Genomic DNA, 53,601 nt, shown 5'->3' on the forward strand with positions numbered 1-53,601 from the left:
TCCCACGCGAGCCGGAGGGGGTGTCGACGACAGGAGGGGGCGTCGACCTTCTCTCGGCATCCCCGCAACGCAAAGGACCCACGATCATGACCACTCCCACCGCTCCCCCGACCACGGGCCCGATCCAGACGACCCAGCTGGGCCCTGCGATCGCGGTCACCGGACCCCTCCGCGAACGCTACGAGGAGATCCTGACGCCCGAGGCGATCGCCTTCCTGACCGAACTGCACCACCGGTTCGCCGCCCGTCGCCATGACAGACTCGCCGACCGGATGCGTCGGCGCTTCGAGATCGGCAACGGACACGACCCGCGCTTCCGAGAGGACACGGCACACATCCGGGAAGACCGCGACTGGCGCGTCGCCGGCGCAGGACCCGGCCTCGAGGACCGGCGCGTCGAGATCACCGGCCCGACCGACCCGAAAATGACGATCAACGCCCTCAACTCCGGCGCACGCGTGTGGCTCGCCGACCAGGAGGATGCCACGAGCCCGACCTGGAAGAACGTGATCGAGGGGCAGCTCTCACTGCGCGACGCCATCCGCGGCGAACTGTCGTTCACCTCCCCGGAAGGCAAGGCGTACCGCGTCACGGCGGAGCGCACCCCCACGATCGTGATGCGCCCGCGCGGATGGCACCTGCCGGAGAAGCACATCGCGTTCACCGACCGTGCGGGTCGTCGTACCTCGGCGTCCGGCTCGCTCGTCGACTTCGGGCTGTACTTCCTGCACAACGCGCAGGCGCTGATCGAGAGCGGTCGCGGACCGTACTTCTACATCGCCAAGCTCGAGTCGAGCGAAGAGGCGAAGCTGTGGGACGACGTCTTCTCCTTCAGCGAGGAGTACATCGGCATCCCGCACGGCACCATCCGCGCGACCGTGCTGATCGAGACGCTGCCTGCCGCATTCGAGATGGACGAGATCCTCTACGAGCTGCGCGACCACTGCGCGGGGCTGAACGCCGGGCGGTGGGACTACATCTTCTCGATCATCAAGAACTACCGGGGTCGCGGGGCGCGGTTCGTGCTCCCCGACCGCAGCGAGGTCACGATGACGGTGCCGTTCATGCGGGCGTACACCGACCTGCTCGTGCAGACCTGCCACAAGCGGGGAGCCTTCGCCATCGGCGGCATGAGCGCGTTCATCCCGAACCGTCGTGACCCCGAGGTGACGGCGCGTGCCATCGAGAAGGTCACCGCCGACAAGAAGCGCGAGGCGGGCGACGGCTTCGACGGCACCTGGGTCGCGCACCCCGACCTGATCCCCACGGCGCAGGCCGAGTTCGACGCCGTCCTGGGCGATCGTCCGAATCAGGTCGACCGTCAGCGCGACGACGTCCACGTGGAGGCGCGTGATCTGCTCGACCTGCACATCGGACGGCCGATCACCGCGCAGGGTGTGCGGGACAACGTCTCGGTCGCCATCCGCTACCTCGAAGCCTGGCTGCGCGGACTGGGCGCCGTGGCGATCGACAACCTGATGGAGGATGCCGCGACCGCGGAGATCAGCCGTTCGCAGGTGTGGCAGTGGATCCACCAGGACCGCACCACCGAGGACGGCACCCCCATCACCGCCGAGTACATCGAGGGACTCATCGCCCAGGTGCTCGCCCAGGCGACGCGCAGCCACGGCGACCGCTTCGACGATGCGGCGGAGATCTTCCGTGAGGTCGCGCTGCGCGAGGAGTTCCCGACCTTCCTCACACTCGGCGCCTACAGCCGGTTCCTGGTCGACGAGGACTGAGCGATAGACGAAGAGCCCTCGGGATCGCGGCGGACACCGCATCCGGGGGCTCTTCCCGATCCCGAGCCGGGCCGACCGGAAAGGCTTGGCCGGGAGCGCGGAACGGCGCCTGCCGCGCGAGCCTGCTCAGCGAGCCTCGCCCGGCTCGGCGTCGAGGCGTTCGCGGATCTCCGCGTCGAGCACGAGATCCGCCGCACCCAACGCCTCCTCCAATTGGGCGAGCGACGATACCCCGACGACCGGGATCACCGGCACCTGTGCACCGAGGAGCCACGCCAGGGCGACCTGGTTCGGTGTCGCGCCGATCTCCCCGGCGACCTCGTGCAGCAGCGCACGGCGAGCGTGACTGGACGGATGATCGACGCCGCCCCACAGCGGCTTGTCGAGACGCGCGATCCCTCCCTGATGCAGCGGTGAGTACACGGTGAGGGCGAGCGGCGGACGCTCGGCGGTGCCGGTGGAGGCCGCGTAGTCGAGCAGCCCGGGCGTGACGAAGTTGTTCCGCCCGAGGCGTGGCGCGGGGTACAGGTAGCTGTACTGCTGCTGCACCACGCCGTAGGGCGCGATGCCGAGTCGCCGCGCTTCCTCTCGCGCCTCCACCACCCTCCAGGTCGGGACGTTGGAGATGCCGGTGATGCCGACGAGGCCCTCCGCCTGAAGCTCGCCGAACGCGCCGACCGTCTCAGCGAGCGGAACCTCGCTGTCGTCCACGTGCCCGTACAGCACGTCGATGTGTTCGATGCCCAGGTGCCGTGCGCTCTCGGGAGCCTGCCGTCGGATGACCTCGGCGGAGAGACCCTCGAAGTTCGTCGGCGGCGTGTTCGAAAGAGGCTTGGACGGATCCTTCTGCGCGGCGCCGAGTTTGGTGGCGATGCGCAGCGCGTCACGGTTGCCGCGGTCACTCATCCAGCGCCCGAGCAGATCCTCGCTGTCGCGACCGGTGCCGTTGCCCCAGAGGCTGTAGTTGTTGGCGGTGTCGATGAACGTGCCGCCCGCCTCGACGAAGCGGTCGAGGATCGCACGCGCGGTGGCCTCATCGGTGCGGGTGCCGAAGTTCATGGCCCCCAGGCACAGGGTCGAGACGTCGAACGAGGTACGGCCGTCGGAGAGGGTGCGGTATTGCATGGAGGTCCTTTCTCGGGGGATGGCTCCACGCTAGAGACGAATCGGCTCGGGGATACACTCCAATCACGATGCAGAACACCAGACCGATTCTCGCGTGGGAGACCCTCCTCGACCTGGGTGCCGAGAGCGGGCCTTCCGTGCGCCTGCCACTACGGGATCGGATGGAGTCAGCCGTACGCCGAGCGATCGACGAGGGGCGACTCTCCCCCGGAGCCGCGGTGCCGCCGAGCCGGGCCCTGGCGGAGACGCTGGGAGTCTCACGGTGGGTGGTGACCGAGGCCTACGGGCAGCTCGTCGCCGAGGGCGTGCTGGAGGCGCGGACTGGGTCCGCGACGAGGGTCGCCGAACGGCCGGTGATGCCGAACGCCGCCCGCCTCCCCGATCGCCCGTGGTCGCGCGACCTCGCACCGAGACCCTCAGAGGCCCCCGCGCCGCCCATCCGCTACGACCTGCGCCCGGGCATCCCCGACCTCCGCGCCACTCCCCGATCACGGTGGGCGGCAGCCGTGCGCGCCGGTCTCGCCGACCTCCCCGATCGCGACCTCATCGCCGCGCATCCCTTCGGATACGCTCCCGCCCGCGCCGCCGTCGCCGCCTACCTCGCCCGATCGCGCCATGCGGACGCCGAACCCGATCGCGTCTCGATCACCCACGGCGCGACCGACGGCATGGACATCCTCACGCGGGAACTGCACGGGCGCGGGCACCGGACGATCCTGGTGGAGGACCCGAGCTGGCCGCGACTGCGCATGATCGCCGAACACAACGGACTGCGTCCGGTACCCGTCCCGGTCGATGACGACGGCGTCGACACCGAGATGCTCGCCGCCCTCGCCGCTCGCACGGGAGCACGTGCCGCGCTCGTGACTCCGGCGCATCAGTTCCCGCTCGGAGCCGCGCTCGCGCCCGCCCGTCGCGAGCAGCTGGTCCGCTGGGCGCGGGACTGCGCGGGACTGGTCATCGAAGACGACTACGACGCCGAGTTCCGCTACGACCGGCGTCCCGTCCCCGCACTGCAGCGACTCGCGCCCGACAGCGTCGTGCTGATCGGTTCGCTGTCGAAATCGGTCTCGCCCGCGCTGGGCCTCGGGTGGATGGTGCTGCCGCCGGGCCTCACCCCCGCGCCGTCCCCGAGTGCGCCGTCACTGATCGATCAGGCCGCCCTCGCGCACTTCCTCACCCAGGGTGACTTCGAGCGACACCTGCGCGCTTCGCGCACACGGTTCCGTCGTCGGAGGCAACGGCTGCTCGACGCGCTCACGGCCGAGCTCCCCGAGCTGCGGGTGTCGGGCATCGCCGCCGGCATGCACCTGGTGCTGACGTTGCCGACCCACGCCCGCGCGTCCGCTGTGGTCGACGCCGGATCCGCCGAGGGGCTCGCCCTCACCCCGCTGCACCGCTACACCGACACGGCCGATCCTCCGGATGCGCTCGTCCTCGGATACGGACACCTCGATGATGCACTCGTCGAGGAGGCGGTGGCTCGCCTGGCGGCGGTCCTGGACTCCCCGCTCGTCCGCTGACGACTCACTCCGCTCAGTGGAACGACGCGGCCACCGAGTTGCGGTGATAGTCGAACACGATGCTGGTGCGGGTGGAGGCGACGCTGCTCTGGGCCGACAGATGCTCGAGCACGAACTCCCGCATCTCCGATGAATCGGCGACCGCGATGTGCAGGAGGAAGTCATCGTCACCGCCGAGGAAGAACACCTGGATGACGGGCGGGAGGACACGCACCCGGTCCGCGAACTCGACGATGCTCTCCCGGCGACCGCTCGGACGCAGGGTCACCCCGATGATCGCCTGGAGCCCGGCCCCCAGCTTCCGCTCGTCGACGCTCGCGTGGAACCCGGTGATCACCCCCCGATCGATCAGCGCGCGCAGCCGCGTGTGCGCGGTCGACGGTGCGACCCCGAGCCGAGCGGCGAGCTCCGCATTCGTCATCCGTCCGTCGGCGGTGAGGAGCTGCACGATCCTCGCGTCGATCGCATCGAGCGCGGGCGCCCGAACGCTGTTCGGCCCCGGGGCGTCAGAAGGCATCTCCATACGAAGCATTATTCAGGATTTCGGGCATCGACGAATCATCTTCACTGATTCTGTTGATCTGGCGATGTTTCTGCGATCCTGGGTCGGTCACCTCATCACACCCCTGGAGGATCAATGAAGATCGGCGTCCCCACCGAGGTCAAGAACAACGAGAACCGCGTCGCCCTCACCCCGGCCGGCGCCGATCGGTTGGTCCACGAAGGCCACCGCGTGCTCGTGCAGACCGGCGCAGGGCTCGGCTCCGGCATCACGGACGAAACCTACCGCGCCGCCGGCGCCGAGATCGTCGCGACCGCCGCCGAGGCCTGGGGCGAAGCCGATCTGCTGATCAAGGTCAAGGAGCCGATCGCCCAGGAGTACGGCTTCCTGCGGCCCGACCTCACGCTCTTCACCTACCTCCACCTCGCCGCCGACCGCGCGCTGACCACCGCGCTCGTGGATGCCGGGACGACGGCCGTCGCCTACGAGACCGTGCAGCTGCCCGACCGCAGCCTGCCGCTGCTCGTGCCGATGAGCGAGATCGCCGGACGACTCTCCGTGGTCATGGGCTCGCACTCACTGCTCCGCTCGCAAGGTGGTCGCGGAATGCTGCTCGGTGGCATCGCCGGCACCCCTCGCGCCAAGACCGTCGTGATCGGAGGCGGCGTCGCCGGTGAGCATGCCGCCGCGAACGCCCTCGGACTCGGCTCGAACGTGACCGTGATCGATGTCTCCCTCCCGCGCCTGCGCGAGCTCGAGCACCGCTACGGCGGCGCGCTGGAGACCCGCGCCTCGAGCCGCTACGACATCGCCGAAGAGCTCAGGACCGCCGACCTCGTGATCGGCTCCGTGCTGATCCCCGGCGCCGCTGCCCCCAAACTCGTCACCGACGACATGGTCGCCGCGATGAAGCCGGGATCCGTGCTCGTCGACATCGCGATCGATCAGGGCGGATGCTTCGAGGGCTCGCGCCCGACCACTCACGACGACCCCACGTTCGCCGTGCACGACTCGATCTACTACTGCGTCGCGAACATGCCCGGCGCGGTTCCCGAGACCGCGACCCGTGCGCTGACCAACGCGACGCTGCCCTACGTCTCGGCGATCGCCGGCAAGGGCTGGGAGCGTGCCGCGTCCGAGGATGCCGCGCTCGCGAAGGGACTGAACGTCCAGAACGGGCACATCACCCTCCCCGCCGTCGCGCAGGCGCACGGCTTCCCGACGGACTGACCTTCCAGACCCGAAAGAACCTCGGATCTTGGCGACATCCCACACCTCGCGCGCCGCATCGACCCGAGTACGCTCGTAGTCGTGACCGAACGCGCTCCTCTCTCCCGCAAGCTGTCCGCCATCGCCGAATCCGCGACCCTCAAGGTCGACGCCAAGGCCAAGGCCCTCAAGGCCGAGGGCAAGGACGTCATCTCCTACGCCGCCGGCGAGCCCGATTTCGCGACGCCGCAGTTCATCGTGGACGCCGCCGCGGAGGCACTCGCCGACCCCGCGAGCTACCGGTACACGCCCGCTCCCGGCCTGCCTGCGCTGCGTGAGGCGATCGCCGCGAAGACCCTGCGCGACTCCGGCCTGGAGGTCTCCCCCAGCCAGGTCATCGTGACGAACGGTGGCAAGCAGTCCGTCTACCAGGCGTTCCAGGCCGTCGTGAACCCTGGCGACGAGGTGCTGCTCCCCGCCCCGTACTGGACCACGTACCCCGAGGCCATCCGTCTCGCCGACGGCACCCCGGTCGAGGTCTTCGCCGGCGCCGACCAGGACTACAAGGTCACGGTCGAGCAGCTCGAGGCCGCGCGCACCGCACGAACCACCGTGCTCGTCTTCGTGTCGCCGTCGAACCCGACCGGATCGGTGTACACCGCGAAAGAGACGCGTGCCATCGGACAGTGGGCGCTCGAGCACGGCATCTGGATCATCAGCGACGAGATCTACCAGAACCTCACCTATGAAGGTGTGAAGGCCACCTCGATCGTCGAGGCGGTGCCCGAGGTCGCCGGTCAGACGATCCTCGTCAACGGGGTCGCGAAGACCTACGCCATGACCGGGTGGAGGGTGGGCTGGATGGTCGGCCCGACCGACGCCATCAAGATCGCCGGGAACCTGCAGTCGCACCTCACCAGCAACGTGAACAACGTCGCGCAGAAGGCTGCCATCGCCGCGCTCAACGGTCCGCAGACCGAGGCCGAGCAGTTCCGCGAGGCCTTCGACCGCCGCCGTCGCCTCATCGTGTCGGAGCTGTCGAAGATCGACGGCCTCGTCGTCCCGAACCCCCTCGGCGCGTTCTACGTCTACCCCGACGTGCAGGGCCTGCTCGGTCGGACCTGGCGCGGCGTCACGCCGACCACCTCGCTCGAGCTCGCCGACCTCATCCTCGACGAGGCCGAGGTCGCGGTCGTACCCGGCGAGGCCTTCGGTCCCTCCGGCTACATCCGCATGTCGTATGCGCTCGGCGACGACCAGCTGCTCGAGGGCGTGCAGCGCCTCCAGCGCCTGTTCGCCTGACGCGGTCCCGCTCCGTCCGGTCCCGCTCCGTCCGTCGAGACCCCCGCTGACCGTCGAGACCCCCTCGCAGCCGCGGTGCTGCGAGGGGGTCTCGACGTGTGGCGGGGGTCTCGGCGGTCAGTCCTCGGGATGGAAGCCGATCAGCCAGCGGATGCCGTAGCGGTCGACGAGCGTGCCGTCGTAGTCACCCCAGGGGCGCTTCTGCAAGGCGTCGAGCACTCGCCCGTCGGCGGCGAGCTTGTCGAACCACTCGGTGAGGGTCAGAGCGTCGGCCGTGCCGAGGAGCGACAGGAACATGCCGCCCATCTGGACGGCGTCGTCGTCGGCACCGGCATCCGCGCCGGCGAGCTCGACGAGCCCGCTCAGCTGCCCGTGCGCGACCGCATCGCCCGGGCCGTCATGACGCCCTGCTGCGGCGTAGTCGAACAGCTGCAGGTCACCCCCGAACACGCCCTGGTAGTGATGGAGCGCCTCTGCGGCGTTGCCGGGGAACAGCAGGTACGGGATCAGTCCGCTCATGCCGCGAGTGTATCCGCGACCGTCGAGGTCCTACAGGTCGACGCCCACCAGCACGGGCTCCGGCTGCAGCACGAGACCGAACTCGGCGTGCACCCTGCTCTGGATGAACCGTGCGAGCTCGGAGACCTCTGCCGCCGTCGCACCACCCCGGTTGGTCAGGGCGAGCGCGTGCTTCGTCGACACCGATGCGCGTGAGCGCGGGAGTTTGAACCCCTTGCGGATGCCGGCCTGTTCGATCAGCCAGGCCGCGCTCACCTTGACGTCGGAGACGGTCGCGGGCTTCGACGGCGGAACCTGCCCGTCGTAGGCGGCGAGAGGGATCACGGTCACCGCATCGAGGTCCGGGGCGACCGGCCAGCGCGGGCACTCGGGCGGCAGCGACCTGGCCACCGCCGCGGTCACGATGGCGTTCTGGAAGAAGGATCCGACGCCGTGCGTGTCAGGATCCGCATCGTCCAGGATCATCCCCTTCGACGCTCGGGTGGCGAGGATCCGCTCCCTGACCCAGCTGAGCGGGACCGGCGTCTCGTCGACGAGGCCGAGCGCACGCCGCAACTGCTCGCCGCGGACCACGCGCTCCCCGGCGATCAGCAGGTCGACGGTCGCCGTGAGGATCACGGCACGACGCTGCGGCACGCTTCCGTGGTGGTGCTTGAGCACCGAAGTACGGAAGCCGAGGCCCAGGTCGGCCGCCGGAACGGTCGAGATCTCGCCGGTCGACTCGTCGATCAGCTCGACCTCGACCAGCGTCTCCTGGATCTCCTGCCCGTACGCACCGATGTTCTGCACGGGGGCGGCGCCGACGGTGCCGGGGATTCCACTCATCGCCTCGAGTCCCGCATAGCCGTGGGCCACCGCGTAGGCGACCAGATCGTCCCAGCCGTGTCCGGCTTGCGCGCGCAGACGGATGCGACCCGGGTGCGGGGAGGGAAGCTCCTCGATGCCCTCCGTACGCACTCGGATCACGGTGCCTTCGAAGGGCTCGTCGCCGACGAACAGGTTGGAGCCGCCGCCGAGGACGAACCACTCGTCGCCGCGCGCCCACGTCTCACGAAGGGACTCGACGAGGCCCTCGGTCGTCGTCGCCTCGAACATCCGCTCCGGCGCTGCGCCCGTGCGGAGCGTCGTCAGCTCCGCCAGACGAACCGGCTCGATCTCCCGCATCAGACCGCCCTCATCAGACGGCGACGCGCAGCTGCGCCTTGACGAGCACGGTGGTCTCGCCGAACGTGACCTTGAGGTCGATGCGTGCGACCTGCTCGTCGACCGCACCGACGGTCGCGACGACCTTCACGTCCGCACCGTCGACCGGGTCGACGACGACCGGCTTCGTGAAGCGCACGCCGTAGTCGAGGATCCGCGTCGCGGGGTCGAGGGCCGCGACGACGACCGAGGACGCGATGCCCATCGTGAGCATGCCGTGGGCGAGGACGCCCGGGAGCCCGACGGACGCCGCCACGTCGTCGCGGTAGTGGATGGGGTTGAAGTCTCCGGATGCTCCCGCGTAGCGCACGAGCGATTCGCGGGTGAGGTGCACGGTGCGCTCGGCGATCACGTCTCCGACGGTGTAGCCCATCAGACGGCCTCCCCTTCATCCGTGCTGTCCGCGCCGACCAGCAGCACGCTGGTCGCGGTCACGACGTGGGCACCCGCGGGGTCGGTGATCTCCGCCTCGCTGGTGATCATCGCGTTGCCCCCCATCATCCGGATGCCGGTCACGCGCAGCTGTGCGGTGAGCTCGTCGCCCGCGACGATGGGCCGCGTGTACGTGAAGCGCTGCTCCGCGTGGATGGTGCGCGCGAGCACGATGCCCGAGTCCTCCTGCCCCAGCAGCTGCTGGAGCGTGAGGTCCTGGATGACCATCGCGAAGGTCGGCGGCGCCACCACGTCGGAGAAGCCCGCCGCGCGGGCCGCCTTGACGTCGGTGTGCTGCGGAGCGTCGGCGAAGACGGCACGCGCGAACTCGCGCACCTTCTCACGGCCGACGAGGTACGGGGCCGTCGGCGGGAACTCCCGGCCGACCAGTTCTTGGTTCACTGCCACCCCTCGATCCTACCGAGGGGGTGGCAGTGAAGCCGCCCGCGGGACCCAGGCGGAGCTTTCACGCTGCTCGCGCCGACATCGCCGACCCGAGCAGAACCATCCTCATACTGCGCTCCGCGGCGTCGCGCAGCAACGCCTCGCCGTGCTCCACCGCTTCTTCGAGCGGCATCGGCACGGTGATGATCGAGGCGATCGCGTCGATGCCGATGTCGTGCACGGCCGGGGCGCCCACGCCGAGCGATCCGGCGATGCCGAGGACCGGGACGCCCGCGACCCGCGCGCGCATCGCGATCTCGGCGGGCACCTTGCCGCGGGGAGTCTGGAAGTCGATGGCGCCCTCGGCCGTGATCACGAGGTCCGCGCCCGACATCAGCTCGTCGAGAGGTTCGGGCAGCAGCCCGCTGTCGAGCAGCACTTCGAAACGAGGAGCGAGACGGGCGCCGAGCACCGCGGCCAACCCGGCACCGAGTCCACCAGATGCCCCTGTGCCCGCACCCGTGCGCACGTCCATCGCCGCGCCGAACGGGCTCTGCTCCTCGAGCAGAGCGGCCCAGACGTCGAGAGCCTCCGCAAGCTGCTCCACCTGCTGCGGGGTCGCGCCCTTCTGCGGTCCGAAGACCCTGGCCACGCCGCGCGGCCCGCACAGCACGTTGTGGATGTTGCAGGCGAGCACGATCTCCACCTCACCGATACGGGGATGAAGGCCGGTGAGGTCGAGGTGGACCGCCTCGCCGAGGTGGCGTCCCCCGGCGGCCAGCGGTACACCGTCGCGATCGAGGATGCGTGCGCCCAGCGCTTCGAGCGCACCGGCGCCGCCGTCACTCGTGCCGGAGTCGCCGCAGCCGACCACGATCCGCTCGACACCGGCGTCGAGAGCCGCAGCGATCAGTTCGCCGACGCCGCGGGTCGTGGTCGCCCCCGGGTCCCGCCGGTCGCGCGGCACGAGTCGCAGCCCTGCGGCAGACGCCATCTCGACGACGGCCGTACCCGATGCGTGTCCGCCCAGTCGCGCCCACTGCGCCTCGACCGGATCACCGACCGGGCCCGTGACCCGGAGCGCGATGAGCTCTCCTCCGGTGGCTGCGGCGAGCGCGGCGGCGGTGCCCTCCCCGCCATCGGGAACGGGGTATTCGTCCACCTGCACGCCGGGGATGACCCGTCGCACACCGGCGGCGATCGCCTGGGCCACGGCCTCGGCGCTGAGGCTCTCCTTGAATCCGCTCGGCGCGACCAGGATGCGTTGCGGGGTGTGGATCGACATGGTTCCTCCTTCTGCGCCCGAACGGGCGACGAACGCCCGGTATGCGGGCACGACGAGCACCGGTGCGCCGGCGGCGCACGCGGGAATGCGGCGGATGCGGTGGGGCCGGAGGCTGCGGATCAGAGCAGCAGCGGCAGGCCCATCAGTGGCCAGATCCAGAGGGCGAAGACGGCGACGAGCACGAACATCGCGGGCGCCAGCACCACCGAGAGCCGACGCAGGTCGTGCGGGGTGAAGCCCCCTCTCACGATCTCGGGGTCGGCGAACATCGCGACCGGCTTCGCGGAGCTGGGAAGTGTGTGGCAGAAGCCGGCCGCGGCGGTGGAGGCGAACGCCGCCGCCATCGGGGAGACGCCGAGCGCGGGAGCGAGCGCGATCACGACCGGGATGATGGCGGCCGAGCGCGCCGACCGCGACGGGATCAGCAGGTGCGCCGCGGTCGAGATCGCGATGACCACGAGCACGAAGGCGAAGGCACCGGCAGCGCCGAGACCGCGGAGCGGAGCGAGCGCCGATGTGCTCAACCAGGCAGCGGTTCCCGTCGTGGTGAGCGCGGATGCGAGAGCCAGGGTTGCGGCCAGGAACAGCAGCAGCGACCACGGCACGCGCGTGATCGCGGCGGGGAACGTCACGCAGCCGATGCCCGGCGTCACGGTGGCGACGGCTCCGAGCAGGGCGACCAACGCGGGCGAGAGGTGGTGCAGCGGCTCGGTGCTCCAGAGCACGATCACCCCGGCGAGAAGCAGCGCGGCCCGACGCTCCGCGGCGCTGAGCGGCCCGGTCACCGCCGTCGGTGCGGCGCGACCGATCTCGGCGGCACTCATCCGGAGTGGTTCCCTGCGGTCTGCCCTGCGGGTGAAACGCCAGAGGATGATCTCGCACGCCAGATGCGACGAGACCACGGCCAGCGGAAGCCCGAGCAGCAGCCAGGTCAGGAAGGTGAAGCCCTCCTCCCCCGCTGCACGCAGCAACTGGTCGGTCACGATGTGCGCCCCTGCGCCGAGCAGGGACCCGACGGCGGAGAGCAGGACCACGGTCGGCATCAGGAGGGCGAGAGCGCGGACCACCCGCTCGCGTACGGGAAGGACGGCCGAGACCGCACCGTGCACGGGGACCGCCAGCGCGGCGCGCCCGGACGTGGCGGGCACGGCGAATGCAGTGAGCGTCAGGGCGACCGTGGTGAGGTGGAACAAGCTCCGCGGGCCCCGCGCGAGCCGCAGCAGGTGCGAGGCACCACGCAGGGCGAGACCGGACGAAGACACCGCCGAGGAGATCACGAAGGCGCCGATGAGCAGCCAGATCGTCTCGTCGCCGAGGGAGGCGAAGAAGTCGCTCGGCGGCAGCACCCCGGTGACGATCAGCGCGATCGCCGCGAGGAAGGCGACGAGCGTGTCATCGAGGCCGGTCGAGGTCCAGGCCCACACGGCGAGCAGGAAGACGGTGAGCGTCGCCGCGATCGGCAGGGTCGGCGCGCCGCTCCCCGTCGTCCCGGTCAGCGCGGACAGGGTCATCCCGAGCCCGGCGACGAGCACCAGTCCGAGCATGACCAGGCGGACGGACCGCCCGCGCCGGGCTCGGCGCCGCGCGGACCGGGCTCCGACGGGCACCGGTCCGTGTCGCGGCGGCATCGTGGCGAAGCGTGTGCGCTCGACGGCCGTCGCGTCCGCGCTCGGGCTCGGGCTCGTGGTCTCGCTACGATCGCTCATCGGAATCGATACCCTGCCCCGCGCACGGTCTCGATGCGGTCGACCCCGATCTTGCCGCGCAGCGCCCGCACATAGACGTCGACCACATTGGAAGCCGGATCGAAGTCCATCCCCCAGACGTGCCCGATCAGTTGATCGCGCGACAGCACTTGTCCGGCGTTCTGCAGGAACACCTCGAGCAGGGCGAACTCGCGCGAGGTGAGCTCGCGCATGTCCCCCTCGACGGTGACCGTGCGTGCGCGCACGTCCACGCGCACCTCGCCGTGGGTGAGCACCGGACCGGCCGCGCGTCCCTCACCGTCACCGATCCGCAGCCGCACCCGGGCGATGAGTTCGGCGAACTGGAACGGCTTGGTGACGTAATCGTTGGCGCCGCTCTCCAGACCCCGCACGGTGTCGATGACCGAGTCACGGGCGGTGAGGATGATGACCGGGGTCGCGACGCCTTCGCCGCGCAGGTTGGCGAGCACGTCGAAGCCGTCCATGCCTCCGAGCCCGATGTCGAGCAGCACCAGGTCGAACATGCCGCTGCGTGCCATCAGCAGTGCGGTGTGCCCGTCGGCGGCCTCGGCGGTCTCGTACCCGGCCGCGCGCAGCCCGCGGCGGACGAACGAGGTGATGTGCGGGTCGTCTTCGGCGATGAGGATGCTGCGCATCTCACTCGCTCCTCTCTGTCGCGGCGTCGAACCGCGTAGGGGTGGGCGCGGGGAGGTCGATACCGAATGTGGCGCCTTCGCCGAGCACGCTGTCGACCCACGCCGAGCCGCCGTGTCCATCGGTGATCGCCCGCACGATCGCGAGCCCGAGCCCCGATCCGCGGCGTGCACCGGAGCTATCCCCGCGGGCGAAGCGTTCGAAGATGCGCTCGGCATCGGTCACGGCGACTCCGGGACCGGAGTCTCGCACCCAGAGTCGCAGGCGCCGCTCGGAGCCCTCGCCGTCGAAGCGGGAGCCGATGAGGATGCGATCGCCCGGCTCGGTGACCTGCACCGCGTTCGCCGCGAGCTGGAGCACGGCCTGGGTGACCCGCTGGGGGTCGAGCGGAACCGCTCCCTCCGCCACCTCCATGAGCTGCCACCGGCGGTCACCCAGGTTCTGCGCTTTGGCCTCGATGTCGAGGGTGAGGGCGGCGATGTCGCAGTCCGCGACGCGCACGAAGTCAGGCTGCTCGGCCCGCGCGAGCACGAGGAGGTCCGTGACGATGCGGCTCATGCGGTCGAGCTCGTCGCTGACGAGACGCAGGGTCACGGCTCGCTCCTCGGGGTCTTCACTGAGCAGCTCCAGCTGTCCCCGCACGATCGTGATCGGGGTGCGCAGTTCGTGCCCCGCGTCGTCCACGAACCGTTGCTGCGTGGCGTGCACGGCTTCGAGGCGGTCGAGCATCTGGTTGAAGGTCGTGGCCACGGCGGCGATGTCATCCGTCCCCTCCACCGGCACCCTGGCCGAGAGGTCGTGCTCCCCGATGTCGCGCGCGACCCGGTACACCTCTCGCACGGGTGCCAGGATCTGGCCTGCCACGAGCCAGGCGACGCCGGAGCTGAGCACGATGCCGACCAGCGCGACCCACGCGATCGTCGCGAAGCCGGCATCGACCTGCGCCCGCGCGTCCTGCGTGTACTGCATGATCAGGACCGAGCCGTCGCCGTCACCGGTCGTGAAGTCCAGCCGGCCCCAGCGCAGGGGTCCGGCTTCGCGCTCCTCCTGAGCGCCGGAGGTCTCCGTGGCGCCGAGGAGCTCGGCCACGAGCGCCTCCCCGCCGGGCACGTCCGAGACGGCGGAGGGATCCGTCGTTGTCGCCGAGCCGTTCGCGACCGCGATCACCGTGCCGCCGACGGTGGCGACGACGACCTCGTTCTCGTGCGCGGATTGCCGGGCGACGTACTCGGTGACGAGCTCCTCCGCCGTGGTGTGCCCGCTCGCCGCCGCATCCTCCGCGAAGCGGGCGAACTCGGCGGCTTCCTGCTCGATCTCGGCGTTGGCGGACTGCTCGACGCCCGCGATGAAGATGCTGCGGCCGATCATCCCGACGGCGAAGAGGGTCACGGCGGTGCTGAGGATGATCCACAGGGTGATCCGCCAGCGCGCAGGCAGCGTGCGGCGACGCAGGGTGCGCAACGGGACACCGGTGGCCGTCGGCCCGTGCGCCACCGCGCGCGGCTCGGGACGAGGCGTGTCCTTCGCGTCGAGCTCCAGCGGGAGCGTGGGCGCGTCAGTCATCGTCGCCGTCGTCATCGTCGTCGTCGCCCGCGGGCGGCGCGGGCACCGGCGCCGGTTGCGGGGCGGGTGCCGGAGCAGGAGCAGGTGCGGGCGCCGGGGTCACACGTGGCGCCGGCTCCTCGGTCGGCGGCGCGAGCTGCACCGACACGGGTTCCGTGGGCAGGTGGGGAGACGGAGGCATCTGCGCCAGCACGACGCTCCCGACCGCGAAGGCGACCGGAACGGCGATCAGGGCGCCGGTGAGGAGGAGGCGTCGTGGAGTGGGCATGACCCCATGATGCCGGTCGATCATGATGCGCAGATGAGCCGTGGATGAAGATCCTTTCATCCACCTCTCGGTCAGGCGCGCTTACGCCCTCTGACCGCCTTGATCGCCATCTGCACGGCGATCACCACGAGATATGCCGCGAACAGCATGTTGCCGAGGGTCGGATCGACGATCGTCGCCAGCCACGCCCCGAGCGCGGTCGTGGTGCACGCGGAGACGCCGATGAGCAGCGCGGCGAGCAGGTCGACATTGCGGTTGCGCAGATTCCCCACCGTGCCCGAGATCGCCGTCGGGATCATCATGAGCAGCGAGGTGCCCTTCGCGACGAGGTCGCTGGTGCCGAAGGCCAGCATCAGCACGGGGACGACGATGACGCCGCCACCCACCCCGATCAGACCGGCGAGGATGCCGGTGCCGATGCCGACGCCGACCAGGGCGATTCCGGTCAGCCAGGTGAGCTCGAACGCGGCGTCGCGCGAGGGGATGACGAGGAAGAGACTGACGATCACGACGAGGAGGAAGCCGACGAAGCCCCAGCGCAGGGCTGTCTGCGAGATGCGCGGCAGCAGGCGCGTACCGATCTGCGCGCCGAGCACGGCCCCGGCCGCCAGGATGATGGCGGGGATCCAGGCGACGGATCCGGTCGTGGCGTACGAGATGACGCCGACGCTCGCCGTCGGGACGATCGCCGCGAGCGAGGTTCCGGCCGCGAGGCGCTGGTCGAAGTGGAGCAGGAGAACCAGCAGCGGGACGATGACCGTGCCGCCGCCGACGCCGAAGAGGCCGGAGAGGAGACCGGCGAGAAGGCCGATCCCGATGAACGTGATGTAGGCGCGAGGCCCTCGTGCCCTGGCCTGTACGTCACTCACCGGATCAGCCTACTCCCGGCCTCCTCCCGTCCCGAACTCAGACCTCCGAGTCCGCCTTGATCGGCACGGCGATCGACTCGGTGAGCGCCTGCTCGTAGCGACGCTGCCGCCGACGCAACCACAGCCCACCGATGATCAGCAGAGCGAGCACCCCGTAGGCGATGGCTGCGAACGGCTGCATCACCAACGTGCTCAGGTCTCCCTGGCTCAGCTGCAACGCCTTGCGCAGCTGCTCCTCGGCCATCGGCCCCAGGATCATCCCGACCACCAGCGGCGCCACCGGGTATCCGTACCTGCGCATGAAGTATCCGAGGATGCCGACGATGAGCAGGATCAGGATGTCGATCGGGGAGCTGTGCAGGGCGTACGCCCCGAAGACGGCGAACAGCAGGATCCCCGCGTACAGGTACGGCCGCGGGATCTGCAGCAGCTTCACCCACATGCCCACGAGCGGCAGGTTGAGCACGATCAGGATGACGTTGCCGATGTACAGGCTCGCGATCAGCGCCCACACCAGGTTCGACTGGTTCTCGAACAGCAGGGGTCCCGGTTGGATGCCGTACGACTGGAACGCCGTGAGGATGATCGCCGCGGTCGCGGTCGTCGGCAGCCCGAGTGTGAGCAGAGGCACGAGCACACCGGCGGCAGCCGCGTTGTTCGCGGACTCCGGACCGGCGACGCCCTCGATGGCACCTCGTCCGAACTCCTCGCGGTGCTTCGACAGCTTGCGTTCGGTCGCGTACGAGAGGAACGTCGCGACGTCCGCACCGCCGGCGGGGATCGTGCCGATCGGGAAGCCGATCGCCGTTCCTCGCAGCCACGGCTTCCACGACCGGCGCCAGTCCGCCTTCGTCATCCACGAGCGCCAGCCCCGGGTGACGGGGATGACGTCGACGCCGCCGTGACGCAGCCGCGCGGCGATGTAGAACGTCTCCCCCACGGCGAACAGTCCGACCGCGACCAGCACGATGTCGACGCCGTCGGACAGCGCCGGGATCCCCAGCGTGTAGCGCTGCTGCCCCGAGAGCCAGTCGGTGCCGACGAGTCCGAGGAACAGCCCGACGCCGAGCGAGAGCATCCCCCGGGAGATCGAGCTGCCGATCAGCGCACCCACCGTGACGAACGCGATGACGATGAGGGCGACGTAGTCGGCCGGTCCGAGGTTCACCGCGAACTGTGCGAGCAGCGGCGCCAGCAGGGTCAACCCCAACGTGGCGAGCGTGCCGGCGATGAACGAGCCGATGGCCGCCGTGGCGAGTGCGGCTGCGCCCCGCCCCATCCTGGCCATCCTGTTGCCTTCGATCGCGGTGACGATCGACGCCGACTCCCCCGGGGTGTTGAGCAGGATGCTCGTCGTCGAGCCGCCGTACATGCCGCCGTAGTAGATGCCCGCGAAGGTGATCAGCGCCGCCGCAGGGTCCAGTGTGTACGTCAGGGGAAGCAGCAGGGCGACCGTCATGGCGGGGCCGATCCCCGGCAGCACGCCGACCGCGGTACCGACGAAGACGCCGAGGAAAGCGAAGGCGAGGTATTCGGGTTGCAGCGCCGTCGCGAAGCCTTCGAGGAGCAGCGTCCAGCTGTCCATCAGAACATCCTTCCGAGCCAGCCGAGGGCAGGACCCCACGGGAGCGAGAGACCGAGCAGGCCGCCGAAGGCGATCTGGATCACGACCGCGACGCCGATCCCGATCAGGAAGGCCATCCACCAGCGCTTCGCGGCGAGAGACCAGGCGACGCCGCCGAACAGGAGTGCGGCGGCCGGCGCCCAGCCGAGCGGCTCGATCAGCAGGAGGTGCGCGACCACCAGACCCACCAGCTTGGCGAGCGTCACCCAGTCGGTCGGCAGTGTGGTGTCGACGTCCTCCGCCTCCTCGGCGCCGCCGCGCTCACCGCGCAGCACGCCGATCAGCACGGCGACTGCAGAGGCGAGCAGGATGACGGACACGAAGATCGGGAACACGGTGGGGCCGGCCTTCATACCGACGGGGACATGGATCAGGAAGATGCCGACGACGGCGAAGACGCCGAGCGCGACCATGATGCCGGCGAACACGAGTTCGCCGAGGGCGACCCTCATGTCACTGCACCAGCCCGATGTTCTTCAGCGTCGCCGTGACCTCCTCGATGTTGCCCGTGAGGAACTCGTCGAACTCGTCCCCGACCAGGAAGGCGTCGGTCCAGCCCTTCGTCTCCAGCTGTTCGGTCCACGCCGCCGATTCGTGCAGCTCGGTGATGACGCGCACGAGCTCGTCCTTGGCGCCGTCGGAGATGCCCCCGGGGGCGATCACACCACGCCAGTTGGTGAGGACGACGTCGTACCCCTCTTCGGTGATGGTCGGGACGTCGGGGAGCTGTTCGACCGGCTCCTCGCTGGATACGGCGAGCGCCTTGAGCGCACCGCTCTCGACATGCTGGGCGAACTCGCCCACGCCCGAGATGCCCGCGGACACCTTGCCGCCGATCAGCAGCGGCACCGCCTCACCGCCACCGGAGTTGGGGGTGTAGTTGAGCTTCTCGGCGATCGCCGCTTCGTCGAGGCCCGCTTCTTCGAGCATGAGCCCGGCGAGGATGTGGTCGGCGCCGCCCGCCGACCCACCGGTGATCGTGACCGACTGCCCGTTGTCGACGATGTCCTCCACCAGGTCCTCGAGCGTGTCGTACTTCGAGTCGGCGGGGACCACCACGACGAGGGGCTCATCCGTGAGCCGGGCGATCGGTGTCGTGTCCTCGATGCGCACAGCCGAGGCGTTCGTCTCGACGGCCCCGACCATCACGAGGCCCATCACCATGAGCGTGTTCGGGTTCTTCTCGTTGGCCAGCTGCGCCAGGCCCACGGTGCCGCCGGCTCCACCGACGTTCGTGACGGGTGCAGAGCTGACGATGTCGTCCTCCGTGAGCACCTGGGACAGCGCACGACCGGTCTGGTCCCATCCGCCGCCCGGATCGGCCGGGACCACGATCGAGACGTCGGTGACCGCGGCGGCCTCGGCGTCCCCACCGCCGCCGTCGTCCGTCGGTGCGCTGCCTCCGGCGCAGGACGTGAGGGTGAGTGCGGCCACCGCCATGGCGGCCAGGACTCCGATGCGTGCGTGCTTCATGTGCGCTCCTCCTTGAGCGTTCGTGGTGCTGTGCGTCCACACTGAGAGCCGGAGAGCCCTCGCTCAAGCTTCGGAAACCATTGGTCGGAGTTTCGAAACTATTGGTCGAGGACAGTGCCGTCCCCCGCTCGCACGGTCCGCCGTCTGGGGCGACAATGGTCAGGTGGCCTCGAAGATGACGCTCCGCATGCAGCTGCTCGTGCTGCAGGCGCTGATCGTGTTCCTGGTGACCCTCGCGACCGGCATCGTCGCCGGGGCGTTCCAGGAGCAGGCGCTCCGCGAGGCCTACAAGGACCGGATGCAGGCCGTCGCCCAGTCGATCGCCGCCCTCCCCGCCGTCCTCGCCGCGTTCGACGACGTCGAGCCGTCGACGGCGATCCAGCCCATCGCCGAGGTCATCCGCGAGGCGTCCGATCTCGCCTACGTGGTGGTCGCCAACGAGGAGGGCATCCGCTACTCCCACCCGAATCCGGACCGCATCGGAGAGACCGTCTCCACCGACCCCTCCATCCCCCTCTCCGGCGAGGTGTACGTCGGCACGCAGACCGGAACGCTGGGCACGTCCTGGCGAGTCAAGGTGCCCATCCGCGACGACCATGACGAGGTGATCGGCACGGCGTCCGTCGGCATCCTCGAATCCGAGCTGAATGAGGAGTTCACGTCCAACCTCGCCTGGCTGATCTCCGCCATGCTCGCCGCGGCGGTTCTCGGGGTCTTCGGATCCGCGTGGGTCACCTCGGTCATCCGACGGCGCATCTACCGCCTCGAACCCCACCAGATCGCCGCACTCGTGAAGAATCAGGAGACGACGCTGCACGGCCTCAGCGAGGGCGTGATCACCGTCGACGACGAGGGCCGTATCACGCTCGTCAACGACGCAGCGGCGCGGTTCCTCGACCGCGATGCCGCCGAACTCGACGGCTCCCCCGCTGCCGACGTGCTCGGCGAAGAGCTGACCACGGTGCTGCGCGAGGGCGAGTCCGCCGGACGGCCGGTGATCGTCGGCTCCCACGTGCTGGTCGCCCGCAGCACCGGCAGCGAGGGCGAGGACGGCGGGATCGGGGCGACGCTGCTGCTGCGCGACCACACCGAGCTCCACGATGTCGTGCGCAGAGTCGAGGCGGCCGATGCGATCATCGCCTTCCGTCAGCGCTTCGGCATCCCCAAGGGGCTCAGCGCCGAGACGCTCGACCGGGTCTCCGCCGCCCTCGCTGCGCGTCCCGACGCATCCGCCACCGAGATCGGCGCGGATCTCGACATCTCGCGGGTGAGCGCACGACGCTACCTCGAGCATCTCGCGAGCTCCGGACGCGCGGTCCGCGCACTCGACTACGCCACGAAGGGTCGCCCCGGCACGCGCTACCGCATGAACGGGACGATCTGAATCTTCCCCTGGGACGCAGTGCCGTTGTATGCGACACTGGATCGCACTCGACGACGCCGTCAGCACACCCAGGATCGAAGGAGATCTCATGGTTCGCAGCACCTACCCCGATGTGGAGATCCCCGAGGTCTCCATCCACGAATTCCTCTTCGGAGGTCTCGGCGAGGAGGAGCTCGACACGATCGCTCTCGTCGACGGAGTGAGCGGGGCGACCACCACCTACCGACAGCTCGTAGGCCAGATCGATCTCTTCGCCGGTGCCCTCGCCGCCCGCGGAGTCGGAGTCGGGACCACGATCGGAGTCCTCTGCCCCAACGTCCCCGCGTTCGCCACGGTGTTCCACGGCATCCTCCGCGCCGGAGCGACCGCGACGACGATCAACTCCCTCTACACCGCAGAGGAGATCGCGAATCAGCTCACCGACGCCGGAGCGACGTGGCTCGTGACGGTGTCTCCGCTGCTGCCCGGTGCCTCTGCTGCCGCGGAGAAGCTCGGTTTCGCGGCCGACCACGTCATCGTGCTCGACGGCGCCGAGGGGCACCCGTCGCTTCCGGCGCTCCTGGGCGAAGGCCACCCGGCGCCGGACGTGTCGTTCGACCCGGCGACACACCTGGCCGTGCTGCCGTACTCCTCCGGCACGACCGGCCGCCCGAAGGGTGTCATGCTCACCCACCGCAACCTCGTCGCCAACGTGTCGCAATGCCGTCCGGTCCTGGGCGTCGAGGCGAGCGATCGCGTGCTGGCCGTGCTCCCCTTCTTCCACATCTACGGGATGACGGTGCTGCTCAACTTCGCGCTACGGCAGCGCGCGGGCCTCGTCACGATGCCCAGGTTCGACCTGCCGGAGTTCCTCCGCATCATCGCGGAACACCGGACGACCTGGGTGTTCGTCGCTCCCCCGATCGCGGTCGCGCTGGCGAAGCATCCGATCGTCGACCAGTACGACCTCTCCGCCGTGAAGGTGATCTTCTCCGGAGCCGCCCCGCTCGACGGGGCCCTGGCCTCGGCGGTGGCGAACCGGCTCGGCTGCACCGTCACGCAGGGCTACGGCATGACCGAGACGAGTCCGGCGGTGAACCTCATCTCCGAGACCCGTGACGACATCGATCGTTCCGCCATCGGCCCGCTCGTGCCCAACACCGAAGCACGCCTGGTCGATCCGGACTCCGGCGAGGACGTGGCCGTACCGGCCGAGGGTGCCAGCGAGCCGGGTGAGCTGTGGGTGCGCGGACCGCAGGTGATGGTCGGCTACCTCAACCGCCCCGACGCCACGGCCGAGATGCTCGACGCCGAGGGCTGGCTGCACACCGGAGACGTCGCGACCGTCACCCAGGACGGCATCTACCGCATCGTCGACCGGCTCAAGGAACTCATCAAATACAAGGGCTACCAGGTCGCCCCGGCCGTCCTCGAGGCGGTGCTGCTCGAGCATCCCGCCATCGCCGATGCTGCTGTCATCGGCGCGCTCGACGCCGACGGTCAGGAGGTCCCGAAGGCCTTCGTGGTTCGACAGCCGGACGCCGACCTCGATGCGGAGGCCGTGATGGCGCATGTCGCCGCCCACGTCGCGCCGCACGAGAAGGTGCGACAGGTCGAGTTCATCGAGGTGATCCCGAAGTCGAGCTCCGGAAAGATCCTCCGCAAGGATCTGCGTGCACGCTGACGCCGTGGTCGGCGCCCACCGGGCGCCGACCACGGTCAGTCCGCATCGAAGAGGTCGGCGTACGTCCCCAGGGACACCGGCTTGACGGGAAGCTGAGCGGCGAAGCGACCGGCTTCGGCAGCCGTTCCCCCGCGCGCCGCCGCGACAGCACCGGCCACGGTCGTCTCGCAGTACCGCCCCTGGCAGGGCCCCATGCCCGTCCGGCAGCTCAGCTTGACCGCATCCACGGTGTCGGCGTGCCGGTTCGCCTGCAGGAATCCGTCGATGTCCGATCGCGGGATCCCTTCGCACCGACAGACCGTCGTCGCCGGGGAGGCGAGCGCCGTGAGGCCGGGTCGCTCGGGCGCGAACATCCGCTGCACGACCGCGGCGAACCGTCGGGAGCGGCGCAGGTCCCGTTCGATCGCGCGAGCACGGAAGGCGTCGACGGGCCTGCCGAGACCAGCGGCGATCGCCGCCGCAGCCGCGGCCCCCTCCGCCCGTGACTGCTCGGCCCCGGAGACACCGGTGGGCTCGCCCGCGACGAAGACCCCGGGCAGGCCCGTCTCGAAGTTCCCGTCGACTTCCACCAGCCACCCGCCGGCAGCAGAGTCCCATCGCACCGGGCATCCGAGCTGACGCGCGAGCTCGGTGGAGGCCTGGAAACCGTACCCGAGGACGACGGTCCGCGCCGGGACCTCGCGTTCGGGCCCGCGCACGCGCCACGCCCGGTCGGCCCGCGCCAGTCGGATGCCGCTCACGCCAGCGTCGCCGACGATCGCCGTGGGGACCGTCGACGTCGTGATCCGGACGCCGTGCCGCACGAGGGTCAGCACGTTGCCTGCCAGCTCGGCCAGCAGGCGCACGTGCCCGGGCACGGCCGGAGCGGCGAGGAACAGCTCGCGCACGGAGGGCACTCCGCGGGCGAAGACCACCTCCGTCACCTCAGCCCCCGAACGGACCAGCTGGGCGGCCACGATCAGCATCAGCGGATGCGAACCCGCCAGCACGACCGGACCCGCTGCCCGCAAATGCTGTGCCTTCAGGAGTCCCTGCGCCGCACCGGCCATCAGCACGCCAGGCATCGTCCATCCGGGGATCGCCACCGGCATGTCGTAGGCGCCGGTGGCGACGAGCAGCCTCCGCGCCTGGGCGCGCCGTGAACGCTGAGGGCTCGTGACCAGCACCTCGAAATCGTCGCGCCCGGTCGAGCGCGCATCGAGCACGCCGAACACGGTCGACTCGAACCACCAGTCGATGCCGGTCGCCGCGGCGGCATCCGCGAGCAGATCCGCCGCCCAGGGATACCCGACCGGAGACCGCACCGGCTCATCGAACTCGGTCGGCGGCTGACGGAAGATCTGTCCCCCGGCGGCGCGCTGCTCGTCGATCACGAGCGTCCGAAGACCCTGCGCATGCGCCTGCAGGGCCGCGGCCAGACCGGCCGGTCCTGCCCCGACGATCGCTAGGTCATAGAGGTCGGCGCTCATGCGTCGGTCCGCACGTTCATGCCGTCGCGGACGGTGGTCAGACAGGTGCGCGTCATCGGCACGCCGTCGACCGTGATCGCGCACTCGAAGCAGGTGCCCATGTTGCACAGCGGGGCGCGCTGCTCGTCGCCCCGTCGAGCGAAGCACCGTTCGCCCTCGGCCAGCATGGCCGCCGCCACGGTCTCCCCCGCAGCGGCGAGCACGGACCGACCGTCCACGACGAAGGACACGTCCAGCCGCCGCGACACCGCGCGATCGGCGAGGGGCTGCTCGTTCATGCCATAACTCCGAATCTGTCCGGGGCGTAGGGTCGCAGGTCGATGTGGGGTGTGCGACCGGCGGCCAGGTCGCAGAGGGAACGGGCGAAGCTCGGCCCGAGCGTGAAGGCCGATCCGCCGGTGGCCACGAACATCCCCGGGCATCCGGGCACCTCTCCCACGAGGGGCAGCTGATCCGGCGTGACCGTCGTGGTCCCCGCCCAGGACCGCACGATGGGCAGCCGGGCTGTGCCCGGCACCACGCCGATCGCCGCGCGGGCGTTGCCCACGATGGACTCCGGGAGAAGGCGAGGACGCGTCTCCAGGTCCAGGGAGCCCGCGCGGCGGCTGAGTGCTGCCGGCCACCCCCCGCCGATCAGCACCGTGCCATCCTTCGTCTGCTTGAGCGAGAGCTTGGCGCCGGCGTGCTGGATCAGATGTCCGATGAAGGGCTCTACCGGCGCGCTCACGCTCATCATGAGAGCCAGCGGGATGGTCGGCAGGTCCGCCCCGGCGAGCGCACCCACCTCCGTCGTCCACACCCCCGCGGCGATCATCACCGTGTCGGCGTGGATGCTCAACGTCGAATCCGGACCGGCGGCGGTCACCTTCCAGCCGCGCGCGTCGCGCTCGAGCCCGGTCACACGGGTGTGCGTGCGGACTTCTGCGCCGAGCTTCACGGCACCACGCACCAAAGCAGGCCCCGCGGTGCGCGTCTCGGCCTTACCCTCGATCGGGCAGAAGGCGGCTGCGAGCACCGACTCCGACAGGTAGGGCGCGATGCGCAGCGCCTCATCACCGTCGAGGAGGGTGACATCCAGCCCCCACTCCTGCTCGAGACAGACCTTGCGTTCGAGCACCGCGACCTGCTCCGCTGTCTCCGCGAGCATGAAGCCGCCGCGCTGCACGACGCCGACCGATTCGCCCAGCTCATCTCCCAGCCGATTCCAGGCCTCGGCGGCGTCCAGATGCAGGGGCATGGCTGCGGCGGCGGTGCGCGCCGACTCCCACCCGTTCTCGACCATCCGATACTCGAGCTGGAAGTGCAGGCTGCCGGCGTTCTGGCCGGAAGCGTGCTGGTTCAACTGGTCTTTCTCCAGCAGCAGTACGGAGGCGCCCTCGCGTGCCAGCATCCAGGCCAGTGCCCCGCCGAGCAGGCCACCGCCGATGACGACCGCGTCGTACCGCATGCTCACGACAAGGGCACGGTCGCGATGCCGAGCCCCTCCAGCGTGGTGCGGACACGGTCGACCTGTTCGGTCGAGAGTTCGAGCAGGGGGCGGCGGACGAAACCGGCCGGAACGCCCTGCAGCCGAAGGGCGGTCTTCATGATCGCCTGCTGGTTCCCGAACTGCGCGCCGTAGTCCGGCCCGAACCAGCTGGTCATGACCACGCGATCACGAGCGCCGAGTTCGATCGCCCGCGCCCGATCCCCCGCGGCGAGCGCATCCCAGAAGCCGGGGTGGTCGTTGCCGAGCGGGGCTCCGGAGCCCATGAGACCGTCTCCGTGACCGAGCGTCGCGAGGTCGGCTCCGAGCGCGTTCGTCGGAACGCCGAAGTAGCGCACGCGATCCTCCACGAGATACATGGCGTCGAGGAACGCGCGGAAGTCGCCGGTGGAGTTCTTGATCGCCACGACGTTCTCGATGTCGGCCAGTTCGCTCAGGAGGTCCGGGCTCAGGTCGACGATGCAGCCGCGCGGCCAGTTGTACACGGTGACGGGGAGCGATGTGCCGTCGGAGACCTCCTGGTAGAAGGCCACGATCTCCTCGCGGGTGGGCACCATATAGGGCGGCGGCGTCACGAGGATGCCATCGAGCCCGGCCTCCTCCGCCGCGTGCGCGTGCCTGATCGCGTCGGCGGCCGTGAACGCATTGCAGCCGCCGATCACCCGCATGTCCGCGCGGAACCGGCCGCCGAGTGCGAACAGCTCTGCCCGTTCGGCCTCGGTCATGCTGAACCACTCCCCGGAGGTGCCGGCGAGGATGACGCCGTGCATCCCCTGCGCGGCCAGCCACTGCATCTGCCCTTCGAACGCGACGGGATCCAGCTCCCCCTCGCGCGTGAACGGGGTGGTGATCGCCGGGATGTACCCGTGCCAGTCGACGGTGTTGCGGTCCATCTGTCTCTCCTTGCTCCGACTCGTGCGACTCACTCGACCGGCATGTCCTGGGCGTGGTGGTGCACGATCCGCCATCCGTCGGCGTCACGACGCACCACATCCGTGACGCGCACGACCTCGACCAGCGGCTCGCCTGCCGCAGGGCGCACCTCGAGCACATACCGGATCACCCCGGTGTCGCCAAAGTTGCTCGTGACGATGCCGGTCGGCACGACGCTCGGCAGGGTCCGCCGGCGCTCTTCGGGGTCGGCGGCGGGCCCCCGCAGCTCGTCGAGTTCGGTGATGCCGTGCATGAGCGTCGGCCAGGGCGTCTCCCACACCGTCACGTCGTCGGCGAGGCGCGCATCGAACGCGGCACGGTCGGCGAGGTCCTGGTACAGGTCGACGATGAAGTGCTCGAGCTCGGCGGTGGTGGTCATGCGTGTTCCTTCGTCAGATCCTGCAGCAGACGCTCGCGCAGCGGCGCGAGCCCCATCGGTCCGAGCGCGAGTGCCCGGGAGTGGAAGCCGAGAGTGGATGCGGTGCTCGCCGCACGCGCCTCAGCCCAGAGCTTCGCGCCGACCTTGAACGCCAGGGCTTGGCCCGGCCAGCCGAGGTAGCGGTCCACCTCGAACCGCGCGGTCACGGGGTCGACGAGGCCGTAGTGCACCAGGAAGTCGCAGGCGATCGCCGGCGTCCACTCCGTCTGGTCGGTGACTTCGTTGCGCCGCAGCGGCCGACCGGTGTGCAGCCCGATGTCGGCGACGATGCGCACCGTGCGCCACAGCTGTCCGAGCAGCATCCCCAGCCGTTCCGGGGCATCGCGCAGCAGACCCAGCTCGTCCGATAGGGCCTCCGAGTAGTGCGCCCAGCCCTCGGCGTAGCCGTGGATCTCACACAGGTAGCGCTGCCAGGGATGCAGGGACGCATTGGCCCGGTTCACCGCGTGCTCGAGGTGGTGGCCGGGGACGCCCTCATGGTGGAGACTCGTGAGCTCCTGCCAGGTCGGCACCGATGTCGCTCCGGCGGGGATCGTCCAGACGATCTTGCTGCGCACCGAGCCGTCGGGGGCACCAGGCGTGTAGTAGACGACGCCTTTCGCGGCCCGCGGAACGACGATGTCGACATCTCGCACGTCCGCGGGCAGCGTGAAGGCCGTGCCGTCGACCCGATCCAGGGTCCAGTCCAGGCGATCACGCAACCAGCCGATGACAGCGTCCGCATCGACGCGGTGCCCGGGGTCCTGCGCGAGCGCGCGAGCGGCGACGGAAACGACTGCCGGCGAACCGGTGCCGAGGATCTCCCCCGCGACGCCGCGCGCCTGCCGCCACAGCCGATCGAGTTCTTGCCAGCCGTAGTCGTACACCTCGTCGAGGTCGAGCTCGGTGCCGAGGAAGCTCTGCGCGGTCGCGCGATAGACGCTCTCGCCGACGGCATCCTGCAGTGGTGCATGGGGCAGCAGTTCGTCGCGCAGCATCCGCTCGAACCCCGCCATCGCGTCGGTCGCAGCGAGTGCCGCACGATCCAGAGCGCTGCGGCGGGAGGTGGACAGGTCTGTCGCGCGGAGGGAGCGGAAGTAGTCGACCCCATCCGGATCGATCCAGCTCGCGATCTGATCCGCGACCTCGCGCACCTGCCGTTCCGCGGCGATGCCGGTGCCGATGAACTCGCCCCGCTCCCCCGCCGCGCGCGCCCATTTCAGGCGATCGTCGAGCTGGGTCAGCGCCCGGGGCACCGCCGACAGACGGGTGATGATCTCGTCGCCGGCGGCATCATCTGTGACGGTGACGTCGTCGAACGCCTCGCGCACCAGATGAACCGGGGTGGCCAGCGGTGCGAGCAGCCGCGCCGTGAAGCCGGTGTCGAACAGGGCGATGTCGCTGTCCATGCGCTCCCGAAGCGCCGCGTGCAACGCCGCATCCGCGGTCGTCGGCTCGATGTGCGCCAGGGCGTCGCGCGTGCGCGCGGCGAGCGCGCGGCGTTCGACCGCCCACTCGGCGCTCAGGTCGGGCAACCGATCCTGCGCGGTGGCACCCAGCGCCTGCGCGGCGGACGGCTCGTGGTCGGCGAGCGTCGCGACGTACTCGTCGGCGATGCGGGCGGTCGGGGTGCTCGCGGTCGGGGTGTTCACCGTCCGGCCCGGTCGTCCCGCAGCACGGCGCCGCCCTGCATGACCCAGTCGATTCCGCGCAGCGCAGCCACATCCGCTGTCGGATCCGTGTCTGTGGCGATCAAGTCCGCTCGCGCACCGACCTCGACGACGCCGAGGTCGTCAGCTCCGAGCAGCTCCGCCGCGTACGAGGTGGCCGAGCGCATGACGTCCAGCGAGGTCATGCCCGCGTCGACCATGAACTCCATCTCGCGCACCGTCGCGGTCGTGCCGTCGAAGTCCGCGGCGGGCGGCATGTCGGTGCCCATGGCGATGCGCACCCCGCTCGCGATTGCGTTCTCGAGGCTCTCCCAGTGACGCGGACCCGCCCCGAGCGCCCGCTCCTTCATCCAGGTGGGCACGCCCTGCGCGTCGAAGAACTCCTCGCACCGGCTGACCGTGATGGTCGGCACGTACCAGACGCCGCGCTCACTCATCAGGTCGGTGACCTCGCGGGTGAGCTCGTAGCCGTGCTCGACGCAGTCCAGGCCGAGTTCGATGGCGCGCCGCAGCGTCTCGGACGGCCCGACGTGCGCGGTGACCTTGCGGCCCCAGTCATGCGCGGTCTGGATGACGGCGGCCATCTCGTCGTCGGTCAGCTGCGGAGTGTCGATCTGCTCGTGCTCCCCCGCGATCCCACCCGAGATGCAGACCTTGATCAGGTCGGCGCCGTGACGGATCTGCAGGCGCGTCAGTCTGCGCAAGTCGTCGGCGCCGTCGCCCTCCAGCGCGTCGGACTCCCAGCCGTGCCCACCGGTGCAGCACAGTGCGTGTCCGGCGGTGTACAGCCGTGGGCCCGCTATGATCCCGGCTTCGATACCGCGGCGCAGGGCGAAGTCGAGGTAGCGACTCTCGCCGACCAGCCGCGCAGTGGTGACGCCGGCATGCAGGGTGCGTCGGGCGCTGTCGGCCATCACCAGCAGCAGGTCGGTGTCGCCCTTGGAGGCGATCTCCGCCCCGGCGGTCCCGGGCAGCGCGAGCCCCAGGTGCACGTGCATGTTGATCAGCCCCGGGCTGAGGATCCGGCCGGCCAGGTCGATGACCCGTGCGTCGCCGGCGTCGAGGGTGCCGGTGGCGCCGAGTCCCGCGATCACTCCGTCGGCGTCGACGAGGATGTCGAGCCCGTCCCGCAGGTACTCGGAGCGCCCGTCGAAGATGCGGGCTCCGGTGAGGAGGACGCGGCGGTCCTCGGCGATGGTGATCATGCTTCTCCTCCCGTGGCGGGGGCCGCGACGGCCTCCGCGAGGTCTTCTTCTCTGCCCGGCAGCCGCTTCGTCGGGCCGATCTCCGGGATGGCATCGATGAGGCGCTGCGTGTAGGGGTGCGCTGCGTGCTGCCACAGCTGTTCGCTGGGCCCGCGCTCGATGATCTCACCCGCGTACATCACGGCGGTCTCGTCGGCGATGGCCCGCACCAACGACAGGTCGTGCGAGATGAACAGCATCGCCATGCCGAGTTCGCGAACGAGTCCCTGCAGCAGCTCGACGATCTGCGCCGACGAGAAGGCATCGAGGGCCGTGACCGGCTCATCGGCGACGACCACGCTGGGCTGGGCGGCGAGCGCACGGGCGATCGCGAGCCGTTGCCGCTGACCACCCGAGAACTGGGTGGGGTAGCGAGAGGCGGCCGACTCGTCGAGTCCGACCAGTCGCAGCAGTCGCGAAACCTCGGCAGCACGGGCAGATCGTTCGAGCGCATCGGGAGCGCCATCCAGCAGCTGCGCTCCGATCGAGCGACGTGGACTCAGCGAGGCGTACGGGTTCTGGAACACCATCTGCAACCCGCGGTCGCGGCTAGGGCGGCGGCGCATCGTGAGTGGATGCAACGGCTCGCCGTCGAAGCGCACCGTGCCGGAGGTCGGACGGTCGATCCCCACCGCGACCCGGGCAAGCGACGACTTTCCGCATCCCGACTCCCCCACGAGCCCGACGATCTGGCCGCGTTCGACGGTCAGCGAGACGCCCTTCACCGCGTGTACGGGCGGGGCGCCGCGTCGGCGGTGCGTGACGACGACGTCGTCGATCTCCAACGCGCTCATCGTGCGCCTCCTCGGTGGGTGCGCTGCGCGGCGAGCGACTGCGCTCTGGATGCGATCAGCGCGCGGGTGTACTCGTGCGACGGGGTGTTGAGGATCTCGTTCGTCGGACCGTGCTCAACGACGGTGCCGTCCTTGAAGATGTAGGTGCGGTCGGCGATCGCGCTCATCACCCCGAGGTCGTGCGTGATGAACAGCATCGACACTCCCGTCTCGCGCGCCAGGCGGTCGAACAGGCGGAGGATGCCGGCCTGCACCGTGACGTCGAGAGCGGTGGTGGGTTCGTCGGCGATCAGCAGGCGGGGCTCGCACGCGAGAGCGATCGCGATGGCCGCGCGCTGGCGCATGCCTCCGGAGAACTGGTGCGGGTACGCCGTGATCGCCTGGTGCGGGTCACGGATGCGCACGAGATCGAGCAGCTCGATCGCTCGCGCCTGTGCCTGCTTCAGGCTCACGCCGGTGTGGTGGATGAGGTGCTCGGTGATCTGTGTGCCGATCCGCAGCAGGGGGTGCAGTGCGGCGGTCGGATCCTGGAACACGATCGAGATGCGGTTGCCGCGCACCTCGTTGAGCTCCGGGGTGCTGAGGGTCAGCAGATCCCGCCCTTCAAACAGCACCCGGCCGGAGGCGGTCGCGCCCTCGGGGAGGATGCCCATGACCGCCGAGGCCGTCATACTCTTTCCCGAGCCGCTCTCGCCAGCGAGGCCGACGACCTCTCCCTGGCCGATCCGGATGCTCGTATCGTGCACGAGCTCGATCTCGCCGTCCGGCGTCGGCATGACGACGGAGAGGTCCTCGATCGAGAGCAGCGTCGCGGCGCTCATCACTTCCTCGCATTCCGTGAGCGGGGATCCAGGTAGTCCTGGACCGCGTCTCCCAGCAGGTTGAAGGCCATCACGATCGTGAGGATCGCGAGACCGGGGAACAGGCTGATCCACCAGTTCCCGAGGTTCTGCGAGCCGAGGGCGATCATCGCGCCCCATTCCGCAGCCGGGGGCCGGGGGCCGAGGCCGAGGAACGAGAGCGCGGCGAGCATGAGGATGGCATTGCCGAGCTCGATCGTCGCCATCACGAGCGCGGGGCCGGCGCTGTTGGGGATGACGTCCTTGACGATGGACTTCAGGGTCGTCGACCCGAGCAGTCGTCCGGAGAAGACGTATTCCTGTTCGCGCACGCTGAGCACCGAGCTGCGGATGATCCGCGCGTACAGCGGCCAGGAGACGATCACGAGGGCGAGCACGGCGTTTCCGACGCTCGGCCCGAAGGCCGCGGCGACCGCCATGGCGAGGATGATCTGCGGGAACGCGAGCACGAGGTCGGCCACGCGCATCAGCACGTTGTCCGCCGCCTTGCCGAAGTACCCGGCCGCGAGGCCGACGGCCCCGCCGACGAGCAGCGAGAACACGACGATCGCGAGGGCTAGCGGCAGCGAGAGCTGGGCACCGTAGATCACTCGACTCAGCACGTCGCGACCGAGGTCGTCCGTCCCCATCCAGTGCGCGGCCGACGGTGCGTCCAGGAACGGTCCGCTCGTCTCGAGCGGGTCGAACGGCGCGATGATCGGGGCGAGGAGCGCCGCGAGGATCCACGCGGCGATCACGCCGAAGGAGATCACCGTCACCGGCGTCCAGAACGAGGTGCGCGGTGTGAACCGGCGGCTGCGACGGAATCCGCGACGCCGCGGCTCCTTCGCGACGGCGAGCGTGTCCGAGGACAGGATGGTCATTTCGCTCCGATCCGGGGGTCCACGATCGTGTACAGCACGTCGACGAGGAGGTTGATCAGGGTGTAGACGACGGCGATGAACAGCGTCACACCGAGGATCGCCTGCAGATCGAGCGAGAGGGCGCTCTTGTAGGCGTACTGCCCGAGTCCCGGCCACGAGAGCACCTGCTCGACGAGCACGGCGCCACCGAGCAGGGAGGCGAACATCAGCCCGGTCACCGTGAGCACTGGAAGCAGTCCCGCTTTGAAGACGTGGCGCCAGGTGATCGTCCGCGCCGGGAGTCCCTTCGCGGTGGCGGCGCGGATGTACTCGGCGTCCAGCACCTCGATCATGGCGGAGCGCACGAAGCGCAGCAGGCCCGAGACGGTGAGCGCGGCGAGGATGCCGACGGGGAGGACGAGGTGCCAGACGGCGTCGGCGAACACGTCCCACTGCCCGGCGAACACGGCGTCCAGCGTGTACATACCGGTGACGGTGGGCGGTGGGTCGTACTCATTGCTGAGGCGCCCGCCGTTGGGGACGAGCCCGAGGGCGTAGAAGAAGACGTACAGCGCGACGAGCGCGAGCCAGAACGGCGGGGTGGAGAGCCCGATGAGGGACACGCCGCGGATGCCTCCGTCGATGGCCGAACCCTTGCGGGTGGCGGCGATCATGCCCAGCGCGACGGCGATGACGATCGCGAGGATCATGGCGGGCAACGCCACCTCGAGCGTCGCGGGGATGTACTGCGCGAGGTCCTGGGTGATCGGGCGGTGGGTCTGCTGCGAGATACCGAGATCCCCCTGGAAGAGGTTCGCGATGTAGCGGCCGTACTGCACCCAGATGGGCTGGTCCAGCCCCCATTTCTGCTCGAACGCGGCACGCAGGTCGGGGTCGTCGTAGGCCTGCTGCGACAGGTTCGCGGCGGCCGGGTCCCCGGGGACGATGGTCATGAGCGCGAAGGTCACGACGGTGACCCCCCAGAGGAGGATGATCGCGCTGATCAGCCGGCGGCCGATCATCTGCAGGAGGGCTGGCATTGCTCGTTCGCCTTCGGTGAGGTGGTGAGAACCGGAGGTCGGCCGCCCGACAGGAGGGACAGGCGGCCGACCGCGGCGGACTACTTCGCGGAGATGGCCGCGAGGTCGACCGTCCAGCCTGCCGGCGTGTACGACGCACCGACCAGGTTCGAAGTGGCGACGACGATGCCGGCGTTGTTCGCGAGGACCACGAAGGGCGAAGTCTCGTTCATGACCTTCTGCCAGGCGATCATCGCCTCGGCACGGCCTTCCGGCGTCACCTCGGCGTTCACGGCGTCGCTGGCCTCGACCGCGCGCGGATCTGCCCGCTCCACGGTCCATCCCGCACGGGTCGAGGTCGAGGCGCCGGGTGCCATGTTGTTCACGAGCGAGTCCGCGGCCGGGTAGTTCAGGCTGTTCGGCGAGAAGTTGATCTCGTTCTTGCCCTCGGACTGCGACTGCAGGAAGACGTTGATCGGCTCGGGCTGGAGTTCGATCTCGATGCCTGCCTTCTTCGCGTCCTGCTGCACCTTCGTGACGATGGTGCCGAGGTCGACGCCACGATAGGTGATCGCCGGGTACACGAGGTTCACCTTCGGTGCGGGGATGCCCGCCTCCTCGAGCAGCGACTTCGCCTTCTCGATGTCCTGCGGCTGCACCTCGGACTCGTCGAGCGCGCCGCCGAATGCGGGCGGGACGAGCCCGGCCGCGGCCGTCGCGCCCTCGCCGAAGATCTCGGCGATTCCCGCACCGTCGACGCTGGCACGCAGCGCCGCGAGGAACGCCGGGTTGGAGGTGATCTCCGAGACGGCGGGATCCTGGTTCACGCTGAGGAAGTAGGAAGTGTCGGCGACCCCGGAGACCTGGAGGTCGTCGGAGAGCTCGGCCGCCTGTGGACCGGAGAGATCCAGGGCGATCTCGTCTGCCTTGGCGCGCGAGATCGTGAGCTTCTGGTTCTGCACGTCGACGTTCTGCACGACCACACGCGAGTAGGCCGGGGCGTCGCCCCAGTAGTCCTCGTTCACCTCGAGCACGACCTTCGAACTCGAGTCGTAGCTCTTGATCTTGTACGGGCCGGAACCGAGGCTGACCTCGTCGAGCTGCGTGCCGATCGTGTCCGCGGAGGCTGCATCGGCCGCGTCGGTCGCGCCGAGCTTCTCTGCCTCCTCGGCGTTCAGAATGCTCGCCGCGGGCATCGCGAGGACGACCGGGACGTTCGGGTTCGGGGTCGGGCTGGTCACGACGACAGTGTCGTCACCGTCCGCGGCGAAGGTCAGCCCCTCGACGGTCTGGGAGGAGGACCCCTTGAGGTTCTGCAGGCGCGTGAGGCTGAACACGACATCCTCCGCGGTCACCGCGGAGCCGTCGGCGAACGTGGCGTCCGGGTTCAACGTGAAGGTCCAGGTCGTGCCGTCGTCGGACTGCGCCCACTCGCTGGCGAGCTCCGGCACGACAGTGGTGACGTCGGAGCCCTCGTAAGTCACGAGCGTGTCGTACAGCGCGTGCACGATGATGTTGCCGGTCTGTTCGTAGACGAGTCCCGGGTCGAGGGTCTTCAGCACGAACGAGGTGTCGACCGTGAGGGTCCCACCGCCGCCCGAGGCTGCATTGTTCGATGAAGCTGAACAACCGGCGAGCACGAGTGCGGCGACGGCGAGAGATGAGGCCAGTGCGAGGGGTTTCGCGAAGGATGAAGTCATCGTCGATCTTCCTGTGATCAAGGGGCAGGACGCAGTAGAGTTCTGGGAAGTTGATCCGGTTGCTCGCGCGTTCGGGGGAACGGATTTCAATCTGATCGAGATTTTCAATCCGATTAAAAGATACAATCACATTGAAATCGAAGATGCAACAGTCATCCGTTCGATCGAAAGGATCGATGAATCACGTGCTCGGCGAACGCCTCAAATCCCTCAGGGCCGCGAAGGGTCTCACCCTGCGGCAGCTCTCCGACCTGTCCGGCCTCTCGGTCAGCATGCTCAGCCAGATCGAGAGCGGCTCGGCCGACCCGAGTCTCGGTTCGCTGCGCAAGCTCGCCCAGGTGTTCGAAGCCTCGATCGCCACGCTGTTCAGCGATCCGGATGCCCCCAACGTTTCCGTCAGCCGGCCGGGCGCCCGGCATCGACTCAGCGGATCCGACGCGGGCTTCGTCTACGAGCGCCTGACCCCGGGACGCGGCGACCTCGAAGTCCTCACCGCCGACATCCCCCCGGGGGCCGCGAGCTCCGCACACCCCTGGGCCCACCCGTCGACCGAGTGCGTCTTCGTCATCAGCGGGGAACTCACCGTCGAGATCGCGGGGCAGACGTACATCATCGTAGGAAGCGAGTCGATCACCTTCGACTCCCGCCAGCCGCATCGCTACATGAACGCCAGTGACGCGATGACCTCGATCGTCGTCTCGGTCACTCCGCCATCGCCGTGATATGACCCCGACGCGGCCCACGGCCCGGCAAACGAAGAAGCCCGCCACCCCGAATGGGGCGGCGGGCTTCTTCGTGAGCGAAGTGCTTACTCGGACTTCTTCTCGACAGCGTCCTCGGCGGTAGCCTCAGCGGCTTCGCCCTCGGCCTGCGACTCGGCACCGGCGTCGGCGGCGTCCTCCGTGGGAGCCTCCTCAGCGGGCGTCTCCTCGACGACCTCAGCCGGCTCCTCGACCTTTTCGGCCTTCGGCGCAGCGGCCTTCTTGGTCGACTTCGCCTTCGGGGTGACGGGCTCGAGGACGAGCTCGATCACGGCCATCGGAGCGTTGTCGCCCTTACGGTTGCCGACCTTCGTGATGCGGGTGTAGCCACCCTCCCGCTCGGCGACGAGCGGCGCGATCTCGGAGAAAAGGATGTGCACGACTTCCTTGTCACCGATGACCGACAGCACGCGACGACGCGCGTGCAGGTCGCCACGCTTGGCGAAGGTGATCAGACGCTCAGCGAGGGGACGAAGGCGCTTCGCCTTGGTCTCGGTCGTCTTGATCGACTTGTGGGTGTAGAGCGCCGCCGCGAGGTTGGCAAGCATGAGGCGCTCGTGTGCGGGGCCGCCTCCGAGGCGGGGACCCTTAGTGGGCTTGGGCATAATCGTCTAACTCCTGGTCAGAAAGGTCGGGTATCAGAAGGACTCGTCTTCGCTGCCGCCGTAGAAGTGGGAGCCGTCGAAACCGGGCACCGAATCCTTGAGCGACAGACCGAGCGAGATGAGCTTGTCGCGCACCTCGTCGACCGACTTCTGGCCGAAATTACGGATGTTCATGAGCTGCGTCTCCGACAGGGCGACGAGCTCAGAAACGGTGTTGATGCCCTCACGCTTCAGGCAGTTGTACGAGCGGACCGACAGGTCGAGGTCCTCGATCGGCATCGACAGCTCGCTGGAGTTCACAGCCTCCACCGGCGCCGGGCCGATCTCGATGCCCTCGGCCTCGACGTTCAGCTCGCGGGCGAGACCGAACAGCTCGGTGAGCGTCTTGGCAGCCGAAGCGACAGCGTCGCGGGGGCTGATCGCCGACTTGGTCTCGACGTCCAGGACGAGCTTGTCGAAGTCGGTGCGCTCCCCGGCACGGGTCGCGTCGACGCGGTAGCTGACCTTGAGGACCGGCGAGTAGATCGAGTCGATCGGGATCTGACCGGCCTCGGCGTACTCGTTGCGGTTCTGCGTCGCGGAGACGTAGCCACGGCCACGCTCGATCGTGAGCTCGAGCTCGAACTTGGCGGTGTCGTTGAGCGTCGCGATGACCAGCTCGGGGTTGTGCACCTCGACACCGGCCGGAGCCGAGATGTCGGCGGCGGTGACTTCGCCCGCTCCGGTCTTGCGCAGGTACGCGGTGATGGGCTCATCGCGCTCCGAGGAGACGACGAGCTGCTTGATGTTGAGGATGATCTCGGTGACATCCTCCTTCACGCCGGGGATGGTGCTGAACTCGTGCAGCACGCCGTCGATGCGAACGCTGGTGACAGCAGCACCGGGGATCGACGACAGCAGGCTGCGGCGCAGCGCGTTGCCGATCGTGTAACCGAAGCCGGGCTCCAGAGGCTCGATGATGAACCGGCTACGGTTCTCGACGATCTTTTCCTCGGTCAGTGTGGGACGCTGTGCAATAAGCACTCTGTGTTCCTTTCGATCACATGCCCGCTATATGACATGTGGTGGGGTGAGGTCTTGAGTTGTGGAAGTCGATGCCCGTACGCGGGCGTCGAGCCGCTCGGACCATGGAGGGCCGAGCGGCTCGAAGCGCGTATCAGACGCGGCGACGCTTCGGCGGGCGGCAACCGTTGTGCGCCTGCGGAGTGACGTCCTGGATCGAACCCACCTCGAGGCCGGCGGCCTGCAGCGAGCGGATCGCCGTCTCGCGGCCGGAGCCCGGACCCTTCACGAGGACGTCGACCTTCTTGACACCGTGCTCCGCGGCCTGACGGGCTGCGGACTCGGCTGCCATGCCGGCGGCGTACGGGGTCGACTTGCGGGAGCCCTTGAAGCCCACGCCACCCGACGATGCCCAGGCGATGACGGCGCCGGACGGGTCGGTGATCGAAACGATGGTGTTGTTGAACGTCGACTTGATGTGGGCCTGGCCCAGCGCGATGTTCTTCTTTTCCTTGCGGCGCGGCTTGCGCGCGGCGGCCTTGGGTGCAGCCATGAAAATGTTCTCCTAGTCCCTGGGGCCGCGCTTAGCGGGCCTTCTTCTTGCCTGCGACGGTGCGCTTCGGGCCCTTGCGGGTACGGGCGTTGGTCTTGGTGCGCTGACCACGGACCGGGAGACCACGACGGTGGCGGATGCCCTCGTAGGAGCCGATCTCGACCTTGCGGCGGATGTCTGCGGCGACCTCGCGGCGCAGGTCACCCTCCACCTTGTAGTTGCCTTCGATGTAGTCGCGGAGGGCGATCAGCTGGTCGTCGCTGAGGTCCTTCACGCGGATGCTCTCGTCGATCTCCGTCGCCTTGAGGATCTCGACCGAGCGGGTACGGCCGACGCCGTAGATGTAGGTAAGGGCGATCACCACGCGCTTGTCGCGCGGGATGTCAACGCCGGCAAGACGTGCCATGCGGTTCTCCTGGGTGTTGTGGAGGTGTGGGACAGGATCGGTGCCCGGGCCTCCGCCCGAGGTGTCCCCCGCTTCCGCGGGTTCTGATCCTGCCGTCGTGTGTGTTCAGTTGTGAGATGTGCGTGAGCGATGCCGCACAGCGAGGGACTCAGCCCTGGCGCTGCTTGTGACGCGGGTTGCTCTTGCAGATCACCATGACGCGGCCGTGACGGCGGATCACCTTGCAGTGATCGCAGATGGGCTTGACGCTGGGGTTGACCTTCATGATGTTTCCTGTTCGCTGTCTTCGTACCGCCCCGGACCGGGGCAGGCCGTTACTTCTCGACCGATCAGCGGTAGCGGTAGACGATACGGCCGCGGGTCAGGTCGTAGGGGCTGAGCTCCACGACCACACGGTCCTCGGGGATGATACGGATGTAGTTCTGCCGCATCTTGCCGGAGATCGTTGCAAGGACCTTGTGTCCGTTGCTGAGCTCAACGCGGAACATCGCGTTGGGCAGAGCCTCGGAGATCACGCCCTCGATCTCGATGACACCGTCTTTCTTAGCCATAGCCTCGCTGACGCTTCTGCAGATCGGTCGATCTGCGGTGGGTGAATGGGTTGTGGTGCTGCACCGACGGACACGCCGAATCAAGGCACAAAGCACCAAAGATCTATGTTAGACGCTCGATTACCATCCGGCAACTCGGGCGTCCGGGGCGGGAAGCCGACCGGTCAGCCGATCAGCTGCTCCATCTTGGAGATGTCCCCGGCCTGGAGGTCGAGACGCTCGCCGTTGACCTCGATGGTCGGCGTTCCGGCGATCTCGTGGGCCTTCGCCTGCGCCGCACCGAACTTGCGGTACGTCTCGTCGGTGATGCACGAGACCGCGTCGTCCGCACCGACCTGTGTCGCGAAGCCGGCGATCTGGTCGTTCGTGAGACCGGAAGAGTTCTCCGCCGGCTGGTTCTCGAACAGCGTCTTCGCGAAATCGAGGTACAGGTCAGGGTTCGACTCCGCGACGCAGAAGGCCGCACCGGCAGAGCGCGACGAGAAGTCCGTGCCCTGCGAGAAACGGTCGAGGATCGCGATCGGGTGGTACTCGAGCGTGATGCGCCCGTCTGCCGCAGCCGCCTCCAGCTGCTCTCCGTACTGATCCTCGAAGCTCTTGCAGATGGGGCACTGGAAGTCCAGGAACACCGCGACCGTGTCTTCACCGTCCCCGAAGGAGATCGCGCCCGTCTCCGGGTCGAACGTGTCGTTGGCACTGGGTGCGGCGCCGGGTGAGGTCGCCTGGTTGTTGAGGAACACCACGAGTCCACCGATCGCCACCAGCACCACGACCACGGCGATGGAGACGCCGATCGCGAACCAGTTGGTGTTGCTCTTCGCCGCTGCCATTACTTTCCGATCTCTCGAGGCTCGACCCCGAACGGGGCGAGTCCGGCTCTTCCACCATCGGGCGCGGTCAGCACCCAGATACCTCCATCATGCAGGGCGACGCTATGTTCCCAATGGGAGCCATCGGTTCCGTCGACGGTCGTGACGGTCCAGTCATCCTCTTCGATGAAGGTCGCTTCTCCGCCGGCGGTGACCATCGGCTCGATCGCGAGCACGAGTCCCGGTTTGACGTCTTCCCCGCGATCGGGTGTGCGGTAGTTGAAGACGCTGGGGGCCTCGTGCATCTTGCGCCCGATGCCGTGACCGACGTACTCGCGAAGGATGCCGTACGGCTCACCGGAGACCGCGGAAGGGCCCTGCGCCTCGATGTACCCCTGGATGGCCGCACCGATCTCATCGATCGACGACGCGGATGCCATGGCGGCGATTCCGGCCCACATCGAGCCCTCCGTGACGCGGGAGAGCTCCTCGCGCTGTGCGACCAGTTCGGGCCGCTCCGGATCGGGCACCACGACGGTGATGGCACTGTCGCCGTTCCATCCCTGGAACTGCGCACCGCAGTCGACGGAGACGATGTCCCCCGGCTGCAGCACCCGCTCCCCCGGGATGCCGTGGACGACCTGCTCATTCACCGAGATGCAGGTGGTGTGGTGGTAGCCGCGCACGAGTTGGAAGTTGGACTCCGCACCGCGTGACAAGATCGCGCGGTTCGCGACGGTGTCGAGCTCCAGCGTGGTGACGCCGGCCTTGATCATCGGGCGGACGGCGTCCAGTGCTGCGGCGGTGATGAGCCCGGGCTCGACCATGGCTCGCAGTTGAGCCGGGGTCTTGTAGATCGACCGGCGGAACATCTCAGGAGGCGGAGGCCGCGAGACGCAGACCGCGCGCGGCCAGAGCATCCGCGATGCGCTCGGTGATCTCGTCGAGGGAGCCGACACCGTCGATGCGGTCGACGATGCCCTTGGCGCCGTAGACCTCGAGGATCGGCGCGGTCTCGCGCTCGTAGATGTCGAGCCGGTGGCCGATGGCCTCCGGGGTGTCATCCGAACGTCCCTGCTCGGTCGCGCGCAGGGACAGACGCGACAGGCTCTCCTCGCGCGGCACGTCGAGGAGGATGACGGCGTCGAGGGCCTCCCCCCGCTCCGCGAGGAACGACTCCAGGTGAGCGACCTGCGCGGTGTTGCGCGGGTACCCGTCGAGCAGGAAGCCCCGCGCGGCGTCGGGCTGCGAAAGCCGGTCGCGCACGATCTCGCTCGTCAGCTCGTCCGGAACGAGGTCGCCCTTGTCGAGGATCGCTGTGACCTGCTGGCCGAGAGGCGTGCCCTCCTTGATGTTCGCGCGGAAGATGTCACCGGTCGACACGACCGGGATGCCGTAGGACTCGGCGATGCGCACGCCCTGCGTGCCCTTTCCGGAGCCCTGCGGGCCGACGATGAGAAGACGTGCGGATGCTGTCATCGGAGAAGCCCTTCATAGTGACGCTGCTGGAGCTGCGCATCGATCTGCTTGACCGTCTCGAGACCGACACCGACGATGATCAGGATCGACGCGCCACCGAACGGGAAGTTCTGGTTGGCGCCGACCGTGGCCAGAGCGATCAGCGGGATGAGCGCGATCAGACCGAGGTACAGCGAGCCGGGAAGCGTGATGCGGGTGAGCACGTAGTCGAGGTACTCGGCCGTGGGACGCCCTGCACGGATGCCCGGGATGAAGCCGCCGTACTTCTTCATGTTGTCCGCGACCTCGACCGGGTTGAACGTGATCGCCACGTAGAAGTAGGTGAAGCCGATGATCAGCAGGAAGTACGCGGCCATGTAGACCGGGCTGTTGCCCGTCGTGAAGTTCGCGCTGATCCACGAGACCCAGGCGGGCGGCGTCGAGCCGTCCTGCGGGGTGTTGAACTGAGCGATGAGCGCGGGGATGTAGAGCAGCGACGACGCGAAGATCACGGGGATCACACCCGCCATGTTGACCTTGATCGGGATGTAGGTGTTCGTCCCGCCATAGGTACGGCGACCGACCATGCGCTTGGCGTATTGGACCGGGATCCTTCGCTGGGATTGCTCGACGAAGACGACGAGTCCCATCACGACGATTCCGACGAGCAGCACCAGGAGGAAGACCTCGAAGCCCTTGGTCTGCCAGATGAGCCCCATGGCGCCGGGGAACGTCGCGGCGATCGAGGTGAAGATGAGCAGGGACATGCCGTTGCCGATGCCGCGCTCGGTGACGAGCTCGGCGAACCACATGATCAGACCGGTACCGGCCGTCATCGCCATGATGATGAGCAGCTGCGCCCACCACACGTCGTTGGTCAGGAGCTGCTGGCAGGCGGCGAGATCTGTCGTCCCGAAGAGCTGACCGCTGCGCGCGACCGTGACGAGGGTCGTCGACTGGAGCAGCGCGAGAGCGATCGTGAGGTAGCGCGTGTACTGGGTCAGGCGGGCCTGACCGGCCTGGCCTTCCTTGTGCAGCGCCTCGAAGTGCGGGATGACCACGCGCAGGAGCTGCGTGATGATCGTCGCGGTGATGTACGGCATGACACCGAGCGCGAAGATCGACAGCTGCAGCAGCGCGCCACCGGAGAAGAGGTTGACCAGTCCGAGCAGACCATCGGTGCCCGCGTTGGCGGCGAGACACTCTTCGACGTTCGGGAAGTTCACGAACGGTGCCGGGACGTTGGAGCCGAGCCGGTAGATCGCGATGATGGCGAGGGTGAAACCGATCTTCCGACGCAGGTCGGGGGTGCGGAAGATCCGCGCGATGGCGCTAAACAAGGACGTTCCTCCTGAAAAGGTTGCCGATTCCCGAAGGACGGCTGAAAGACCAGGGTAACGCAAACCGGGCTTCCCGGAATTCGCCACCGATACCAGGCCCGCCGGATGCGGCCCCAGAGCGAGGTCTCGGAGTGTGAAACCACAAGAGGGGCCGGAGAATCTCCGGCCCCTCTTGCACTGCGGTTACTTGACGGATCCGCCCGCCGCGACGATCTTCTGCTCGGCGGAACCCGAGACCTTGTCGACCGAAACGGTGAGCTTCACGGCGATGTCGCCGTTACCGAGAACCTTGACCTTCTCGTTCTTGCGAACGGCACCCTTGGCGACCAGGTCGCCCACGGTGACGTCGCCACCCTTGGGGTACAGCTCCGCGAGCTTCTCCAGGTTCACGACCTGGTACTCCACGCGGAACGGGTTCTTGAACCCGCGCAGCTTCGGGGTGCGCATGTGCAGCGGCATCTGCCCACCCTCGAAGCCGACGCGAACGGTGTTGCGCGCCTTGGTGCCCTTGGTACCACGACCAGCGGTCTTACCCTTGGAGCCCTCACCACGGCCGACGCGAGTCTTGGCGGTGTTGGATCCGGGGACGGGACGCAGGTGGTGCACCTTCAGCACGCCGGGGCGGGACGCCGGAGCGTCCTTCGCGGGCGCAGCCTTCTTGGCAGCCGGCTTCTTGGCGGGAGCCTCAGCCTTGGCGTCGGCTGCTGCGCTCTTGGCCGGAGCCTTCTTCGCAGCAGGCTTCTTCTCGGCAGCAGCCTTGGGGGCTGCAGCCTTCTTCGGGGCCTTCTCAGCCTCGACGGCCTCGTTCTTCTCAGCCATTAGTCGATCTCCTCAACCTTGACGAGGTGGGCGACGGTCTTGACGTAACCGCGCGTCTGCGCGTCGTCGGGGCGGACGGTGGTGTCACCGATCCGCTTGAGACCGAGGCTGCGCAGCGTGTCGCGCTGGTTCTGCTTCTCGCTCACCTTGGACTTGATCTGCGTGACCTTCAGTCGCGCGGCCATCAGGCACCTACCTTCTGTGCGGCGATGGCCTCGGCCTCGGCGCGGACGAGACGCGCAGGGGCGACCTGGTCGAACTCGAGGCCACGACGTGCGGCGACCGCACGAGGCTCCTCGAGCTGCTTCAGGGCGGTGACCGTCGCGTGCACGATGTTGATCGTGTTCGACGAGCCGAGCGACTTCGACAGCACGTCGTGGATACCGGCGCACTCGAGCACGGCGCGGACCGGACCACCGGCGATGACACCGGTACCGGCAGCGGCCGGGCGGAGCAGGACCACACCAGCGGCGGCCTCACCCTGCACGGGATGCGGGATGGTGCTGCCGACGCGCGGAACGCGGAAGAAGTTGCGCTTGGCCTCTTCGACACCCTTCGAGATGGCCAGGGGGACCTCACGGGCCTTGCCGTAGCCGACGCCGACCAGACCGTTGCCGTCACCGACGACCACGAGAGCGGTGAAGCTGAAGCGACGACCACCCTTCACGACCTTCGAGACACGGTTGATGGTGACGACGCGCTCCAGGAACTGGTTGTCACCACGGTCGCGCGAGTTGCGGTCGCGGCCACCCTGGTTGCGGTCACCACGGCCACCACGGCGGCCGTCGCGCTGATCGCGAGCCGGCTCTGCCTGCGTGGTGCCTGCAGCCGTCTCGGAAGTGGCAGCAGCCGCTTCGGTCACTTCGTTCTCCTTGTTGTCACTCACAGTGCCAGACCCCCCTCACGGGCGCCGTCGGCGATGGCGGCGACACGACCGGCGTAGCGGTTGCCGCCACGGTCGAACACTGCCTCGGAAACGCCTGCGGCCTTCGCGCGCTCGGCGAGGAGCTCGCCGACCTTGCGGGCCTTGGCGGTCTTGTCACCCTCGAGCGAGCGCAGGTCGGTCTCGAGCGTCGAAGCCGACGCGACGGTGTGACCCTTGCTGTCGTCGACCAGCTGCACGAAGACGTGGCGGGCCGAACGGTTGACGACGAGACGCGGACGCGCCTCGGTGCCGACGACCTTCTTGCGAAGGCGGGCGTGACGACGCGCGCGGGCGTCAGACTTTGACTTGAGAGCCATGGTTACTTACCACTCTTTCCGGCCTTGCGACGCACGTTCTCGCCGGCGTAGCGCACACCCTTGCCCTTGTACGGCTCAGGCTTGCGGATCTTGCGGATGTTCGCAGCTGCCTCACCGACAGCCTGCTTGTCGATCCCGCTGACGGTGAGCTTGGTGGTGCCCTCGACCGTGAGCGTGATGCCGGCGGGCGGGTCGACCAGGACCGGGTGCGAGAAGCCGAGGGCGAACTCGACCGAGCTCCCCTTCTGCTGCACGCGGTAACCGGTGCCGACGACCTCGAGACCCTTGGTGTATCCCTGGGTCACGCCGATGATGTTGTTGTTGATGAGCGTGCGGGTCAGGCCGTGAAGCGACCGCGACTCGCGCTCGTCGTCGGGACGGGAGACCAGAACCTGGTTCTCCTCGACCGCGACCTCGATGGGGCTGGCCACCGTGAGGGTGAGCTCACCCTTGGGGCCCTTCACCGCGACCTCACGGCCGTCGACCGAAACGGTCACGCCCGCAGGAACGTCGATGGGAAGTCGTCCAATACGCGACATTTCGAATTACCACACGTAGGCGAGAACTTCTCCGCCCACGCCCTTCTGCTCAGCCTGACGGTCGGTGAGAAGACCGGAGGAAGTGGACAGGATGGCCACGCCGAGGCCGCCGAGGACCGTGGGCAGCTCGGTCGACTTCGCGTAGACGCGGAGACCGGGCTTCGAGACGCGCTTGATGCCGGCGATGGAGCGCTCACGGTTGGGACCGTACTTCAGCGTCAGCGTGAGGTTCTTCCCGACGCGAGCGTCAGAGGTCTCCCAACCGGCGATGTAGCCCTCCTGCTGGAGGATCTCAGCGATGTGCGTCTTGAGCTTGCTCGACGGCAGGGTCACGGAATCGTGGTGCGCCGAGTTCGCGTTGCGCAGACGGGTCAGCAGATCTGCGACCGGGTCTGTCATTGTCATTGTTGTTTTCCTTTGTTCATGAGGTTCCGGCTGCCGTTACACGACAGACGGCCTGCGATGACACGCAATTTTCAATTGTACGTGCACATCGACGGGCTCAGTGACACGAGACCACTGAGCCCGTCAAGGGTGTTACGCCTGTGCGTCTTCCGAGCGGAACGGGAAGCCGAGGTGGCGGAGCAGTGCCCGACCCTCGTCATCCGTCTTCGCGGTGGTGACGACGGTGATGTCGAAACCGCGAACCCGGTCGATCTTGTCCTGATCGATCTCGTGGAACACGCTCTGCTCCTGGAGACCGAAGGTGTAGTTGCCGTTGCCGTCGAACTGCTTGGCCGAGAGACCGCGGAAGTCGCGGATACGGGGCAGAGCGAGCGAGACGAGGCGGTCCACGAACTCCCACGCGCGGTCACCACGGAGGGTGACGTGCGCTCCGATGGCCTGACCCTCACGCAGCTTGAACTGCGCGATGGACTTGCGGGCCTTCGTGACGATCGGCTTCTGGCCGGTGATCTTGGTGAGGTCGTCGACCGCGCCATCGATCACCTTGCTGTCGCGAGCTGCCTCGCCGACACCGGTGTTCACGACGACCTTGACCAGTCCGGGGATCTGCATGACGTTCGAGTAACCGAACTCTTCCTGCATCGCCTTCTTGATCTCGGTGTTGTACTTCTGCTTCAGGCGCGGCTGGATCTTGCCAGCCGGCGCGGCAGTGTCGGTGCTCATCAGAGGTCCTTACCGCTCTTCTTCGCGTAGCGCACGCGGACGGTGCGCTTCACGCCGTCCTTCGTCTGCTCCTCGACCCGGTGGCCGACCTTGGTCGGCTTCTTGGTCGAGGGGTCGACGAGTGCGACGTTCGAGATGTGGATGGAGGCTTCGACGGTCTCGAGGCCTCCGGTCTTGGTGCCACGCTGCGTCTGTCCGACGCGGGTGTGCTTGGTGACGTAGTTCACGCCTTCGACGATGACGCGGTTCTTGTCGGAAAGGACGTCGAGGACCTTGCCCTGCTTACCGCGGTCGCCGCCACGCTCCTGCGTGGCACCCGTGATGACCTGAACCAGGTCACCCTTCTTGATCTTCGCCATGATTAGATGACCTCCGGCGCCAGCGAGACGATCTTCATGAACTTCTTGTCACGAAGCTCACGACCGACCGGTCCGAAGATACGGGTGCCGCGGGGCTCCCCGTCGTTCTTCAGGATCACGGCGGCGTTCTCGTCGAACTTGATGTAGGAGCCGTCCGGACGACGGACCTCCTTCTTGGTGCGGACGATGACCGCCTTGACGACGTCGCCCTTCTTGACGTTGCCACCGGGGATCGCGTCCTTGACGGTCGCGACGATGGTGTCGCCGAGGCCCGCGTAGCGGCGCTTCGAGCCACCGAGAACGCGGATCGTGAGCAGCTCCTTGGCGCCGGTGTTGTCGGCGACCTTGAGTCGGGATTCCTGCTGGATCACTTGGCCTTCTCCAGAATCTCCACCAGGCGCCAGCGCTTCGTGGCGCTGAGCGGGCGGGTCTCGTTGATCAGGACCAGGTCGCCGATGCCGGCGGTGTTCGCCTCATCGTGCGCCTTGACCTTCGAGGTGCGGCGGATGACCTTGCCGTAAAGCGGGTGCTTCACGCGGTCCTCGACCTCGACCACGATGGTCTTGTCCATCTTGTCGCTGACGACGTAGCCGCGACGCGCCTTGCGGTAGCCGCGTGCAGCGGTGTCGCGGACGTCGTGCTCGGACGACTCGTGTCCTGCGGCCTGCGTCTCCGCAGTCGCTTCCTTCTTGGTGGCCATCACTCAGCCTCTTCCTTCACGGCGTCGTCGGCGGAGTCCGCCTTCTTCGCCTTCGACTTGGTCGCCTTCTTGGCCGGAGCCTCGACCGGAGCGGGCGTCGCACGGATGCCCAGCTCGCGTTCGCGGATCACGGTGTAGAGACGCGCGATGTCGCGCTTGACGGCGCGGATGCGGCCGTGGCTCTCCAGCTGGCCGGTGGCCGACTGGAAACGGAGGTTGAACAGCTCCTCCTTGGCCTTGCGCAGCTCCTCGACGAGGCGCTGGTCTTCGAATGTGTCGAGCTCTGCCGGGGCGAGCTCCTTGGTGCCGATCGCCATTACGCGTCGCCCTCCTCGCGCTTGATGATGCGTGCCTTGAGCGGCAGCTTGTGAATTGCTCGGGTCAGAGCTTCGCGAGCGAGCTGCTCGTCGACACCCGCGACCTCGAAGAGGACACGGCCCGGCTTGACGTTGGCGACCCACCACTCGGGGGAACCCTTACCGGAACCCATGCGGGTCTCGGCAGGCTTCTTCGTGAGCGGACGGTCGGGGTAGATGTTGATCCACACCTTTCCACCACGCTTGATGTGACGGGTCATCGCGATACGAGCGGACTCGATCTGACGGTTCGTCACGTAAGCGGGCGAAAGCGCCTGGATACCGTACTCGCCGAAGGAGACCTTCGTGCCGCCGGTGGCCTGACCCGAGCGCCCGGGGTGGTGCTGCTTGCGGAACTTGACCTTACGGGGGATGAGCATTATGCCGACGCTCCTTCTGCGACAGGTGCCTCGTTGCGCGGGGCACGGCGGCGGTCGCCACCACGGTCGTCACGACGAGCCTTGGGTGCGTTGGCCTGCTCGCGAGCGAGCTCCTTCGCGGTCAGGTCGCCCTTGTAGATCCAGACCTTCACGCCGATGCGGCCGAAGGTGGTCTTCGCCTCGTAGAAGCCGTAGTCGATGTTCGCGCGCAGCGTGTGCAGCGGCACACGACCCTCGCGGTAGAACTCCGAACGGCTCATCTCGGCGCCGCCGAGGCGGCCGGAGACCTGAATACGGATGCCCTTGGCGCCGGCGCGCTGAGCGCCCTGCAGACCCTTGCGCATCGCACGACGGAACGCCACACGAGCAGAGAGCTGCTCGGCGATGCCCTGCGCAACGAGCTGAGCGTCGGCCTCGGGGTTCTTGACCTCGAGGATGTTCAGCTGGATCTGCTTGCCCGAGAGCTTCTCGAGGTCGCCGCGGATGCGCTCGGCCTCGGCTCCACGACGACCGATCACGATGCCCGGACGGGCGGTGTGGATGTCGACGCGGACGCGGTCACGGGTGCGCTCGATCTCGATGTTCGAGACACCGGCGCGGTCGAGCTGCGTCTTGAGCAGGTTGCGGATCTTGATGTCCTCGGCGACGTAGTCGGCGTAACGCTGCCCCGGCTTCGTCGAGTCAGAGAACCAACGCGAGACGTGGTCCGTCGTGATGCCGAGACGGAAGCCGTACGGGTTTACCTTCTGTCCCATTACTTGCTCGCCTTCTTGTTGCTGTCGCCCGTGGCGGCCGGAGCTGCCTCAGGCGTCGAGAGCACGACCGTGATGTGGCTCGTGCGCTTCTTGATCTGGAAAGCGCGACCCTGTGCACGGGGCTGGAAACGCTTGAGCGTCGTGCCCTCGTCGACGTACGCGTTCGCCACGTACAGGTCCTGCTCGTCGAGGAATTCGCCGTCGCGATCCGCCTTCACCTGCGCGTTGGCCATGGCCGACGCGACAAGCTTGTAGATCGGCTCGCTGGCGCTCTGCTGCGCGAACTTCAGGATGGCGAGAGCCTCCTGAGCCTGCTTGCCCTTGATGAGCGCGACGACACGGCGAGCCTTCTGAGGGGTCACGCGGATGTGTCGCACGCGTGCGATCGATTCGACCATTAGCGGCGCCGCCCCTTCTTGTCGTCCTTCTCGTGACCGCGGAAGGTGCGGGTGGGCGCGAACTCGCCCAGCTTGTGACCGACCATGGTCTCGGACACGAACACAGGGATGTGCTTGCGTCCGTCGTGGACCGCGATCGTGTGACCCAGCATGGCCGGGATGATCATGGACCGACGGGACCAGGTCTTGATGACGTTCTTGGTGCCGGCTTCGTTCTGCACGACCACCTTGCGAAGCAGGTGATCGTCGACGAAGGGGCCCTTCTTAAGACTGCGAGGCATCTTCTCTTACTCCTACTTGCGCTTCTTGCCGGCGTTACGACGACGCACGATGTACTTGTCGCTTTCCTTGTTGGCGTGACGGGTACGACCCTCCGCCTGGCCCCACGGGGAGACGGGGTGACGACCACCGGAGGTCTTGCCCTCACCACCACCGTGCGGGTGGTCGACCGGGTTCATCGCGACACCACGGACCGTCGGGCGGACGCCCTTCCAGCGCATACGGCCGGCCTTGCCCCAGTTGATGTTCGACTGCTCGGCGTTGCCGACCTCGCCGATGGTCGCGCGGCAGCGCGCATCGACGTTGCGGATCTCACCCGAGGGGAGACGCAGCTGGGCGTAGGGGCCGTCCTTGGCGACGAGACGGACGGATGCACCGGCCGAACGTGCCATCTTCGCGCCGCCGCCGGGGCGGAGCTCGATCGCGTGGATGACGGTACCGGTGGGGATGTTCTTCAGCGGGAGGTTGTTACCCGGCTTGATGTCAGCCCCGGCACCCGACTCGACGATGTCGCCCTGCTTCAGCTTCGCCGGAGCGAGGATGTAGCGCTTCTCACCGTCGAAGTAGTGCAGCAGCGCGATGCGCGCGGTGCGGTTGGGGTCGTACTCGATGTGAGCGACCTTGGCGTTGACGCCGTCCTTGTCATTGCGACGGAAGTCGATGACGCGGTACTGGCGCTTGTGGCCACCACCGATGTGACGGGTCGTGATGCGGCCCTGGTTGTTGCGACCACCGGTCTTCGAGAGCGGGCGCAGCAGCGACTTCTCCGGCGTCGATCGAGTGATCTCGGCGAAGTCAGCCACCGACGAGCCGCGACGGCCCGGGGTCGTGGGCTTGTACTTGCGAATAGCCATGATTGTCCTTATCCCCCGGATCAGCCGATTGCCGTGAAGATGTCGATGGTGCCCGACTTCAGGGTGACGATGGCGCGCTTGGTGTCCTTGCGCTTGCCGGTTCCGAAGCGGGTGCGGCGAGCCTTGCCGACGCGGTTGAGGGTGTTGACCCCTGCGACCTTGACGCCGAAGATCTTCTCGATGGCGAGCTTGATCTCGGTCTTCGAAGCGCGCGGGTCGACGAGGAAGGTGTACTTTCCTTCATCGATGAGCCCGTAGCTCTTCTCGGACACGACCGGCTTCAGGATGATGTCGCGCGGGTCCTTGTTCAGGGCCGTCTGGAGAACAGATGCCTGCTCGCTCATGCGGAGACCTCCTGGTTGGCGCCGGACTTGGAGGCGATGAAGCCCTCGAGCGCGGCCTGGGTGAAGACGATGTCGTCGGAGACGAGCACGTCGTATGCGTTGAGCTGGTCGAACGTCAGCACGTGCAGGTTCGACAGGTTGCGGATGCTCTTCAGCGTCACGTCGTCGCCCCGCTCGATGACGACGAGCACGTTCTTCGACGAGACGACGTTGGTGAGGAAGCTCACGGCGGTCTTGGTCGAGGGCGTGCCGTCGATCCCGAAGGAGTCGATGGCGTGGATGCGGTCTCCGCGGAAGCGGTCGCTGAGCGCGCCCAGCAGGGCGGCGGCGATCATCTTCTTGGGGGTGCGCTGCGAGTAGTCACGCGGCTTCGGGCCGTGGACGATGCCACCACCGGTCATGTGCGGCGCGCGGATGGAACCCTGACGGGCGTTACCCGTGCCCTTCTGCTTGAAGGGCTTGCGGCCGGCACCGGAGACCTCGCCACGACGCTTGGTCGAGTGCGTGCCCTGGCGTGCCGCCGCGAGCTGCGCGACGACGACCTGGTGGATGAGCGGGATGTTCGTCTTGGCGTCGAACAGTGCGGCGGGAAGCTCGATGGAGCCTGCCTTCTTGCCGTCTGCCTTGAGGACGTCGAGCGCGAGAGTGGAGTCAGCCATGATCAGGCACCCTTCACTGCGTTGCGGACATAGACGATGCGACCACGAGCACCGGGGACGGCGCCCTTGACGAGCATGAGTCCCTTCTCGATGTCGATGGCGTGCACCGTGAGGTTGAGGACGGTCACGCGCTCGCCACCCATACGGCCGGCCATGCGCATGCCCTTGAAGACGCGGCTCGGGGTCGACGATGCGCCGATGGAGCCGGGCTTGCGGTGGTTGCGGTGTGCACCGTGCGAAGCCGAGACGCCCTTGAAGTTGTGGCGCTTCATGACACCGGCGAAGCCCTTGCCCTTGCTCGTGCCGACGACGTCGACGAGCTGGCCTGCCTCGAAGGTGCCGTCGACCGTGAGCTCCTGGCCCAGGGTGTAGTCGCCGGCGTCCGCGGTGCGGATCTCGGTGACGTGACGACGCGGCGTGACGCCGGCTGCCTCGAAGTGAGCGGAGAGCGGCTTGTTCACCTTGCGGGGGTCGATCTGGCCGTAGGCGATCTGCACGGCGTTGTAGCCGTCCTTCTCGGGGGTACGGACCTGGGTGACCACGTTCGGTGCCAGCTCGATGACGGTGACGGGAACGAGCTTGCCGCTCTCGTTCCAGACCTGGGTCATGCCGAGCTTCGTGCCGAGCATGCCCTTGGAAACCTTGGAATTGATGTCAGCCATGTCGAACCTCAGAGCTTGATCTCGATGTTGACATCGGCCGGCAGGTCGAGACGCATCAGCGAGTCGACAGCCTTGGGCGTCGGGTCGACGATGTCGATCAGACGCTTGTGGGTGCGCATCTCGAAGTGCTCGCGGCTGTCCTTGTACTTGTGGGGCGACCGGATGACGCACACGACGTTCTTCTCGGTCGGAAGGGGCACGGGGCCGACGACGGTTGCGCCCGCACGGGTCACGGTGTCGACGATCTTGCGTGCGGACGTGTCGATGACCTCGTGGTCATACGACTTCAGGCGAATGCGGATCTTCTGTCCCGCCATTGTCTGCTCTCTCTCTTTAGGCGTCTTACCGTCCGGGACCGGGTGGCCCTGGGGCATTGGACGCACGTCGGCGCTGTTCGCGCCTCGGCACGAGAACGGCTCTCACGAGTCGATCTGCTGCACCACTGTTCTTCTGTCAGCCGGAAGCCGCGAGGCGACCGGATGCCGACCTTCCACCGCGCACGGCGGAACCCTTCATCATGAGGGGGTGTCGGGGTGTGTTCTGCTACCCGCGGCCTAGAACCCTGCGCCGTCCCGGAGGAGGCGCCGTCTATGCACTGCCCTGGCAGTGATCCGTTGCACGCACAGCGGCAACGGAATATCGAACCTGTCTATTCTGCCACGGCCGATTTCACTTCTGCAAACCCGGGCGTGTCGCGGTCGTCTCGCCGCGCCTCAGACGCGCGGCGGAGACGTCAGATCGCAGGAGATAGCGGGGCGAGGCATCCCCATGCCTCGCCCCGCTTGGGGAGGGCGTTCAGTGCGAGGGGGCACACCGAACGCGAGTAGCCCGGCGTGAAGGGACGCCGAGCTCCTCGACCGAGGGCGCGGCGGAAGACCCGCCGCGCAGGCAGGGAGACGCTCAGGCGCAGTGGCTGCGCGCGTCGCACGATGATCCCCAAGATCGCATATCCCCAGTTTGGACGCGGATGACCGCGTGTTCCCGGAAACCGAACCCCTTCGGCTTCCATGACCGCAAGATCCCCAGGCGGTCGAGACGATCTTACTCGATGCAGGAGCGAATCCGCCACATTTGACACCGGGTCTCACCGCCCGGCACCGAAAAGCGGCGCCCCACCACCGGTGGGGCGCCGCTCAGCGACGACGGGCGAGGCTACTCGTTGCCGACGGCCTTGTCCGCGCTGTCCCGGATCTCGTCGATCTTGTCCGCCGCGCCGGGTGCGATCTTCTTCGCGAAGTCGGCGACACCGTCGAGCACCTTGTCGCTGATGTCCTCCGCCTGCTCGCTCTTCACGGCTTCGGCGATCTTGTCCTTGTTCTGCTCGTAGAGGTCCTTGCCCTTGTTCACGGCGTCCTCGATACCCATGTGACTCCCCTTCTGAGACGTGTGCGGTCGTCCGATCGGGGCGACCACACTCATTGTGCATGTCCACCCCGCCGAAGGGAACCCTCGCCGCCCGTCCACGACAAAGGGGCCGGACCCGAAGGCCCGACCCCTTTGCGAGGAAGCAGATGCTTACTTGATGATCTTCGTGACCGTACCGGCGCCGACGGTGCGTCCACCCTCACGGATGGCGAAGCCGAGGCCCTCCTCCATGGCGATCGGCTGGATCAGCTCGACCGTCATGTCGGTGGTGTCGCCGGGCATGACCATCTCGGTGCCCTCGGGCAGCGAGATGACGCCGGTGACGTCGGTGGTGCGGAAGTAGAACTGCGGGCGGTAGTTCGTGTAGAACGGGTTGTGACGGCCACCCTCGTCCTTCGACAGGATGTACGCG

At 68.2% G+C, this 53,601-nt stretch carries 66 protein-coding genes (1 of these 66 only partly in view); 7 read left to right on the plus strand and 59 right to left on the minus strand.

The features are described 5' to 3' along the window. The first annotated feature begins 86 nt into the window (after positions 1-86). Positions 87-1,742 carry a malate synthase A gene (gene aceB / locus E0W80_RS09985; RefSeq protein ID WP_131492336.1) on the plus strand — a complete coding sequence of 552 codons (1,656 nt, stop codon included), beginning with the start codon at positions 87-89 and terminating at the stop codon, positions 1,740-1,742. A 126-nt stretch (positions 1,743-1,868) separates the two neighbouring features. Here aceB and E0W80_RS09990 read toward each other — a convergent pair whose 3' ends face one another. Next, positions 1,869-2,867, minus strand: coding sequence for an aldo/keto reductase (locus E0W80_RS09990; protein WP_131492337.1), 999 nt, complete (start codon positions 2,865-2,867; stop codon positions 1,869-1,871). A 68-nt stretch (positions 2,868-2,935) separates the two neighbouring features. On the opposite strand from E0W80_RS09990, the gene E0W80_RS09995 reads away from it, so the two are divergent. Then, positions 2,936-4,390, plus strand: coding sequence for a PLP-dependent aminotransferase family protein (locus tag E0W80_RS09995; RefSeq protein ID WP_131492338.1), 1,455 nt, complete (start codon positions 2,936-2,938; stop codon positions 4,388-4,390). A 13-nt stretch (positions 4,391-4,403) separates the two neighbouring features. Here E0W80_RS09995 and E0W80_RS10000 read toward each other — a convergent pair whose 3' ends face one another. Further along, positions 4,404-4,922 (minus strand): Lrp/AsnC family transcriptional regulator, encoded by a 519-nt coding sequence (locus E0W80_RS10000; RefSeq protein WP_131492339.1) that lies wholly within the window; start codon positions 4,920-4,922, stop codon positions 4,404-4,406. A gap of 105 nt (positions 4,923-5,027) precedes the next feature. On the opposite strand from E0W80_RS10000, the gene ald reads away from it, so the two are divergent. Together ald and E0W80_RS10010 are read left to right on the plus strand one after the other, a co-directional pair. After that, complete coding sequence (ald, locus tag E0W80_RS10005; RefSeq protein ID WP_131492340.1) at positions 5,028-6,122, plus strand: alanine dehydrogenase; 1,095 nt, start codon at positions 5,028-5,030, stop codon at positions 6,120-6,122. Between the two features lie 81 nt (positions 6,123-6,203). Then, positions 6,204-7,403, plus strand: coding sequence for a pyridoxal phosphate-dependent aminotransferase (locus E0W80_RS10010; protein WP_131492341.1), 1,200 nt, complete (start codon positions 6,204-6,206; stop codon positions 7,401-7,403). Positions 7,404-7,520: 117 nt separating this feature from the next. On the opposite strand, the gene E0W80_RS10015 is transcribed toward E0W80_RS10010, so the two are convergent. The 13 genes from E0W80_RS10015 to E0W80_RS10075 all read right to left on the minus strand — a co-directional run bounded on the left by E0W80_RS10015 (position 7,521) and on the right by E0W80_RS10075 (position 19,383). Next, positions 7,521-7,922 carry a VOC family protein gene (locus E0W80_RS10015; protein WP_047524843.1) on the minus strand — a complete coding sequence of 134 codons (402 nt, stop codon included), beginning with the start codon at positions 7,920-7,922 and terminating at the stop codon, positions 7,521-7,523. 30 nt (positions 7,923-7,952) lie between these two features. Continuing rightward, positions 7,953-9,086: a UDP-N-acetylmuramate dehydrogenase gene (locus E0W80_RS10020; RefSeq protein ID WP_131492342.1), complete on the minus strand. Its 1,134-nt coding sequence runs from the start codon at positions 9,084-9,086 to the stop codon at positions 7,953-7,955. A gap of 13 nt (positions 9,087-9,099) precedes the next feature. After that, on the minus strand, positions 9,100-9,498 hold the full coding sequence (locus E0W80_RS10025; protein ID WP_047524845.1) for a MaoC/PaaZ C-terminal domain-containing protein: 399 nt from the start codon (positions 9,496-9,498) through the stop codon (positions 9,100-9,102). Then, positions 9,498-9,965: a MaoC family dehydratase N-terminal domain-containing protein gene (locus E0W80_RS10030; RefSeq protein WP_047524846.1), complete on the minus strand. Its 468-nt coding sequence runs from the start codon at positions 9,963-9,965 to the stop codon at positions 9,498-9,500. The genes E0W80_RS10025 and E0W80_RS10030 overlap by 1 nt, the downstream gene beginning before the upstream one ends. A 58-nt stretch (positions 9,966-10,023) precedes the next feature. Further along, a complete protein-coding gene (locus tag E0W80_RS10035; protein ID WP_131492343.1) occupies positions 10,024-11,226 on the minus strand; it encodes a glycerate kinase in 1,203 nt (400 codons plus the stop codon). Positions 11,227-11,345: 119 nt separating this feature from the next. Continuing rightward, positions 11,346-12,932, minus strand: a complete 1,587-nt coding sequence (locus E0W80_RS10040) for an SLC13 family permease (protein ID WP_131492344.1) — start codon at positions 12,930-12,932, stop codon at positions 11,346-11,348. After that, on the minus strand, positions 12,929-13,588 hold the full coding sequence (locus tag E0W80_RS10045) for a response regulator transcription factor (protein ID WP_131492345.1): 660 nt from the start codon (positions 13,586-13,588) through the stop codon (positions 12,929-12,931). Before E0W80_RS10045 ends, E0W80_RS10040 begins: the two co-directional genes overlap by 4 nt. A gap of 1 nt (position 13,589) precedes the next feature. Continuing rightward, the gene (locus tag E0W80_RS10050; RefSeq protein WP_131492346.1) at positions 13,590-15,149 is read right to left on the minus strand and encodes a HAMP domain-containing sensor histidine kinase; all 1,560 of its coding nucleotides are present in this window, start codon (positions 15,147-15,149) and stop codon (positions 13,590-13,592) included. After that, positions 15,142-15,417: a hypothetical protein gene (locus E0W80_RS10055; protein WP_131492347.1), complete on the minus strand. Its 276-nt coding sequence runs from the start codon at positions 15,415-15,417 to the stop codon at positions 15,142-15,144. The genes E0W80_RS10050 and E0W80_RS10055 overlap by 8 nt, the downstream gene beginning before the upstream one ends. Before the next feature lie 71 nt (positions 15,418-15,488). Beyond that, on the minus strand, positions 15,489-16,286 hold the full coding sequence (locus E0W80_RS10060; protein ID WP_047524847.1) for a sulfite exporter TauE/SafE family protein: 798 nt from the start codon (positions 16,284-16,286) through the stop codon (positions 15,489-15,491). A 37-nt stretch (positions 16,287-16,323) separates the two neighbouring features. Next, complete coding sequence (locus E0W80_RS10065) at positions 16,324-17,871, minus strand: tripartite tricarboxylate transporter permease (protein WP_131492348.1); 1,548 nt, start codon at positions 17,869-17,871, stop codon at positions 16,324-16,326. Then, the gene (locus tag E0W80_RS10070) at positions 17,871-18,362 is read right to left on the minus strand and encodes a tripartite tricarboxylate transporter TctB family protein (RefSeq protein WP_131492349.1); all 492 of its coding nucleotides are present in this window, start codon (positions 18,360-18,362) and stop codon (positions 17,871-17,873) included. The genes E0W80_RS10065 and E0W80_RS10070 overlap by 1 nt, the downstream gene beginning before the upstream one ends. 1 nt (position 18,363) lies before the next feature. Beyond that, entirely contained in the window at positions 18,364-19,383 is a 1,020-nt protein-coding gene (locus E0W80_RS10075; RefSeq protein ID WP_131492350.1) for a tripartite tricarboxylate transporter substrate-binding protein, read from the minus strand. A 163-nt stretch (positions 19,384-19,546) separates the two neighbouring features. Here E0W80_RS10075 and E0W80_RS10080 point away from each other — a divergent pair, with 163 nt between their 5' ends. Continuing rightward, a complete protein-coding gene (locus E0W80_RS10080) occupies positions 19,547-20,767 on the plus strand; it encodes a PAS domain-containing protein (RefSeq protein ID WP_131492351.1) in 1,221 nt (406 codons plus the stop codon). Between the two features lie 88 nt (positions 20,768-20,855). Then, positions 20,856-22,430 carry an AMP-binding protein gene (locus tag E0W80_RS10085; protein WP_131492352.1) on the plus strand — a complete coding sequence of 525 codons (1,575 nt, stop codon included), beginning with the start codon at positions 20,856-20,858 and terminating at the stop codon, positions 22,428-22,430. Between the two features lie 35 nt (positions 22,431-22,465). Here the strand turns inward: E0W80_RS10085 and E0W80_RS10090 are convergent, their stop codons facing one another. The 12 genes from E0W80_RS10090 to E0W80_RS10145 all read right to left on the minus strand — a co-directional run bounded on the left by E0W80_RS10090 (position 22,466) and on the right by E0W80_RS10145 (position 34,865). Next, positions 22,466-23,899 carry an FAD-dependent oxidoreductase gene (locus tag E0W80_RS10090; protein WP_131492353.1) on the minus strand — a complete coding sequence of 478 codons (1,434 nt, stop codon included), beginning with the start codon at positions 23,897-23,899 and terminating at the stop codon, positions 22,466-22,468. Then, the gene (locus tag E0W80_RS10095; protein ID WP_131492354.1) at positions 23,896-24,177 is read right to left on the minus strand and encodes a 2Fe-2S iron-sulfur cluster-binding protein; all 282 of its coding nucleotides are present in this window, start codon (positions 24,175-24,177) and stop codon (positions 23,896-23,898) included. Before E0W80_RS10095 ends, E0W80_RS10090 begins: the two co-directional genes overlap by 4 nt. After that, positions 24,174-25,346, minus strand: coding sequence for an FAD-binding oxidoreductase (locus E0W80_RS10100; RefSeq protein ID WP_227992030.1), 1,173 nt, complete (start codon positions 25,344-25,346; stop codon positions 24,174-24,176). The genes E0W80_RS10095 and E0W80_RS10100 overlap by 4 nt, the downstream gene beginning before the upstream one ends. A 2-nt stretch (positions 25,347-25,348) precedes the next feature. After that, positions 25,349-26,278 (minus strand): dihydrodipicolinate synthase family protein, encoded by a 930-nt coding sequence (locus tag E0W80_RS10105; RefSeq protein ID WP_131492356.1) that lies wholly within the window; start codon positions 26,276-26,278, stop codon positions 25,349-25,351. Between the two features lie 29 nt (positions 26,279-26,307). Beyond that, a complete protein-coding gene (locus E0W80_RS10110; protein ID WP_131492357.1) occupies positions 26,308-26,697 on the minus strand; it encodes a nuclear transport factor 2 family protein in 390 nt (129 codons plus the stop codon). Then, a complete protein-coding gene (locus E0W80_RS10115; protein WP_131492358.1) occupies positions 26,694-28,388 on the minus strand; it encodes a DUF885 domain-containing protein in 1,695 nt (564 codons plus the stop codon). Before E0W80_RS10115 ends, E0W80_RS10110 begins: the two co-directional genes overlap by 4 nt. Then, complete coding sequence (locus tag E0W80_RS10120; RefSeq protein ID WP_131492359.1) at positions 28,385-29,611, minus strand: amidohydrolase family protein; 1,227 nt, start codon at positions 29,609-29,611, stop codon at positions 28,385-28,387. The genes E0W80_RS10115 and E0W80_RS10120 overlap by 4 nt, the downstream gene beginning before the upstream one ends. Further along, positions 29,608-30,444 (minus strand): ABC transporter ATP-binding protein, encoded by an 837-nt coding sequence (locus E0W80_RS10125; RefSeq protein WP_131492360.1) that lies wholly within the window; start codon positions 30,442-30,444, stop codon positions 29,608-29,610. The genes E0W80_RS10120 and E0W80_RS10125 overlap by 4 nt, the downstream gene beginning before the upstream one ends. Then, positions 30,441-31,265, minus strand: coding sequence for an ABC transporter ATP-binding protein (locus E0W80_RS10130; RefSeq protein ID WP_131492361.1), 825 nt, complete (start codon positions 31,263-31,265; stop codon positions 30,441-30,443). The genes E0W80_RS10125 and E0W80_RS10130 overlap by 4 nt, the downstream gene beginning before the upstream one ends. After that, on the minus strand, positions 31,265-32,167 hold the full coding sequence (locus E0W80_RS10135) for an ABC transporter permease (protein ID WP_131492362.1): 903 nt from the start codon (positions 32,165-32,167) through the stop codon (positions 31,265-31,267). The genes E0W80_RS10130 and E0W80_RS10135 overlap by 1 nt, the downstream gene beginning before the upstream one ends. Continuing rightward, positions 32,164-33,186, minus strand: coding sequence for an ABC transporter permease (locus E0W80_RS10140; RefSeq protein ID WP_131492363.1), 1,023 nt, complete (start codon positions 33,184-33,186; stop codon positions 32,164-32,166). Before E0W80_RS10140 ends, E0W80_RS10135 begins: the two co-directional genes overlap by 4 nt. Before the next feature lie 80 nt (positions 33,187-33,266). Continuing rightward, positions 33,267-34,865, minus strand: a complete 1,599-nt coding sequence (locus E0W80_RS10145) for an ABC transporter substrate-binding protein (RefSeq protein WP_131492364.1) — start codon at positions 34,863-34,865, stop codon at positions 33,267-33,269. 176 nt (positions 34,866-35,041) lie between these two features. On the opposite strand from E0W80_RS10145, the gene E0W80_RS10150 reads away from it, so the two are divergent. Beyond that, a complete protein-coding gene (locus E0W80_RS10150) occupies positions 35,042-35,587 on the plus strand; it encodes an XRE family transcriptional regulator (protein ID WP_205802331.1) in 546 nt (181 codons plus the stop codon). Positions 35,588-35,673: 86 nt separating this feature from the next. Here the strand turns inward: E0W80_RS10150 and rplQ are convergent, their stop codons facing one another. The 32 genes from rplQ to tuf form a co-directional block, all read right to left on the minus strand. Beyond that, on the minus strand, positions 35,674-36,231 hold the full coding sequence (gene rplQ / locus E0W80_RS10155) for a 50S ribosomal protein L17 (protein WP_131492365.1): 558 nt from the start codon (positions 36,229-36,231) through the stop codon (positions 35,674-35,676). A gap of 33 nt (positions 36,232-36,264) precedes the next feature. Beyond that, positions 36,265-37,254: a DNA-directed RNA polymerase subunit alpha gene (locus E0W80_RS10160; protein ID WP_047524097.1), complete on the minus strand. Its 990-nt coding sequence runs from the start codon at positions 37,252-37,254 to the stop codon at positions 36,265-36,267. Between the two features lie 133 nt (positions 37,255-37,387). After that, the gene (rpsK, locus tag E0W80_RS10165; RefSeq protein WP_017829189.1) at positions 37,388-37,786 is read right to left on the minus strand and encodes a 30S ribosomal protein S11; all 399 of its coding nucleotides are present in this window, start codon (positions 37,784-37,786) and stop codon (positions 37,388-37,390) included. A 31-nt stretch (positions 37,787-37,817) separates the two neighbouring features. After that, on the minus strand, positions 37,818-38,192 hold the full coding sequence (gene rpsM, locus E0W80_RS10170; protein ID WP_047524098.1) for a 30S ribosomal protein S13: 375 nt from the start codon (positions 38,190-38,192) through the stop codon (positions 37,818-37,820). A 148-nt stretch (positions 38,193-38,340) separates the two neighbouring features. Next, positions 38,341-38,457, minus strand: coding sequence for a 50S ribosomal protein L36 (rpmJ, locus tag E0W80_RS10175; protein WP_005050492.1), 117 nt, complete (start codon positions 38,455-38,457; stop codon positions 38,341-38,343). Positions 38,458-38,521: 64 nt separating this feature from the next. Then, the gene (gene infA / locus E0W80_RS10180) at positions 38,522-38,743 is read right to left on the minus strand and encodes a translation initiation factor IF-1 (RefSeq protein ID WP_017201569.1); all 222 of its coding nucleotides are present in this window, start codon (positions 38,741-38,743) and stop codon (positions 38,522-38,524) included. A 164-nt stretch (positions 38,744-38,907) separates the two neighbouring features. Beyond that, complete coding sequence (locus tag E0W80_RS10185; RefSeq protein ID WP_131492366.1) at positions 38,908-39,573, minus strand: thioredoxin domain-containing protein; 666 nt, start codon at positions 39,571-39,573, stop codon at positions 38,908-38,910. Next, positions 39,573-40,424: a type I methionyl aminopeptidase gene (gene map / locus E0W80_RS10190; protein ID WP_131492367.1), complete on the minus strand. Its 852-nt coding sequence runs from the start codon at positions 40,422-40,424 to the stop codon at positions 39,573-39,575. The genes E0W80_RS10185 and map overlap by 1 nt, the downstream gene beginning before the upstream one ends. 1 nt (position 40,425) lies before the next feature. Further along, positions 40,426-41,031, minus strand: a complete 606-nt coding sequence (locus tag E0W80_RS10195; protein WP_131492368.1) for an adenylate kinase — start codon at positions 41,029-41,031, stop codon at positions 40,426-40,428. Further along, positions 41,028-42,350, minus strand: coding sequence for a preprotein translocase subunit SecY (gene secY, locus E0W80_RS10200; protein ID WP_047524101.1), 1,323 nt, complete (start codon positions 42,348-42,350; stop codon positions 41,028-41,030). Before secY ends, E0W80_RS10195 begins: the two co-directional genes overlap by 4 nt. 183 nt (positions 42,351-42,533) lie before the next feature. After that, positions 42,534-43,169, minus strand: a complete 636-nt coding sequence (rplO, locus tag E0W80_RS10205) for a 50S ribosomal protein L15 (RefSeq protein WP_052193795.1) — start codon at positions 43,167-43,169, stop codon at positions 42,534-42,536. Further along, positions 43,169-43,354 carry a 50S ribosomal protein L30 gene (gene rpmD / locus E0W80_RS10210; RefSeq protein WP_017201575.1) on the minus strand — a complete coding sequence of 62 codons (186 nt, stop codon included), beginning with the start codon at positions 43,352-43,354 and terminating at the stop codon, positions 43,169-43,171. Before rpmD ends, rplO begins: the two co-directional genes overlap by 1 nt. Next, positions 43,354-44,031 (minus strand): 30S ribosomal protein S5, encoded by a 678-nt coding sequence (rpsE, locus tag E0W80_RS10215; RefSeq protein WP_269319678.1) that lies wholly within the window; start codon positions 44,029-44,031, stop codon positions 43,354-43,356. Before rpsE ends, rpmD begins: the two co-directional genes overlap by 1 nt. A gap of 20 nt (positions 44,032-44,051) precedes the next feature. Beyond that, positions 44,052-44,411 (minus strand): 50S ribosomal protein L18, encoded by a 360-nt coding sequence (rplR, locus tag E0W80_RS10220; protein WP_017201578.1) that lies wholly within the window; start codon positions 44,409-44,411, stop codon positions 44,052-44,054. 2 nt (positions 44,412-44,413) lie between these two features. Beyond that, positions 44,414-44,950 carry a 50S ribosomal protein L6 gene (rplF, locus tag E0W80_RS10225; protein ID WP_047524102.1) on the minus strand — a complete coding sequence of 179 codons (537 nt, stop codon included), beginning with the start codon at positions 44,948-44,950 and terminating at the stop codon, positions 44,414-44,416. A gap of 6 nt (positions 44,951-44,956) precedes the next feature. Continuing rightward, positions 44,957-45,355 (minus strand): 30S ribosomal protein S8, encoded by a 399-nt coding sequence (rpsH, locus tag E0W80_RS10230; RefSeq protein WP_047524103.1) that lies wholly within the window; start codon positions 45,353-45,355, stop codon positions 44,957-44,959. Between the two features lie 132 nt (positions 45,356-45,487). Further along, positions 45,488-46,078, minus strand: a complete 591-nt coding sequence (gene rplE, locus E0W80_RS10235; RefSeq protein ID WP_047524104.1) for a 50S ribosomal protein L5 — start codon at positions 46,076-46,078, stop codon at positions 45,488-45,490. Beyond that, the gene (gene rplX, locus E0W80_RS10240) at positions 46,078-46,437 is read right to left on the minus strand and encodes a 50S ribosomal protein L24 (RefSeq protein WP_047524105.1); all 360 of its coding nucleotides are present in this window, start codon (positions 46,435-46,437) and stop codon (positions 46,078-46,080) included. Before rplX ends, rplE begins: the two co-directional genes overlap by 1 nt. A gap of 2 nt (positions 46,438-46,439) precedes the next feature. Continuing rightward, positions 46,440-46,808 carry a 50S ribosomal protein L14 gene (gene rplN / locus E0W80_RS10245; protein WP_017201583.1) on the minus strand — a complete coding sequence of 123 codons (369 nt, stop codon included), beginning with the start codon at positions 46,806-46,808 and terminating at the stop codon, positions 46,440-46,442. Next, positions 46,805-47,137 (minus strand): 30S ribosomal protein S17, encoded by a 333-nt coding sequence (rpsQ, locus tag E0W80_RS19490; RefSeq protein ID WP_047524106.1) that lies wholly within the window; start codon positions 47,135-47,137, stop codon positions 46,805-46,807. The genes rplN and rpsQ overlap by 4 nt, the downstream gene beginning before the upstream one ends. Next, entirely contained in the window at positions 47,137-47,454 is a 318-nt protein-coding gene (gene rpmC / locus E0W80_RS19495) for a 50S ribosomal protein L29 (protein ID WP_017829202.1), read from the minus strand. Before rpmC ends, rpsQ begins: the two co-directional genes overlap by 1 nt. Next, positions 47,454-47,873 carry a 50S ribosomal protein L16 gene (gene rplP, locus E0W80_RS10260; RefSeq protein WP_047524107.1) on the minus strand — a complete coding sequence of 140 codons (420 nt, stop codon included), beginning with the start codon at positions 47,871-47,873 and terminating at the stop codon, positions 47,454-47,456. Before rplP ends, rpmC begins: the two co-directional genes overlap by 1 nt. Continuing rightward, entirely contained in the window at positions 47,873-48,628 is a 756-nt protein-coding gene (gene rpsC, locus E0W80_RS10265) for a 30S ribosomal protein S3 (RefSeq protein WP_017201587.1), read from the minus strand. Before rpsC ends, rplP begins: the two co-directional genes overlap by 1 nt. Next, complete coding sequence (rplV, locus tag E0W80_RS10270) at positions 48,628-49,026, minus strand: 50S ribosomal protein L22 (protein ID WP_021201121.1); 399 nt, start codon at positions 49,024-49,026, stop codon at positions 48,628-48,630. The genes rpsC and rplV overlap by 1 nt, the downstream gene beginning before the upstream one ends. Next, complete coding sequence (gene rpsS / locus E0W80_RS10275) at positions 49,026-49,307, minus strand: 30S ribosomal protein S19 (RefSeq protein WP_017829205.1); 282 nt, start codon at positions 49,305-49,307, stop codon at positions 49,026-49,028. The genes rplV and rpsS overlap by 1 nt, the downstream gene beginning before the upstream one ends. A 12-nt stretch (positions 49,308-49,319) precedes the next feature. After that, positions 49,320-50,159, minus strand: a complete 840-nt coding sequence (gene rplB / locus E0W80_RS10280; RefSeq protein ID WP_017201590.1) for a 50S ribosomal protein L2 — start codon at positions 50,157-50,159, stop codon at positions 49,320-49,322. Positions 50,160-50,179: 20 nt separating this feature from the next. Then, entirely contained in the window at positions 50,180-50,503 is a 324-nt protein-coding gene (rplW, locus tag E0W80_RS10285) for a 50S ribosomal protein L23 (protein ID WP_017829206.1), read from the minus strand. Beyond that, positions 50,500-51,162 (minus strand): 50S ribosomal protein L4, encoded by a 663-nt coding sequence (gene rplD / locus E0W80_RS10290; protein WP_047524108.1) that lies wholly within the window; start codon positions 51,160-51,162, stop codon positions 50,500-50,502. Before rplD ends, rplW begins: the two co-directional genes overlap by 4 nt. A gap of 2 nt (positions 51,163-51,164) precedes the next feature. Next, entirely contained in the window at positions 51,165-51,824 is a 660-nt protein-coding gene (gene rplC / locus E0W80_RS10295; protein WP_047524109.1) for a 50S ribosomal protein L3, read from the minus strand. Positions 51,825-51,832: 8 nt separating this feature from the next. Next, positions 51,833-52,141 carry a 30S ribosomal protein S10 gene (gene rpsJ / locus E0W80_RS10300; RefSeq protein WP_017201594.1) on the minus strand — a complete coding sequence of 103 codons (309 nt, stop codon included), beginning with the start codon at positions 52,139-52,141 and terminating at the stop codon, positions 51,833-51,835. Between the two features lie 835 nt (positions 52,142-52,976). After that, positions 52,977-53,189 carry a hypothetical protein gene (locus E0W80_RS10305; protein WP_045264638.1) on the minus strand — a complete coding sequence of 71 codons (213 nt, stop codon included), beginning with the start codon at positions 53,187-53,189 and terminating at the stop codon, positions 52,977-52,979. Between the two features lie 150 nt (positions 53,190-53,339). Beyond that, a protein-coding gene (gene tuf / locus E0W80_RS10310) for an elongation factor Tu (RefSeq protein WP_047524110.1) crosses the window boundary here: on the minus strand, positions 53,340-53,601 show its final stretch. 929 nt of this gene lie beyond the right edge of the window; only the last 262 of its 1,191 coding nucleotides appear in the window; its start codon lies off the right edge, out of view; it ends in the stop codon at positions 53,340-53,342.

The organism is Microbacterium sp. PI-1 (assembly GCF_004337555.1).
Taxonomy (GTDB): Bacteria; Actinomycetota; Actinomycetes; order Actinomycetales; family Microbacteriaceae; genus Microbacterium; species Microbacterium aurugineum.

Excerpts from the sequence above, each read along its gene's own strand:
- aceB (WP_131492336.1), top strand. The coding sequence starts at position 87 with ATGACCACTCCCACCGCTCCCCCGACCACGGGCCCGATCCAGACGACC.
- E0W80_RS09990 (WP_131492337.1), bottom strand. The coding sequence starts at position 2,867 with ATGCAATACCGCACCCTCTCCGACGGCCGTACCTCGTTCGACGTCTCG.
- E0W80_RS09995 (WP_131492338.1), top strand. The coding sequence starts at position 2,936 with ATGCAGAACACCAGACCGATTCTCGCGTGGGAGACCCTCCTCGACCTG.
- E0W80_RS10000 (WP_131492339.1), bottom strand. The coding sequence starts at position 4,922 with ATGCTTCGTATGGAGATGCCTTCTGACGCCCCGGGGCCGAACAGCGTT.
- ald (WP_131492340.1), top strand. The coding sequence starts at position 5,028 with ATGAAGATCGGCGTCCCCACCGAGGTCAAGAACAACGAGAACCGCGTC.
- E0W80_RS10015 (WP_047524843.1), bottom strand. The coding sequence starts at position 7,922 with ATGAGCGGACTGATCCCGTACCTGCTGTTCCCCGGCAACGCCGCAGAG.
- E0W80_RS10020 (WP_131492342.1), bottom strand. The coding sequence starts at position 9,086 with ATGCGGGAGATCGAGCCGGTTCGTCTGGCGGAGCTGACGACGCTCCGC.
- E0W80_RS10025 (WP_047524845.1), bottom strand. The coding sequence starts at position 9,498 with ATGGGCTACACCGTCGGAGACGTGATCGCCGAGCGCACCGTGCACCTC.
- E0W80_RS10035 (WP_131492343.1), bottom strand. The coding sequence starts at position 11,226 with ATGTCGATCCACACCCCGCAACGCATCCTGGTCGCGCCGAGCGGATTC.
- E0W80_RS10040 (WP_131492344.1), bottom strand. The coding sequence starts at position 12,932 with ATGAGCGATCGTAGCGAGACCACGAGCCCGAGCCCGAGCGCGGACGCG.
- E0W80_RS10045 (WP_131492345.1), bottom strand. The coding sequence starts at position 13,588 with ATGCGCAGCATCCTCATCGCCGAAGACGACCCGCACATCACCTCGTTC.
- E0W80_RS10050 (WP_131492346.1), bottom strand. The coding sequence starts at position 15,149 with ATGACTGACGCGCCCACGCTCCCGCTGGAGCTCGACGCGAAGGACACG.
- E0W80_RS10055 (WP_131492347.1), bottom strand. The coding sequence starts at position 15,417 with ATGCCCACTCCACGACGCCTCCTCCTCACCGGCGCCCTGATCGCCGTT.
- E0W80_RS10065 (WP_131492348.1), bottom strand. The coding sequence starts at position 17,871 with ATGGACAGCTGGACGCTGCTCCTCGAAGGCTTCGCGACGGCGCTGCAA.
- E0W80_RS10070 (WP_131492349.1), bottom strand. The coding sequence starts at position 18,362 with ATGAGGGTCGCCCTCGGCGAACTCGTGTTCGCCGGCATCATGGTCGCG.
- E0W80_RS10075 (WP_131492350.1), bottom strand. The coding sequence starts at position 19,383 with ATGAAGCACGCACGCATCGGAGTCCTGGCCGCCATGGCGGTGGCCGCA.
- E0W80_RS10085 (WP_131492352.1), top strand. The coding sequence starts at position 20,856 with ATGGTTCGCAGCACCTACCCCGATGTGGAGATCCCCGAGGTCTCCATC.
- E0W80_RS10090 (WP_131492353.1), bottom strand. The coding sequence starts at position 23,899 with ATGAGCGCCGACCTCTATGACCTAGCGATCGTCGGGGCAGGACCGGCC.
- E0W80_RS10095 (WP_131492354.1), bottom strand. The coding sequence starts at position 24,177 with ATGAACGAGCAGCCCCTCGCCGATCGCGCGGTGTCGCGGCGGCTGGAC.
- E0W80_RS10100 (WP_227992030.1), bottom strand. The coding sequence starts at position 25,346 with ATGCGGTACGACGCGGTCGTCATCGGCGGTGGCCTGCTCGGCGGGGCA.
- E0W80_RS10105 (WP_131492356.1), bottom strand. The coding sequence starts at position 26,278 with ATGGACCGCAACACCGTCGACTGGCACGGGTACATCCCGGCGATCACC.
- E0W80_RS10110 (WP_131492357.1), bottom strand. The coding sequence starts at position 26,697 with ATGACCACCACCGCCGAGCTCGAGCACTTCATCGTCGACCTGTACCAG.
- E0W80_RS10120 (WP_131492359.1), bottom strand. The coding sequence starts at position 29,611 with ATGATCACCATCGCCGAGGACCGCCGCGTCCTCCTCACCGGAGCCCGC.
- E0W80_RS10125 (WP_131492360.1), bottom strand. The coding sequence starts at position 30,444 with ATGAGCGCGTTGGAGATCGACGACGTCGTCGTCACGCACCGCCGACGC.
- E0W80_RS10130 (WP_131492361.1), bottom strand. The coding sequence starts at position 31,265 with ATGAGCGCCGCGACGCTGCTCTCGATCGAGGACCTCTCCGTCGTCATG.
- E0W80_RS10135 (WP_131492362.1), bottom strand. The coding sequence starts at position 32,167 with ATGACCATCCTGTCCTCGGACACGCTCGCCGTCGCGAAGGAGCCGCGG.
- E0W80_RS10140 (WP_131492363.1), bottom strand. The coding sequence starts at position 33,186 with ATGCCAGCCCTCCTGCAGATGATCGGCCGCCGGCTGATCAGCGCGATC.
- E0W80_RS10145 (WP_131492364.1), bottom strand. The coding sequence starts at position 34,865 with ATGACTTCATCCTTCGCGAAACCCCTCGCACTGGCCTCATCTCTCGCC.
- E0W80_RS10150 (WP_205802331.1), top strand. The coding sequence starts at position 35,042 with ATGAATCACGTGCTCGGCGAACGCCTCAAATCCCTCAGGGCCGCGAAG.
- rplQ (WP_131492365.1), bottom strand. The coding sequence starts at position 36,231 with ATGCCCAAGCCCACTAAGGGTCCCCGCCTCGGAGGCGGCCCCGCACAC.
- rpsK (WP_017829189.1), bottom strand. The coding sequence starts at position 37,786 with ATGGCTGCACCCAAGGCCGCCGCGCGCAAGCCGCGCCGCAAGGAAAAG.
- rpsM (WP_047524098.1), bottom strand. The coding sequence starts at position 38,192 with ATGGCACGTCTTGCCGGCGTTGACATCCCGCGCGACAAGCGCGTGGTG.
- rpmJ (WP_005050492.1), bottom strand. The coding sequence starts at position 38,457 with ATGAAGGTCAACCCCAGCGTCAAGCCCATCTGCGATCACTGCAAGGTG.
- infA (WP_017201569.1), bottom strand. The coding sequence starts at position 38,743 with ATGGCTAAGAAAGACGGTGTCATCGAGATCGAGGGCGTGATCTCCGAG.
- E0W80_RS10185 (WP_131492366.1), bottom strand. The coding sequence starts at position 39,573 with ATGGCAGCGGCGAAGAGCAACACCAACTGGTTCGCGATCGGCGTCTCC.
- map (WP_131492367.1), bottom strand. The coding sequence starts at position 40,424 with ATGTTCCGCCGGTCGATCTACAAGACCCCGGCTCAACTGCGAGCCATG.
- E0W80_RS10195 (WP_131492368.1), bottom strand. The coding sequence starts at position 41,031 with ATGACAGCATCCGCACGTCTTCTCATCGTCGGCCCGCAGGGCTCCGGA.
- rplO (WP_052193795.1), bottom strand. The coding sequence starts at position 43,169 with ATGGCTGAGAAGAACGAGGCCGTCGAGGCTGAGAAGGCCCCGAAGAAG.
- rpmD (WP_017201575.1), bottom strand. The coding sequence starts at position 43,354 with ATGGCCGCGCGACTGAAGGTCACGCAGATCAAGTCCAAGGTGAGCGAG.
- rplR (WP_017201578.1), bottom strand. The coding sequence starts at position 44,411 with ATGGCTCTCAAGTCAAAGTCTGACGCCCGCGCGCGTCGTCACGCCCGC.
- rplF (WP_047524102.1), bottom strand. The coding sequence starts at position 44,950 with ATGTCGCGTATTGGACGACTTCCCATCGACGTTCCTGCGGGCGTGACC.
- rpsH (WP_047524103.1), bottom strand. The coding sequence starts at position 45,355 with ATGACAATGACAGACCCGGTCGCAGATCTGCTGACCCGTCTGCGCAAC.
- rplE (WP_047524104.1), bottom strand. The coding sequence starts at position 46,078 with ATGAGCACCGACACTGCCGCGCCGGCTGGCAAGATCCAGCCGCGCCTG.
- rplX (WP_047524105.1), bottom strand. The coding sequence starts at position 46,437 with ATGGCGAAGATCAAGAAGGGTGACCTGGTTCAGGTCATCACGGGTGCC.
- rpsQ (WP_047524106.1), bottom strand. The coding sequence starts at position 47,137 with ATGGCCACCAAGAAGGAAGCGACTGCGGAGACGCAGGCCGCAGGACAC.
- rpmC (WP_017829202.1), bottom strand. The coding sequence starts at position 47,454 with ATGGCGATCGGCACCAAGGAGCTCGCCCCGGCAGAGCTCGACACATTC.
- rplP (WP_047524107.1), bottom strand. The coding sequence starts at position 47,873 with ATGCTCATCCCCCGTAAGGTCAAGTTCCGCAAGCAGCACCACCCCGGG.
- rpsC (WP_017201587.1), bottom strand. The coding sequence starts at position 48,628 with ATGGGACAGAAGGTAAACCCGTACGGCTTCCGTCTCGGCATCACGACG.
- rplV (WP_021201121.1), bottom strand. The coding sequence starts at position 49,026 with ATGGTCGAATCGATCGCACGCGTGCGACACATCCGCGTGACCCCTCAG.
- rpsS (WP_017829205.1), bottom strand. The coding sequence starts at position 49,307 with ATGCCTCGCAGTCTTAAGAAGGGCCCCTTCGTCGACGATCACCTGCTT.
- rplB (WP_017201590.1), bottom strand. The coding sequence starts at position 50,159 with ATGGCTATTCGCAAGTACAAGCCCACGACCCCGGGCCGTCGCGGCTCG.
- rplW (WP_017829206.1), bottom strand. The coding sequence starts at position 50,503 with ATGAGCGAGCAGGCATCTGTTCTCCAGACGGCCCTGAACAAGGACCCG.
- rplD (WP_047524108.1), bottom strand. The coding sequence starts at position 51,162 with ATGGCTGACTCCACTCTCGCGCTCGACGTCCTCAAGGCAGACGGCAAG.
- rplC (WP_047524109.1), bottom strand. The coding sequence starts at position 51,824 with ATGGCTGACATCAATTCCAAGGTTTCCAAGGGCATGCTCGGCACGAAG.
- rpsJ (WP_017201594.1), bottom strand. The coding sequence starts at position 52,141 with ATGGCGGGACAGAAGATCCGCATTCGCCTGAAGTCGTATGACCACGAG.
- E0W80_RS10305 (WP_045264638.1), bottom strand. The coding sequence starts at position 53,189 with ATGGGTATCGAGGACGCCGTGAACAAGGGCAAGGACCTCTACGAGCAG.